46 protein-coding genes, 10 tRNA genes and 1 pseudogene (2 of these 57 only partly in view) are annotated in these 52,106 nt (G+C 70.6%); 43 read left to right on the forward strand and 14 right to left on the reverse strand.

Translation table 11 applies throughout. The features are described from left to right. A protein-coding gene (gene pepN, locus Phou_RS44965; RefSeq protein ID WP_173071454.1) for an aminopeptidase N crosses the window boundary here: on the reverse strand, positions 1 to 599 show its start. The gene continues 1,939 nt to the left of window position 1, outside the view; the window shows 599 of its 2,538 coding nt (coding positions 1-599); its start codon is at positions 597 to 599; its stop codon lies beyond the left edge, outside the window. A gap of 174 nt (positions 600 to 773) precedes the next feature. On the opposite strand from pepN, the gene Phou_RS44970 reads away from it, so the two are divergent. The 4 genes from Phou_RS44970 to Phou_RS44985 are packed head-to-tail and all read left to right on the forward strand — an operon-like array spanning position 774 to position 4,039. Then, positions 774 to 1,400 (forward strand): DsbA family protein, encoded by a 627-nt coding sequence (locus tag Phou_RS44970; protein ID WP_173070118.1) that lies wholly within the window; start codon positions 774 to 776, stop codon positions 1,398 to 1,400. 50 nt (positions 1,401 to 1,450) lie between these two features. After that, a complete protein-coding gene (locus tag Phou_RS44975; RefSeq protein ID WP_173070120.1) occupies positions 1,451 to 2,650 on the forward strand; it encodes a DUF1015 family protein in 1,200 nt (399 codons plus the stop codon). Then, entirely contained in the window at positions 2,647 to 3,558 is a 912-nt protein-coding gene (locus Phou_RS44980) for an alpha/beta hydrolase (RefSeq protein ID WP_246274628.1), read from the forward strand. The genes Phou_RS44975 and Phou_RS44980 overlap by 4 nt, the downstream gene beginning before the upstream one ends. A 13-nt stretch (positions 3,559 to 3,571) precedes the next feature. Continuing rightward, complete coding sequence (locus Phou_RS44985; RefSeq protein WP_173070122.1) at positions 3,572 to 4,039, forward strand: ribose-5-phosphate isomerase; 468 nt, start codon at positions 3,572 to 3,574, stop codon at positions 4,037 to 4,039. Positions 4,040 to 4,151: 112 nt separating this feature from the next. Here Phou_RS44985 and Phou_RS44990 read toward each other — a convergent pair whose 3' ends face one another. Together Phou_RS44990 and Phou_RS44995 are read right to left on the reverse strand one after the other, a co-directional pair. Further along, on the reverse strand, positions 4,152 to 4,511 hold the full coding sequence (locus Phou_RS44990; RefSeq protein ID WP_173070124.1) for a hypothetical protein: 360 nt from the start codon (positions 4,509 to 4,511) through the stop codon (positions 4,152 to 4,154). A 24-nt stretch (positions 4,512 to 4,535) separates the two neighbouring features. After that, entirely contained in the window at positions 4,536 to 5,765 is a 1,230-nt protein-coding gene (locus Phou_RS44995) for a GNAT family N-acetyltransferase (RefSeq protein WP_173070126.1), read from the reverse strand. Between the two features lie 136 nt (positions 5,766 to 5,901). Here Phou_RS44995 and Phou_RS45000 point away from each other — a divergent pair, with 136 nt between their 5' ends. From Phou_RS45000 to Phou_RS45050, 13 genes are all read left to right on the forward strand, one after another. Next, a complete protein-coding gene (locus Phou_RS45000; protein ID WP_173070128.1) occupies positions 5,902 to 6,432 on the forward strand; it encodes a hypothetical protein in 531 nt (176 codons plus the stop codon). 1 nt (position 6,433) lies between these two features. Beyond that, positions 6,434 to 7,036 carry a DUF6886 family protein gene (locus tag Phou_RS45005; protein WP_246274631.1) on the forward strand — a complete coding sequence of 201 codons (603 nt, stop codon included), beginning with the start codon at positions 6,434 to 6,436 and terminating at the stop codon, positions 7,034 to 7,036. Between the two features lie 149 nt (positions 7,037 to 7,185). Next, positions 7,186 to 7,539, forward strand: coding sequence for a cytochrome P450 (locus Phou_RS54060; RefSeq protein ID WP_246274633.1), 354 nt, complete (start codon positions 7,186 to 7,188; stop codon positions 7,537 to 7,539). Then, a complete protein-coding gene (locus Phou_RS45010; protein WP_246274804.1) occupies positions 7,461 to 8,555 on the forward strand; it encodes a cytochrome P450 in 1,095 nt (364 codons plus the stop codon). Before Phou_RS54060 ends, Phou_RS45010 begins: the two co-directional genes overlap by 79 nt. Then, the gene (locus tag Phou_RS45015; RefSeq protein WP_246274635.1) at positions 8,556 to 9,419 is read left to right on the forward strand and encodes a terpene synthase family protein; all 864 of its coding nucleotides are present in this window, start codon (positions 8,556 to 8,558) and stop codon (positions 9,417 to 9,419) included. It abuts the gene before it with no gap. Beyond that, on the forward strand, positions 9,416 to 10,393 hold the full coding sequence (locus Phou_RS51780) for a hypothetical protein (protein WP_218579596.1): 978 nt from the start codon (positions 9,416 to 9,418) through the stop codon (positions 10,391 to 10,393). The genes Phou_RS45015 and Phou_RS51780 overlap by 4 nt, the downstream gene beginning before the upstream one ends. A 14-nt stretch (positions 10,394 to 10,407) precedes the next feature. Continuing rightward, a complete protein-coding gene (locus Phou_RS51785; protein WP_218579597.1) occupies positions 10,408 to 10,923 on the forward strand; it encodes a prenyltransferase/squalene oxidase repeat-containing protein in 516 nt (171 codons plus the stop codon). 164 nt (positions 10,924 to 11,087) lie between these two features. Beyond that, positions 11,088 to 13,538, forward strand: a complete 2,451-nt coding sequence (locus Phou_RS45025; protein WP_246274636.1) for a nitrate- and nitrite sensing domain-containing protein — start codon at positions 11,088 to 11,090, stop codon at positions 13,536 to 13,538. A 41-nt stretch (positions 13,539 to 13,579) separates the two neighbouring features. Continuing rightward, positions 13,580 to 14,002, forward strand: a complete 423-nt coding sequence (locus Phou_RS45030; RefSeq protein WP_173070131.1) for a roadblock/LC7 domain-containing protein — start codon at positions 13,580 to 13,582, stop codon at positions 14,000 to 14,002. An 81-nt stretch (positions 14,003 to 14,083) separates the two neighbouring features. Beyond that, on the forward strand, positions 14,084 to 14,395 hold the full coding sequence (locus tag Phou_RS45035; protein WP_173071460.1) for a DUF742 domain-containing protein: 312 nt from the start codon (positions 14,084 to 14,086) through the stop codon (positions 14,393 to 14,395). Continuing rightward, the gene (locus Phou_RS45040; protein WP_173070133.1) at positions 14,376 to 14,972 is read left to right on the forward strand and encodes a GTP-binding protein; all 597 of its coding nucleotides are present in this window, start codon (positions 14,376 to 14,378) and stop codon (positions 14,970 to 14,972) included. The genes Phou_RS45035 and Phou_RS45040 overlap by 20 nt, the downstream gene beginning before the upstream one ends. A gap of 4 nt (positions 14,973 to 14,976) precedes the next feature. Further along, positions 14,977 to 16,140 (forward strand): CaiB/BaiF CoA transferase family protein, encoded by a 1,164-nt coding sequence (locus tag Phou_RS45045; RefSeq protein WP_173070135.1) that lies wholly within the window; start codon positions 14,977 to 14,979, stop codon positions 16,138 to 16,140. A gap of 25 nt (positions 16,141 to 16,165) precedes the next feature. Then, on the forward strand, positions 16,166 to 17,602 hold the full coding sequence (locus Phou_RS45050) for a glycoside hydrolase family 76 protein (protein ID WP_173070136.1): 1,437 nt from the start codon (positions 16,166 to 16,168) through the stop codon (positions 17,600 to 17,602). On the opposite strand, the gene Phou_RS45055 is transcribed toward Phou_RS45050, so the two are convergent. Beyond that, positions 17,599 to 18,171 (reverse strand): DUF305 domain-containing protein, encoded by a 573-nt coding sequence (locus Phou_RS45055; RefSeq protein ID WP_173070138.1) that lies wholly within the window; start codon positions 18,169 to 18,171, stop codon positions 17,599 to 17,601. The two genes, Phou_RS45050 and Phou_RS45055, sit on opposite strands and share 4 nt — an antisense overlap. Before the next feature lie 261 nt (positions 18,172 to 18,432). Here Phou_RS45055 and Phou_RS45060 point away from each other — a divergent pair, with 261 nt between their 5' ends. The 5 genes from Phou_RS45060 (at position 18,433) to Phou_RS45080 (ending at position 24,562) form a co-directional block, all read left to right on the forward strand. After that, positions 18,433 to 20,631 (forward strand): discoidin domain-containing protein, encoded by a 2,199-nt coding sequence (locus Phou_RS45060; RefSeq protein ID WP_173070140.1) that lies wholly within the window; start codon positions 18,433 to 18,435, stop codon positions 20,629 to 20,631. A gap of 32 nt (positions 20,632 to 20,663) precedes the next feature. Continuing rightward, the gene (locus Phou_RS45065; RefSeq protein WP_173070142.1) at positions 20,664 to 21,941 is read left to right on the forward strand and encodes a DUF1996 domain-containing protein; all 1,278 of its coding nucleotides are present in this window, start codon (positions 20,664 to 20,666) and stop codon (positions 21,939 to 21,941) included. Next, entirely contained in the window at positions 21,938 to 23,086 is a 1,149-nt protein-coding gene (locus tag Phou_RS45070; RefSeq protein WP_173070144.1) for a LacI family DNA-binding transcriptional regulator, read from the forward strand. The genes Phou_RS45065 and Phou_RS45070 overlap by 4 nt, the downstream gene beginning before the upstream one ends. Before the next feature lie 79 nt (positions 23,087 to 23,165). Further along, the gene (locus Phou_RS45075) at positions 23,166 to 23,702 is read left to right on the forward strand and encodes a SigE family RNA polymerase sigma factor (RefSeq protein WP_173070146.1); all 537 of its coding nucleotides are present in this window, start codon (positions 23,166 to 23,168) and stop codon (positions 23,700 to 23,702) included. Beyond that, the gene (locus Phou_RS45080; RefSeq protein WP_173070148.1) at positions 23,699 to 24,562 is read left to right on the forward strand and encodes a hypothetical protein; all 864 of its coding nucleotides are present in this window, start codon (positions 23,699 to 23,701) and stop codon (positions 24,560 to 24,562) included. The genes Phou_RS45075 and Phou_RS45080 overlap by 4 nt, the downstream gene beginning before the upstream one ends. Before the next feature lie 49 nt (positions 24,563 to 24,611). On the opposite strand, the gene Phou_RS45085 is transcribed toward Phou_RS45080, so the two are convergent. Further along, entirely contained in the window at positions 24,612 to 26,387 is a 1,776-nt protein-coding gene (locus Phou_RS45085) for a galactose-binding domain-containing protein (protein WP_173070150.1), read from the reverse strand. A gap of 144 nt (positions 26,388 to 26,531) precedes the next feature. Then, positions 26,532 to 28,376 carry a glycosyl hydrolase family 18 protein gene (locus tag Phou_RS45090; protein ID WP_281365206.1) on the reverse strand — a complete coding sequence of 615 codons (1,845 nt, stop codon included), beginning with the start codon at positions 28,374 to 28,376 and terminating at the stop codon, positions 26,532 to 26,534. Between the two features lie 88 nt (positions 28,377 to 28,464). Between Phou_RS45090 and Phou_RS45095 the strand changes: the two genes are divergently transcribed. Further along, positions 28,465 to 29,325 carry an alpha/beta fold hydrolase gene (locus tag Phou_RS45095; protein ID WP_173070152.1) on the forward strand — a complete coding sequence of 287 codons (861 nt, stop codon included), beginning with the start codon at positions 28,465 to 28,467 and terminating at the stop codon, positions 29,323 to 29,325. On the opposite strand, the gene Phou_RS45100 is transcribed toward Phou_RS45095, so the two are convergent. Both Phou_RS45100 and Phou_RS45105 read right to left on the reverse strand, forming a co-directional pair. Further along, positions 29,312 to 30,556, reverse strand: a complete 1,245-nt coding sequence (locus Phou_RS45100; protein ID WP_173070154.1) for a hydroxyacid-oxoacid transhydrogenase — start codon at positions 30,554 to 30,556, stop codon at positions 29,312 to 29,314. The genes Phou_RS45095 and Phou_RS45100 overlap by 14 nt on opposite strands. Beyond that, complete coding sequence (locus Phou_RS45105) at positions 30,553 to 31,014, reverse strand: acyl-CoA thioesterase (RefSeq protein WP_246274638.1); 462 nt, start codon at positions 31,012 to 31,014, stop codon at positions 30,553 to 30,555. The genes Phou_RS45100 and Phou_RS45105 overlap by 4 nt, the downstream gene beginning before the upstream one ends. A gap of 362 nt (positions 31,015 to 31,376) precedes the next feature. On the opposite strand from Phou_RS45105, the gene Phou_RS45110 reads away from it, so the two are divergent. From Phou_RS45110 to Phou_RS45150, 9 genes are all read left to right on the forward strand, one after another. Further along, a tRNA-Trp gene (locus tag Phou_RS45110) sits at positions 31,377 to 31,451 on the forward strand. Positions 31,452 to 31,571: 120 nt separating this feature from the next. Further along, positions 31,572 to 32,030 carry an HNH endonuclease gene (locus tag Phou_RS45115; RefSeq protein ID WP_173070155.1) on the forward strand — a complete coding sequence of 153 codons (459 nt, stop codon included), beginning with the start codon at positions 31,572 to 31,574 and terminating at the stop codon, positions 32,028 to 32,030. Positions 32,031 to 32,066: 36 nt separating this feature from the next. Then, positions 32,067 to 32,141 (forward strand) — tRNA-Leu (locus Phou_RS45120). A gap of 17 nt (positions 32,142 to 32,158) precedes the next feature. Then, positions 32,159 to 32,227, forward strand: a tRNA-OTHER gene (locus tag Phou_RS45125). Between the two features lie 35 nt (positions 32,228 to 32,262). Further along, positions 32,263 to 32,336 (forward strand) — tRNA-Leu (locus tag Phou_RS45130). A 36-nt stretch (positions 32,337 to 32,372) separates the two neighbouring features. Further along, positions 32,373 to 32,446: transfer RNA gene (locus tag Phou_RS45135), tRNA-Ile, on the forward strand. A gap of 53 nt (positions 32,447 to 32,499) precedes the next feature. Next, a tRNA-Met gene (locus tag Phou_RS45140) sits at positions 32,500 to 32,575 on the forward strand. A 2-nt stretch (positions 32,576 to 32,577) separates the two neighbouring features. Continuing rightward, a tRNA-Val gene (locus tag Phou_RS45145) sits at positions 32,578 to 32,649 on the forward strand. A 28-nt stretch (positions 32,650 to 32,677) separates the two neighbouring features. After that, positions 32,678 to 32,749: transfer RNA gene (locus Phou_RS45150), tRNA-Arg, on the forward strand. A 255-nt stretch (positions 32,750 to 33,004) separates the two neighbouring features. On the opposite strand, the gene Phou_RS45155 is transcribed toward Phou_RS45150, so the two are convergent. Both Phou_RS45155 and Phou_RS45160 read right to left on the reverse strand, forming a co-directional pair. Beyond that, complete coding sequence (locus Phou_RS45155) at positions 33,005 to 33,655, reverse strand: DUF1349 domain-containing protein (protein ID WP_173070157.1); 651 nt, start codon at positions 33,653 to 33,655, stop codon at positions 33,005 to 33,007. 77 nt (positions 33,656 to 33,732) lie between these two features. Then, positions 33,733 to 33,806: transfer RNA gene (locus Phou_RS45160), tRNA-Pro, on the reverse strand. A gap of 131 nt (positions 33,807 to 33,937) precedes the next feature. On the opposite strand from Phou_RS45160, the gene Phou_RS45165 reads away from it, so the two are divergent. Then, positions 33,938 to 34,011, forward strand: a tRNA-Gly gene (locus Phou_RS45165). A 351-nt stretch (positions 34,012 to 34,362) separates the two neighbouring features. Further along, the gene (locus Phou_RS45170; RefSeq protein WP_173070159.1) at positions 34,363 to 36,693 is read left to right on the forward strand and encodes a helicase-associated domain-containing protein; all 2,331 of its coding nucleotides are present in this window, start codon (positions 34,363 to 34,365) and stop codon (positions 36,691 to 36,693) included. Positions 36,694 to 36,798: 105 nt separating this feature from the next. Here Phou_RS45170 and Phou_RS45175 read toward each other — a convergent pair whose 3' ends face one another. Continuing rightward, positions 36,799 to 37,506 carry a hypothetical protein gene (locus Phou_RS45175; RefSeq protein WP_173070161.1) on the reverse strand — a complete coding sequence of 236 codons (708 nt, stop codon included), beginning with the start codon at positions 37,504 to 37,506 and terminating at the stop codon, positions 36,799 to 36,801. Positions 37,507 to 37,881: 375 nt separating this feature from the next. Here Phou_RS45175 and Phou_RS45180 point away from each other — a divergent pair. From Phou_RS45180 to Phou_RS45190, 3 genes and pseudogenes are all read left to right on the forward strand, one after another. Next, a pseudogene (locus tag Phou_RS45180) lies at positions 37,882 to 38,255 on the forward strand (helix-turn-helix transcriptional regulator). A 10-nt stretch (positions 38,256 to 38,265) separates the two neighbouring features. Then, positions 38,266 to 38,682, forward strand: a complete 417-nt coding sequence (locus Phou_RS45185; RefSeq protein ID WP_173070163.1) for a VOC family protein — start codon at positions 38,266 to 38,268, stop codon at positions 38,680 to 38,682. A gap of 115 nt (positions 38,683 to 38,797) precedes the next feature. Further along, positions 38,798 to 41,188: an ATP-binding cassette domain-containing protein gene (locus Phou_RS45190; protein ID WP_173070165.1), complete on the forward strand. Its 2,391-nt coding sequence runs from the start codon at positions 38,798 to 38,800 to the stop codon at positions 41,186 to 41,188. A gap of 213 nt (positions 41,189 to 41,401) precedes the next feature. Here Phou_RS45190 and Phou_RS45195 read toward each other — a convergent pair whose 3' ends face one another. Together Phou_RS45195 and Phou_RS45200 are read right to left on the reverse strand one after the other, a co-directional pair. Then, positions 41,402 to 43,693 (reverse strand): hypothetical protein, encoded by a 2,292-nt coding sequence (locus tag Phou_RS45195; RefSeq protein ID WP_173070167.1) that lies wholly within the window; start codon positions 43,691 to 43,693, stop codon positions 41,402 to 41,404. Positions 43,694 to 43,859: 166 nt separating this feature from the next. After that, positions 43,860 to 45,398, reverse strand: coding sequence for an amidohydrolase family protein (locus tag Phou_RS45200; protein ID WP_173070169.1), 1,539 nt, complete (start codon positions 45,396 to 45,398; stop codon positions 43,860 to 43,862). Between the two features lie 263 nt (positions 45,399 to 45,661). On the opposite strand from Phou_RS45200, the gene tig reads away from it, so the two are divergent. The 4 genes from tig (at position 45,662) to clpX (ending at position 49,954) form a co-directional block, all read left to right on the forward strand. Next, the gene (gene tig / locus Phou_RS45205) at positions 45,662 to 47,017 is read left to right on the forward strand and encodes a trigger factor (RefSeq protein ID WP_173070171.1); all 1,356 of its coding nucleotides are present in this window, start codon (positions 45,662 to 45,664) and stop codon (positions 47,015 to 47,017) included. Between the two features lie 112 nt (positions 47,018 to 47,129). After that, a complete protein-coding gene (locus tag Phou_RS45210) occupies positions 47,130 to 47,774 on the forward strand; it encodes an ATP-dependent Clp protease proteolytic subunit (RefSeq protein WP_281365182.1) in 645 nt (214 codons plus the stop codon). A 10-nt stretch (positions 47,775 to 47,784) separates the two neighbouring features. Next, positions 47,785 to 48,447: an ATP-dependent Clp protease proteolytic subunit gene (locus Phou_RS45215; protein WP_173070173.1), complete on the forward strand. Its 663-nt coding sequence runs from the start codon at positions 47,785 to 47,787 to the stop codon at positions 48,445 to 48,447. A gap of 211 nt (positions 48,448 to 48,658) precedes the next feature. Then, on the forward strand, positions 48,659 to 49,954 hold the full coding sequence (clpX, locus tag Phou_RS45220; RefSeq protein WP_173070175.1) for an ATP-dependent Clp protease ATP-binding subunit ClpX: 1,296 nt from the start codon (positions 48,659 to 48,661) through the stop codon (positions 49,952 to 49,954). Here the strand turns inward: clpX and Phou_RS45225 are convergent. After that, positions 49,951 to 50,544 (reverse strand): helix-turn-helix domain-containing protein, encoded by a 594-nt coding sequence (locus Phou_RS45225; RefSeq protein ID WP_173070177.1) that lies wholly within the window; start codon positions 50,542 to 50,544, stop codon positions 49,951 to 49,953. The two genes, clpX and Phou_RS45225, sit on opposite strands and share 4 nt — an antisense overlap. Before the next feature lie 41 nt (positions 50,545 to 50,585). Between Phou_RS45225 and Phou_RS45230 the strand changes: the two genes are divergently transcribed. Beyond that, the gene (locus Phou_RS45230) at positions 50,586 to 51,419 is read left to right on the forward strand and encodes an EamA family transporter (RefSeq protein WP_173070179.1); all 834 of its coding nucleotides are present in this window, start codon (positions 50,586 to 50,588) and stop codon (positions 51,417 to 51,419) included. Between the two features lie 9 nt (positions 51,420 to 51,428). Then, on the forward strand, positions 51,429 to 52,106 hold the 5' portion of the coding sequence (locus Phou_RS45235; RefSeq protein WP_173070181.1) for a carbon-nitrogen hydrolase family protein. Its footprint extends 117 nt past the window's final position; only the first 678 of its 795 coding nucleotides appear in the window; its start codon is at positions 51,429 to 51,431; its stop codon lies off the right edge, out of view.

Below are 52,106 nucleotides of genomic sequence, written 5' to 3' on the forward strand. Positions count from 1 at the left end.
TCGTGGTACGGCCCCGCGCAGAGCGCCGTGATGTACGTGCTCATGCGCGCCGACTGCTCGAAGTGGACGCTCTTGGTGTCACCGTCGCCCGTGACGGAGGCGACCGGCGAGTTGGAGACGACCTTCCAGTGCGCCGGCACCGTGGCGTGCCACGTGTAGACGCTCTTGAGGTCGGGCTGGTCGAAACACGCGTACACCCGCTGGGCGTCGGCCGTCTCGAACTGGGAGTAGAGGTACACCTCTTTGTCCACCGGATCCACGCTGCGGTGCAGGCCCTGGCCGCTGGCCGAGTAGAAGAAGTCGGCGTCGACGACGAGCGTGTTGTCCGCGGCGAGTCCGGTGAGTACCAGACCGTCTTCGGCGGACCACGCCGAGATGTCGACCGGCTGCCCATTGAGCTCGGCCGAGCGCACACGCTGGGCCGCGACCTCGATGAATGTCGAGGCGCCCGGCTCCGCGCAGCGGAAGGTGATGCGTGTGGTGGAACGGAAGGCCTGATCACCGTTGCCGGCCCCGGAGAGATCCAGGGCGATGTCGTATCCGGTGACCTCCAGCAGGCGGGCGCGCTCGGCCGCCTCCACCTGGGTCAGGTTGCGCACTCCGGCCACGGTGCTCTCCTGCCTCTCCGCCGTCGTCGTCGACAGCCCGATCGAGCGTCCTCGTCGACAGCCCGTCGAACGAGTCTGTCATGCCAACCTCACAGAACCGGGGGTGGCCCAGTTCACGAGCCGGCCGAGATGCCGTCAACCGCTCGCAGGGAGCAGGATGGACGCATGGTTGAGCGTTCATCAGTTGACATGTGGTTCGACCCCATCTGCCCTTGGGCGTGGCTCACGTCCCGATGGCTCCTCGAAGTGGAGAAGGTCCGCCCGATCGACATCCAGTTCCACGTCATGAGCCTTTCGGTGCTCAACGAGGGACGGGACCTGCCGGAGTCGTACCGGAAGAACATGGACAACGCCTGGGCGCCGGTGCGCATCTGCATCGCGGCCGAGCAGGCGTACGGGCCGCAGGTGCTGCGCGACCTGTACACCGCTCTCGGCAACCGCATCCACCCCGGCAAGCAGCAGCGCGGGCCGGAGCTCTACCGGGCGGCGCTCGCGGAGGCCGGCCTCGACACCGACCTCGCGGCGGCGGGCGACTCGACGGAGTACGACGCGGCGCTGCGGGCCAGCCACGACGCCGGCATGAAGCCGGTCGGCCTGGACGTCGGCACCCCGGTCATCCACGCGCCCGGCCCGGACGGCGAAGGCAAGATCGCGTTCTTCGGCCCGGTGATCACGCCGGCGCCCAAGGGTGAGGCCGCGGGCAAGCTCTGGGACGGCGTGCTGCTCGTGGCATCGACGCCCGGCTTCTACGAAATCAAGCGCACCAGGGACGCGAAGCCGGTCTTCGACTGACCGAAGGGTGTCGGTCGTCACACCGGTGTGCGACTGTACCGTCACGCACTATGACGATCGTGCACCCGATCGCCCGGGCCTGGATCACCACCGGTGGCACCGGCGCGCAAAACTACGACGAGTTCGCCGATGACGCCGAGATCACGTCGATCATTGCCAGCAACCCGCACAGTGCCCTCGCCATCGAGATGCCGCACCGGGCGCCGGAGAGCCTCGGCAGCAGCTTCGCGGACGCGCTCCCGGCCGCCGTGGAGCGGCTCGCCGAGGCCAAGGCGGACGGCAGCTACACGCCGGCCGAGCAGGTCATCGCGCTCTATCGGATCACCGCGCCGGGCGAGACCCCGGCGTACGGCATCTTCGCGCTGGTCGACACCGAGCAGATCTCGACCAGCGCCGACGAGCCCGGCCTGGTGATCCGCAACGAGGACGTCTTCATCGAGAAGGTGCGCGAGCGGGTGGCGCTCGCCGGTGCCACCGGCCACCTCCTCTCGCCTGTGCTCCTGCTGCAGACCGGCCGTGGCGACGACCTGCACGCGGCGCTCGCCGCGGCGACCGACCGGGCCGGTGCCCCCGCCGCGACCGACGTCGACCAGGCCGGCCGCACCCACGCCGTGTGGCTCGTGGGCCCCGGCGCCGAGCAGGACGAGCTGACCGCGCTGGCCGGTGGTGGCGAGCTCGTCGTGGCGGACGGCAACCACCGCAGCCTCGCCGCCCAGACCGGCGGCCTCCCGCTCTTCCTCGCCGTGATCACCACGCCCGACTCGGTCACGATCCAGCCGTACAACCGGTTGGTCAGTGAGCTGACGGTGCCGGTACCCGAGCTGCTCGACCGCCTGCGTGCGGCGGGCGCCGAGGTGCGCCCGGAGGCCGGCCCGCCCTCGGTCCCGGCCGCTGGTGGCACCGTCCGGGTGTACGCGGGCGGCGAGACCTTCGCGGTGACCCTGCCGCCGACCCCGGGCGCGAGCCCCGTCGAAAACCTCGACCACGCGCTGGTCGAGCGGGTCGTGCTGCGCGACGCGCTGGGCCTCGACCCCGGCGACAAGCGGATCACCTACGTGGGCGGGGACTACCCGGCCAGTTGGCTCGCCGGCGAGGTCGACGCCGGGCGGGCGGAAGCGGCCATCCTGATCGCGCCGGTGACCGTCGACGACTTCGTCTCGGTCAACCTCGCCCGGCAGAAGCTGCCCCGCAAGAGCACCTGGTTCACCCCCAAGGCCCGCGGCGGCCTGGTCCTGGCGCAGCTGGCGTGAGGCTCCACCCGCAGGTGGCGGCCTCGCTGGCGGCCCGGCCGCGGCCCACCGAAGAGCAGATCGCGGCCGATCCGATGGCCCAGCTGCTGGCCACCCGCGAGGCGATGGTGGCCGCGGTCGACCGCGAGTGCGGCCCGCCGACGCCGGTCGCCCAGGTGTCCGATGTGGATGCGGACGGCGTGCCGTGCCGGCTGTACGTGCCGGTGCCCGGCGCGCCCGTCCTGCTCTACCTGCACGGCGGCGGCTGGGCGATGGGCAGCGTGGAGACGGTCGACCGCCTCTGCCGGCGGATCGCCGACCGGTCCGGCTGCGCGGTGCTCTCGGTGGACTACCGGCTCGCGCCGGAGCACCCGTACCCGGCGGCGCTGGACGACGCCGAGACGGCGCTCGCGTGGCTGCGGCGCGAGGCGCCGGGCGTGGACGCCGGCCGGCTCGCGGTCGGCGGTGACAGCGCGGGCGGCCAGCTCGCGGCGGTCCTCGCCCGGCGGCAGCGGGACGCCGGCTCACCCTTCGCGTACCAGGTGCTGATCAACCCGGTGATCGACCCGGCCATGTCCTCGCAGTCGTACCGCGAGCTGGGCGACTACGGACTCGAGTCGACGGCGATGGCACTCTTCTGGGCGATGTTCCTGGGCGACGGCGGCGACCGGGACAGTCCCGACGTCGCGCCGCTCGCCGCCGACCTGGCCGGCCTGCCGCCCGCCCTGATCCTCACCGCCGAGTTCGACGTGCTCCGCGACGAGGGGGAGGGCTACGGCGACGCGCTCCTCGCGGCCGGCGTGCCCGCGGTCGTCGTGCGTTACCTCGGCGTCAACCACGGTTGGGCCCGCAAACTCGCCCTCTTCGATGCCGCGGGCGTGGCGGCGGACCAGGTGGCGGCCGGTCTCCGGGCCGCCCTGACCGCCTGACAGACTGCCCGGTATGCGCGTCTACCTGGGAGCCGACCACGCCGGCTACGAGCTGAAGGTGCACCTCGTCAACTACCTCGGCAAGCAGGGGTACGAGACGGTTGACGTCGGACCACCCGCGTTCGACCCCGAGGACGACTACCCGGCGTACTGCCTGCACACCGGCGCCCGCGTGGTGGCCGACCCGGGCAGCCTCGGCATCGTGATCGGCGGCTCGGGCAACGGCGAGCAGATCGCGGCCAACAAGGTGGCCGGCACCCGCGCCGCGCTCGCGTGGAGCGTCGAGACGGCTCAGCTCGCCCGCCAGCACAACGACGCCAACCTCGTGGCGATCGGCGCCCGCCAGCACACGCTCGACGAGGCCACCGCGATCATCGAGGCGTTTCTGACCAGCACGTTTTCCGGCAGCGAGCGCCACGCCCGCCGGATCAAGCAGGTCGCGGCCTACGAGGACAGCCGCGAGCTCCCCGCACTTCCATAGTCGATTTTGATGAGAGCCGCCGCGCTGTCCGTCGTGGTCCGGACCGTTGCGGGGTGCGTTCCCGCGGCCTCACCCTGCGCGGGGCGCGGGCTCGGCCTTTGGACGCGCTTTCCTAACGCGTCCCGCGTGGCGGCTCGTCGCGGGGCACCCAGTTGCGCCGGACGATGACCAGCCGCTCCTGTGCCTCGGCCAGGTCGGCGTCGGTCGGCCGGGCCGCGTCGCGGGCGCGCATCGCGGCGCTGGTGCCCACCTGCGACGACCCGGAGCCGACGAGGCCGCGCAGCCCGCGCTCGGTCTCCCGGTCGTCGGGTGCGCGGGGCGGCGGGTCCGGGTCGAGCACCTCGGGCGTCGCCACCGACGCGACCGCGTCCGGATCGGCCGGCTCGCGGTAGTCGTCCGGCGGCCGAGGACGGGCCGGCCGACCCGTCGACCCCTGCCGCAACCGGCGCCGCCTGCGCTCAGGATCCGCCATCGCTCGACCGTACCGGTTTCCGGTTCAGAAAACTTCGGGCGCGGTTGGCAGGCGGTGCCAGCCGAACGCCGTGCTCGCCGGATTGAGCGCCCCCGGGCGCAGCTCGCGCACCCGACCCGCGGCGGCCAGCGCGGCGAGCGAGGTGCCGCCGAGGTACGCCGCGCCGAGCTCCGTGATGTCGCAGGCCAGGTCGGCCTCGGCCGTGGTGCGCTCGCAGGTGGCACCGCCGGCGCCGCCCGTGACGCGCCAGCGCCCGGCGTTTTCCGGCAGGATCGGGTCGCTCACCTCGAACACCACGTCGACGCCGGTCGCGTACCGCCGGGCGGTCAGCGCCGCCGGCAGGTCCACCAGCCGCGCCCACAGGCCGTCGGAGAAGTGAGTGTTGAGCTGGCGGGGGTCGCTGGCCAGGTACAGCAGGGGGTCGTCGACCGCCGCGAACCCGTACGTGACCGTGCGCGCCAGGTCGATGCCGAGCAGAAAGCGCCACAGCGCCACGTACGTGCCCGGATCGGCCGCGGCGATCTCGCTCACGTGTACCTCGGCGTTCGGCCCGGTGGCGCTCCAGCTGCTCTTCGAGCGCCACAGCGCGTACCCGTCGACGCCGCCCTCGCCCTCGTGGAGCACCACCCGCCGCTCGGTGGAGCCGGCGCGGCCCTCCGGCGTGTCCATGAGCACCTGTGCCCACCACGACTCGTCCCGGCTCGACCATCCCGGGCGCTCGGGGCGCAACGCGTCGTACACCTTGACCAGCTCGGGCTGGAAGTCGGCCGGGCTGCCGGCGCGGAGCCGGCCCACCGCGGTGGCCTCCGGGAGCCGGACCTCGCGGTTGTCGATCGTGAGGTCGAGGCGGGTGGAGGCCAGGCCGTACCCGAAGCGCGGGTAGATCCGCGCCTCGCTCGCCCACAGCACGGCGAGCGACTCCTGCCCGGCGTCGCGCAGGTCTCGCAACTGGCGCCGCATCAGGCGGGTGAGCAGCCCTCGCCTGCGATGGGTGGGCGCCACGCCGACGCCGGTGATGTGCGCCGCGGGTATCACCGCGCCCGGCACCGTGAGGTCACGCGCGGCCGCGAACGTGTGCGCGACCACCTCGTCACCGTCGGCGACGACCAGCGTGCGGTCGGCGTCCCACACCCGCCGGTCGAGGTCCTGGGCCTCCCGGTCGATCGCGCGATGGAAGAGGCCGAACAGCAGTGCCGAGGCCTTCGGGAAGTCGTCGGGGGTGGCGGCGCGGACGGGCAGCTCGGCGTCGGTCATGCGTTCTGTGTAACCGATTGGTGGCAGCCTGGGCGACTGGTTTGTGGCGTCGCCCGCCCTCAGTACCCTCGAACATGTGGATCCGGCCGGGCTTGCCCGGCTCTGCCGGACCCCACCCGTTTCGGGGGAGGAGATCATGGCAGACCCGACCCAGCCATGGGCTGAGCGCACGGTGGACATGCCGCCGCAGCCATTGCCGCAGTCGTACCAGCGGGGTGTGGCCCAGGTGCAGCCGAGAGCGACCACGCCGTCGACGCCGGCCGCGCCGCACGAGCCGACCGGCACCGGCTGGCCGGCGACCGAGCCGGACGCGCGGTGGGCGCCGCCGGGCTACCACCGTGGCCAGTGGCGGATCGGCAGCGGGTGGACGGTCTTCGGCGCGCTGGTCGCGTTCGTCTGCTGGGGGATCTGGGCGATCTCCACGCGAGGCGACCTGACCAGCCCCGTGCTGACCTTCGTGCTCTCGCTGGGTGTGGCCGTGGGCCTGTTCGCGCTCTGCCGCCTGGTCGGCAGGATCATCCTGGAGCGCCAGCTCGGCCGCGTCCGGCGCAGCGCCCGGGGCGCCCACCTGATCACCGGGATATTCCTGGTCGGTGTCGGCATCGCCTACCTGCGGCAGACCGAGTGGGTCATGGACGCGTTCAACTGGGTGCGGGGACTCTTCTGAGGTGCGCCCGGCGCCGGGCGAGGTCCTCCACTTCTCCGAAGATCCCACGATCGAGCGGTTTGTGCCGCATGTGGCGCCGACGTCCCGGCAGACCGAGGCGTACGTGTGGGCCGTCGACGCGCCCCGCTGCCCCGACTACTGGTTTCCCCGCGACTGCCCGCGGGGGATGGCCTGGGTGGTCCCGACCACGACCGTCGTGGACCGCGACCGCATCGTCGGTGCGGGCTGCGGGACGAGGGTGCACGCCATCGAGTACGCGTGGCTGCCCGCCCTCCAGTCCGTGCGCCTGTACGCCTACCGCCTCCCCGCCGCGCCCTTCCGCTACCTGGGCCCGACCGAGACCCACGCCATGGTCGCCACCGAGCTGGTGACCCCGCTCGGACCGCCCGAGCCGGTGGGCAACCTGCTGGCACTCCACGAGGCCGCCGACATCCAGCTGCGCCTGCTCCCTAACCTATGGCCCTGGTGGGACCAGGTCACCCGCTCGACTCTCGCCTTCAGCGGCATCCGCCTGCGCAACGCCCGACCCCGGGTGCACCCCAGACGAGTTGATCAGGGAGTTCGTGGGCGTGTCGTCCGGTGTGTCACACCACGAAGTCCCTGATCAACGCGGAGACAGGCATCGATAGTCCGAAATGTCTGATGTTTGAGTGAGTGCTCAAACAACTTCCACGGGCGGTATTTCTAGATCGCTTTGAGTGATCCTGAGGGTGCAAGGCGTCACGTACGGGGGTTGAGGGGGTCAATACCACCATGCCGTCCGACGTCGATGCCGCGCGTGCCCGAAAAGCGCGCCGGATCCCGATTCACCGTACGGTGCCTCGACTGGTGCGCAACCCGATGGTCGGACTCCAGTCGATCGCCCAGGAGGCCGGAGGCGACATCGTCCGGCTGCAGTTGGGCTGGTTCCAGCCGTACCTCGTCACCCATCCCGACCACGTGCAGCACATCCTGCGCGACCGGGCCACCAACTATGTGCGCGAGGGCATGTTCTGGAATCCGCTGAGCCGCTTGTTCGGCCGGGGATCCTGTCCGACGGACCGCCCTGGGAGGCCAGCCGCCGCAACCTCCAGCCCCTCTTCACGGCGAAGCGGGTCGACGCGCTGATGGCGAGGATGGCCGAGGTGGCGCACGAGGCGATCGACGACCTGGCGCTGCGTGTGCGACCGGACGAGCCGGTCGACGTCGCCACGGAGATGAGCCGCATCGTCAACCGCACGATCATCCGGGTCTTCTTCGGCGACCGGATCCCCACCGCGGCCGCGGACCGGATCATCCCGGCTCTGTACGACATCGCCACGTCGCTGGTCGTCCGGATGGCGCTGCCGCGGGTGCCCCACCGGTTGCCGCTGCCGGGCGACCGTGCGTTCCACCGCGGTGTGGCGACGATCGACGATGTGCTGCTCCCGGCGATACGCGAGGCCCGCCGGCACCGGGACGGCGGCGACGACGTCATCGCGACGCTGTGCGCCGCGAGCGGCTCTGACGGTGCGGAGCTGAGCGAGCGGCAGGTACGGGACGACGTGGTGACGATGTTCGTCACCGCGACCGAGACGACCTCGCTCACCCTCACCTGGCTGTGGCCCATCCTGCGGGCACATCCGGAGGTGGCGCAGCGGCTTTACGACGAGATCGATCACGTGGTCGCGGGCGATCGGGTCCGGCACACGCACGTGCCGGAGCTGCGCTACCTCCGAGCCGTGCTGGACGAGTTGCTCCGCCTCTACCCGGTCGGCTGGATCTTCCCGCGCACCGCGCTGGCGGCCGACGTCATCGGTGTCACCGGCATCCCGCCGGGTGCCACGCTTCTGGTCAGTCCGTTCCTCACGCACCAGATGGCGGAGTTCTGGCCGGACCCGCAGCGGTTCGACCCGGAGCGGTTCCTTTCCGGCGGCATTCCCCACCGCTACGCGTACTTTCCGTTCGGCGGCGGCCCGCACCAGTGCCTGGGCCGCCACGTCTTCCAGGTCGAGGCGCAACTGATCGTGGCTAGCCTGCTCTCCCGGATGCGGCCGGTACCCTCGTCCGCCCCAGTGCCGTCACTCAAGGTGGCGGCGACGTTGTTGCCCCATGAACGGGTGCGGATGGCATTCGCGCCAGCCAGCCGCCAGCAGGTGGTCTAGGTGGCGCTGCCGCCGGCCGTGGAAAATGGACGGATCTGTGCCCTCGCCGGCCAAGCGCAGCGTGACATGCGCCGATGGGCCGAGCGCTACCCGTCCCTGTTCGCGGCGAAGCCTTTCGACGACACCCTCTTCAACACGCTCGCGCTGGCGACGGCGTTCAGCGGGCCCTGGCTCGACGTCCGGCAGCAGCGGATGGCCAACCAGGTCGCGCTCTGGTGCTTCGGGCTGGACTGGCTGGTGGACTACGTCGCGACGTCGGAAGCCGAGGCCGGCGCCATCGCCGCGCGCTGCCTGGCCGTGGCGAGCGGCGCCGAGGTGGCGGACGACGACCTCACCGCGTTTCTCGCCGCCATCCGTGACGAGCTGGCCGTCTCGCCGGCATTCGCGGTGCTCGGCCCGGTGTGGCTGGACGAGCTGCGCCGGATGCTGGATGCGATGGTGCGTGAGCACCAATGGAAAGCGGAAGGCGGCCAGCGTCCGTCCCTTGAGGAGTATCTCGAAAACGCCGACAATCTCGGGTTTTCCTTTGTCTTCGCCGCACACTGGATCCACACCGATGGCGCACCGTCCGCTGTAGACATCGACCTTGTTCGAATGGCAAGCTGGGCGGTGCAACGCGTGATCCGGCTGACAAACGACCTCGCGACGTACGAGCGGGACGTCCAGTGGGGCGACCTCAACGCATTACTGCTCGGTCCAGAAAGGACAGAGGTGGTGCGTGAGGTCGAGCGCCTCACTGCCGACGCGCGGTCGTTCATCGCCGCGGTCAGAGTTCGGCACCCCGCGCTGGCCGACTATCTGGAGCGGCAGATGGACTTCTGCACCGGCTTCTACGGTGTCACCGACTACTGGGGTGCTCTGTGACCGTCGAGGCGTGTGCCACGCCTGCGGACGTCGCCACCGCGGCCGCCGACCTGGTCGCCGGCCTGGCGCTCGATCCGTGGGGATCCGTCCGCCCGTCGGTGTACGAGACGGGTCGCCTCGTGGCGCTGGCGCCCTGGCTGGAGGGGCACCGGCAGCGCATCGAGTACCTCCTCGACACCCAGCGCGCGGACGGCGGGTGGGGCGGCCCGGGCGGCTACGCCCTGGTGCCCACGCTCAGTGCGACCGACGGCCTGCTCTCCGCCCTGGGAGTCGGGCCGGCGACCGAGCGTGGCCTCGCGGCGTTGGCGGGCCTGCTGCGCGCCCCCGGGCCGGTGATCCCGGACCTGCCCGCCGTGGAGCTGATCGTTCCGGCCTTGATCGCGTCCCTCAACGAGCGTCTGCGCGACAGCGGCCGCGGCGGTCTTCCGCTGCCGTCCACGATCGACGGCGCGACGCTCGGCCGGGTGCGCGCCTCGCTGGCCAGCGGCATCAACGCTCCGCAGAAGCTCCTGCACGCGTGGGAGATCCTCGGCGTTCCGCGCGCCGGGCGTGTGCCGGTGCCGGTGGCGGACGGGCCGGTCGGCGGGTCACCCGCGGCGACCGCCGCCTGGCTGCGGGACCACGGAGGCTCCGAGCCGGCCTGGCGCTACCTCGAACGCGCCGTGCGGCACCAGGGCGGTCCGGTGCCCTGCGCCGCTCCGATCACCGTCTTCGAGCGTGCCTGGGTGCTGAACTGGCTGGCCGAGGCGGGTGTGCCGGTGACACCTCCGGAAGGGCTGCTGCGCGACCTCGACGTCGCGATCGGTGAACACGGTGTGGCCGCCGGGCCGGGCCTGCCGAACGACGCGGACACGACGGCCGTCGCGCTTTCCGCCCTGGCCCAGTTCGGGATGCCGCGGGAGCCAGCCAGCCTCTGGGCGTACGAGCTGCCCAGCCACTTCTGCACGTGGCAGGGGAGGACGGCCGCTCGGTGAGTGTCAACGCCCACGTGCTGGAGGCGTTCGGCCACTGGCTCGGCTCGGCAGCGCGGGACGCCGAGCGTTACCGGGCCGCGGCGGTGCGGCTCAGCGGCTGGCTGGTCGCCCAGCAGCAGCCGGACGGCTCGTGGACAGACCGCTGGCACGCCTCCCCGTTTTACGCCACCGCCTGCTGCGTACAGGCGCTCTCCCGATTCGGGTACGGAGACGAGGCCGAGGCCGCGATTGGTCGAGCGGTGGAGTGGGTCCTCGCGAATCGGCGCCCGGACGGCTCGTGGGGTTGGTGGCGGACCACCGACGAAGAGACCGCGTACGCGATGCGCATCCTCCTCACGATCACTAGTGGTCGATCCGAAGAGGCGATTGCGGGAGGCTACCGGCATCTATCCGAGGCGATCCGAGCCGGCTCTGTCGTCGGATCGGGGGATCCGCCGATGTGGCATGACAAAGACCTCTATTCGCCGTTGGCGATTGTTCATGCCGCCGTTCTCGCCGCCCTGCACCAGGCACAACGCCTTTTCTCATGATCGGAAAGGCGTCTCCGTCGAGTCCGATGTAGACATCTGAGGCTTGAGTCGACACTCGCGGCGTTGCTAGGGTGCCCGGGGTCGCTCACCCCTTTCCGGCTGTTGGGACTGGTGCCATGAGATTCCGCAGCTCAAACGTGCGGACCAAGATTGTTGCCCTTCTCTTGTCACTCTTTGCGCTGTGGGCGTTCGCGGCGTATGTGACATTGCGTGAGGGTTTCAACCTGCTGACCGTCAGCCGCCTGGACAGCGAGGTCTCCCAGCCGAGCGAAAAGCTGCTGCTTGAGCTGCAAAAGGAACGCCGCCTGACGCTCGTCTACCTCGGCCGCCCGGGCCCCGGAGAGCGCGCGGCCCTGGCCACCCAGCGGGTGAGCACCGACGCGGCCCGAGCCACCTTCGAGCGGAAGGCCGGGGCCGGGTCCATCGACGCGTCGGCGAGCGACACGCTGGAGCGGCGCATCGACGCGACCTTCGCCCTGCTGCGCGACCTGCCCGCGGACCGCGAGGCGGTTGACGCGCGGAGCACCGACCGCGGGGGTGCCGGGGCGCGTTACTCCGGCGTCATCGACTCGATCTTCCACATCTACGACTCGCTGGCCACGTTGGACGACAAAGAGCTGGCCAAAGACGTGCGCACCCTCATCCAGCTCAACCGGGCCCGCGAAGTGATCGCGCAGGAGGACGCCCTCGTCGCCGGCGTGCTGGCGGCCGGGCGGATGACCGTCGAGGAGCGCGAGCGCCTTGTGCAGCTCGCCGGCGCCCAGCGGTTCTACTCCGAGCTGGCCGCGGACGAGCTGCCGGCCGAAGATCGGGCGCGGTACGACAGGATGGTCGACGGTCCGGCGTACTCGATGTTCCGCGGGCTCGAAGAGCGCCTGATGGACAGTGACCCGGAGGGCTCGGCGCCCAAGGTCACCGCCGCCGACTGGGACGCCGCCCTCCCGCCAGTGCTCGACGAGTACTACAACGACGTGATCCGGGCCGGCGGCAGCGCGGTGGTCAAGCGTTCCACGCCGATGGCGATCGGCGTCGTGGTGCGGCTGCTGGCAGCCGGTGGCCTCGGCCTGCTCGCCGTCATCGCGTCCATCATCGTGTCCATCACCACGGCCCGTGCGCTGGTCCGCCAGCTCGAGCGCCTCCGCACCGCGGCGTGGGATCTGGCCAACGTGCGCCTGCCCGGCGTGGTCGAGCGGCTCCGCCAAGGCGAAAAGGTCGACGTGGCCGCGGAGTCACCACCACTGACCTTCGGAAACGACGAGATCGGCCAAGTCGGTCAGGCGATCAACGCGGTGCAGGAGACCGCCATCCGCGCCGCCGTCGACCAGGCTGAGCTGCGCCACGGGGTCCGCGACCTCTTCCTCGGCCTGGCCCGCCGCAACCAGGCGCTGGTGCACCGCCAGCTCAAGGTGCTCGACGAGATCGAGCGGCGGGAGACCGACGCGCACGAGCTGGCCGACCTGTTCAAAGTGGACCACCTTGCCACCCGTATGCGGCGCAACGCGGAAAACCTCATCGTGCTCTCCGGTGCCGTGCCGGGCCGCCGGTGGCGCAACCCGGTGCCGTTCGTGGACGTGGTTCGCGGCGCGGTCGCCGAGGTCGAGGACTACACGCGGGTCTCGGTGCTGCCGATCGACGTGGCGTCGCTTTCCGGCCGGGCGGTCAGCGACGTGATCCACCTGCTCGCCGAGCTGATCGAAAACGCCGCCTCGTTCTCCCCGCCGTACACGATGGTCAACGTCGGCGGCCAAAAGGTGGCCAACGGCTTTGTCGTGGAGATCGAAGACCGCGGCCTCGGCATGAGCGAGCAGGAGCTCGACGCCGCCAACGACCTGGTGAGCAACCCGCCGGAGTTCAACCTCTCCAGCACCGCGCGCCTCGGCCTCTACGTGGTCGGCCGCCTCGCGGTGCGGCACGGCATCGACGTGCGCCTGCGCCGCTCGCCCTACGGCGGCACGATGGCGATCGTGCTCATCCCATCCGGCCTCGTCGTGGCGGACCCGACGCAGGAAACCCCGCCCGAGGGCGCCGAGGCGGAGACGGGCGTCGCCGAGGCCGACCGGCGCGTCCGGGCGTACCAGCTGCTGCGCGCCACGCCGACCGTGCCGGCGGCCACACCCGCGGCCACGGAGACGCCGGCGCCGGCCACCCCGCTGCCGAGCGCCGCCAAGGTGCCCGCCGAGCCAAAGCCCGAGGCGCCCGTCTCGCCCGCGCCGATCGTGGCCCGCGCCCGTGTCGCCCCGCTCGACCGGCGCGACGACGAGCTGCCCACCGCGGGCCGGCCGCCGGTCGCTGACGGGCCGGTGACCAACGGCAGCGGCCACCCGGAGCCGCCGCGCGACGCGGTCACACTCACCCCGTCCGGCCTGCCGTGGCGCGTGCGCCAGGCGAGCATCGCCGCGCCGCTGCGGGAAAACCAGCCGCCGGCACCGCCGGAGCCGCAGCCGCCGGCGCCGGCTCCGCGTACGCCGGAGCAGACCCGCAGCATGATGTCGTCCTACCAGTCGGCCACCCGGCGCGGCCGTGCCGAGGCGGAGCGGCTCAACGCGGAGACCCCGCGGCAGGCACCCGAGCCCGACCGGCCGGCGCCGCCCGGCGACACCGAGCCTTCCGCATAAATCCCCGCTCGGCACACGTACAGCGCAGAAAGAGGTCGACAGTGGCCCAGACGACAAGTTCCGTCAGTGACCTGGCTTGGTTGCTGGACGACCTGGTCGAGCGGGTTGACGAAGTCAAACAGGCCGTCGTGCTCTCGGCGGACGGCCTGCTGATCGCGGCGTCGCGGGACCTGAGCCGGGAGGACGCCGAGCACCTCGCGGCGGTCGCATCCGGCTTCCAGAGCCTGGCTCGCGGCGCCGGCCGCCAGTTCAAGGGCGGCAGCGTACGCCAGACGATCGTGGAGATGGACACGCTCTTCCTTTTCGTGACCGCCGCCGGCCAGCGGGCAAACCTGGCCGTGATCGGTACGGAGGACGCCGACATCGGGCTCGTCGCCTACGAGATGGCGATGCTGGTGACCCGCGTGGGCCAGTTCCTCACGACCCCCTCACGGTCCTCCGTGAGCCCGCCCGACGGGAGGTGACCTTTGGACCCCAAGAGGCAGGCGCCGGCCGACGAGGTCTGGCACGACGACGAAGCCGGGCCGGTGGTACGCCCGTACGCGATGACCCGGGGCCGCACGGCGCCCGCGCGGGGTGAGTTCGACCTGATCTCCCTGGTGGTGGCCACCCGGTCGGTCCCGTCGCTCGCGGCCGGGCTCCAGCCGGAGCACGTCACGATCATGCGGTTGGCGCAGCGCCCCCTGTCCGTCGCGGAGGTCGCCGGTCACCTCACGCTCCCGCTCGGGATCGTGCGCGTGCTGCTCGGCGACCTGCTCGACAAGGGGTACATCCTCGCTCGCGAGCCCCAACCCACAAGCCAGATGCCCCCTGAGCGGATCTTCAAGGCGGTGATCAATGGGCTCCGCTCTCTCTGAGCAGGCGCCGGACACCAGCATCCCGATGGCGATCAAGGTACTTATCGCCGGCGGGTTCGGGGTCGGCAAGACCACCCTCGTCGGCTCGGTCAGCGAGATCCGGCCGATGCGCACCGAGGAGGTGATCACCGAGGCCAGCGTGGGTGTCGACGACACCTTCGGCGTGGAGGCCAAGACCACCACGACCGTGGCCATGGACTTCGGGCGGATCACCATCTCCGACGAGGTCGTGCTCTACCTTTTCGGCACGCCCGGACAGGACCGCTTCTGGTTCGTGTGGGACGAGCTGTCGATGGGTGCGGTCGGCGCGGTGGTGCTTGCCGACACCCGACGGCTGGCGGAGAGCTTCCCCTCGATCGACTACTTCGAGGGCCGGGGCACGCCGTTCATCGTCGCGGTCAACTGCTTCGACGGGGCGCCGCGGTACACGGTCGAGGACGTCAAGCTCGCCCTCAACCTCGACCCCGACGTGCCGCTGCTGCTCTGCGACGCGCGCGAGACCGCCTCCGGAAAGAATGTGCTGATCACGCTCATGCAGCACGCGATGACCAAGGCGGGGACCGCCCTGGCAGGGTAGGGGCGTGGGATCCCTGTCCGGCCTGCTGGTGGCCGACTTCAGCCGCGTGCTCGCCGGCCCGTACGCGACGATGCTCCTCGCCGACCTCGGCGCGGAGGTGGTCAAGGTGGAGCGGCCCGGCACCGGCGACGACACGCGCGCGTGGGGCCCGCCGTACGCGGACGGCGAGGCCACCTACTTCCTCGGCGTCAACCGCAACAAGCGCTCCGTCGCGCTCGACCTCGCCGATGCGCGGGACGCGGAGGCGGCGCGGGAGCTGGCGCTGCGCGCCGACGTGCTTGTGGAAAACCTGCGGCCGGGCACGATGGCCCGCTTCGGCCTCGGGTACGAGCAGCTGCGCCCCCACCACCCCGGCCTCGTCTACTGCTCGGTGACCGGCTTCGGCGCGGGGGAGGGCGCCGCGCTGCCCGGCTACGACCTGCTCGCCCAGGCCGTCGGCGGCCTGATGAGCGTCACCGGCGAGCCGGGCGGCTCGGGCACCAAGACCGGTGTGGCGCTGGTCGACGTGATCACGGGCCTGCACGCCGCTCTGGGTGTGCTCGCCGCGCTGCGCCACCGCGACCGCACCGGCGAGGGGCAGCGGGTCGAGGTGTCGCTGCTGTCGTCGTTGCTTTCCGCCCTGACCAACCACTCGTCGGGGTACGTCGCCGCCGGCGTGGTGCCGGCCGCGATGGGCAACCAGCACCCCAGCATCGCGCCCTACGAGGTCTTCGCGGCGGCCGACCGGCCGCTGGTGGTCGCTGTGGGCAACGACCGCCAGTTCGCCGCGCTGTGCGCCGTGCTCGACCGCGCCGACCTGGCCGAGGATCCCCGCTTCAAGACAAACGCCGGCCGGGTCGCGGCGCGGGCGCCGCTGGCCGAGGCACTCTCCGCGACATTTTCATCCGGTACCGCCGACGGCTGGTTTGCCGCCCTGACCGCCGCCGGGGTCCCGTGCGGGCCGATCAACGACCTGGCCGCCGCGTTCGACCTGGCGTCCGGCCTCGGCCTGGCCCCGGTGGTGGAGGTGTCCGACCAGCGCCGGGAGCACCCGGTCCGCCAGGTCGCCAACCCGATCGGGCTGAGCGCGACGCCGCCCGAGTACCGGCTCGCCCCGCCCCGCCTCGGCGAGGACGGCGAATGGGTGCGGCGGCTGCTCTCCGCGCCGCCTGACAACGTTGACAGTTAACTTTATTCATAGTTATCGTTCTCACATGGTGGAGAGCGCTCTCAGGATTGCCGCCGTCGGCGTGCTGGTGCTCGCGGCTCAAGTGACCTTCGCGGGCGCCGCCGCGGCGGCCACCATCTGCAACCGCTACTGCGACGGCCGCGACGCCGCGCTTTCGCCCGCCGACCGCCAGCCGGTCAGCGCCACCGTGCACGGCCGCCGCATCGTGCTGCACTTCAACGACACCGACGCGATGGGCTGGGGGTCGATCGAGACCGGCAACCCGGGCGACGAGGTGTGGCTGGACCGCTCCTTCGACGGCGGCCGCACCTGGGCGTCCGGCAGCCGGCTCGGCGTGACCAGCATCCCCGCCGGCCAGCGCGGATGGCGCACCGCGATGTTCAATGTGGACGACTGGGCCAGCCGTGGCGTCGGCGCGCTGCGCGCCTGCGGCAAGGCGGGCGACCGCCCGGAGATCGCGTGCACCCAGTGGGCCCGCACGACCTGGAACGCGGGCAACCGCCGCACCGCCGCCGCCACCGCGCTGATGTCCTTCTACAACAACGGCACCGGCCTCTTCGCCACGACCGGCTGGTGGAACTCGGCCAACGCGCTCACCGCCCTCATCGACAACAGCCGGATCACCGGGATGGGCAGCTACCGGTACGCGATCGCCAACACGTACGACCGCAACCTCGGCACGCACTTCGGCAACTTCACGAACGACTACATCGACGACACGGGCTGGTGGGGCCTGGCCTGGGTCGCCGCGTACGACCTGACCGGCGAGAGCCGCTACCTCAACACCGCGCGCGCGGACGCCGACTACATGCACCGCTACTGGGACGGCACCTGCGGCGGCGGGGTGTGGTGGAGCACCGCGCGCTCCTACAAGAACGCCATCACCAACAGCCTCTACCTCCAGCTCAACGCCGCGCTGCACAACCGGATCGCCGGCGACACGGTGTACCTGCAGCGGGCTCGCGCGCAATGGCAGTGGTTCCAGGGCACCGGCATGCTCAATTCCGCGGGCCTGGTTAACGACGGCATCAGCCTGTCCACCTGCCGCAACAACGGCCAGCCCGTGTGGTCGTACAACCAGGGCGTCCCGCTCGCCGGCCTTGTCGAGCTCCACCGCGCCACGGGCGACGCCGCACTTCTCGCGGCCGCGCGGCGGATGGCCGACGCGTCGACCCGCAACGCCGCGCTCAACCCGGGCGGGGTCCTCGCCGACCCGTGCGAGAGCGGCAACTGCGGTGCGGACGGCCCGTCGTTCAAGGGCATCTACGTGCGCGGCCTGCGCGCACTCAACGCCGCCCTCGCCGATCGCCCGTACAGCGGCTACCTGACCCGCCAGGCCGACACCGCGTACGCGCGCGACCGCAACGCCCTCGACCAGTACGGCCTGCGCTGGGCCGGCCCGCTCGACACCACCGACGCGGCCCGCCAGCAGAGCGCGCTGGACGCGATGAACTCCGGCTAAAGCGCGTCCAACCGTCCACGTTGGTCGGTGCGGGCGGCCTCGATGTCCGCGGCGAGCGCCCGTGCCTCGGGCTCGGTGCCGGACTTCTGCTCCGACTGTGCCAGCCGGATCGACTGGTCGAGGTGTGCGCGCACCGCGGTCGTGAAAATGTAGGCGGCGCCCGTGCCGCTCGCCTTCTCCAGCGCGGTCAGCGTCGCGGCCGTCGCCATGCCCGGCATGTCGTGGCCCTCGTGCGGGTTTGTCGTCGGGCCGCCGGAACGGGTGTGCAGCGCCCGCAGCCGCGCGAGCTGCTCGCGGTGCTCCGTCGCCAGCCGGCGGGACAGGTCTTTGAGCGTGGGGTCCGCCGTGCGCGCCGGCATCAGGTCGAGGAGCCTGAGCACCCGCTCGTCCATCGCGATGGTCAGCTGGAGCCAGGCGGTGTCGGTCACGCTGAAGCCGCCGGCCGGCGCCGTGGTGGCGGGAAGCGTGGGCGGCTGCGTGGCGGGCGGCGCCGGCTCGCGCGAGTCGCCGCAGCCGAGCAGGACCGCGAGCGCCATGGCGAACGGGGCGGTCCGATGAGTCGCGCGCACGAGTTCGTTTTACATCACCGCCTCGGGGAGCGCTCTCCTCAGCCGGCGCTGGATGCGCTCCCACATTTCTGTAAGGCGCGGAAGCGTTTCCCCAGGCCAACTCCACCAAGAGATCGATATCGCCCGCTACCTGCGGAAACACATCGAGGCATTGACACTTGGCCATACAGGGGTCACAGTAGCGCCAGGAGAGCGCTCTCTTATCGGCGTGGCACATGTTCGTAACAACTTCACAGCCTCAAACCACCCGAAGGAGTTCCGATGGATCGGGCCACCCCACCGCCCGGCGCATCTCCTCGCGGCGTGCCTCGCCGCGGCCTCGCCACCCTCGTCATCGCACTTGCCGCACTGCTGGGCGGCTACGTCGTGGTGACCGCGACCTCGGCCGCCGCTGCCGAGACGCTGCTGTCGCAAGGACGTCCCGCCACGGCGTCCTCCTCCGAGTCCGCCGCCTACCCCGCGTCGGCGGCCGTCGACGGCAACACGGGCACCCGCTGGTCCAGCGCGTTCAGCGACCCGCAGTGGATCCAGGTCGACCTCGGCACCGCCGCGCCGCTCACGCGCGTCGTGCTCAACTGGGAGGGCGCGTACTCCCGCGCGTTCACCATCCAGATCTCGACAAACGCGACCACCTGGACCACCGTTCACACGACGACCGCCGGCACCGGCGGCGTGCAGACCGTCGCCGTCACCGGCACCGGCCGGTACGTGCGGCTCAACTCCACCGCGCGGGCCACCGCGTGGGGCGTCTCGCTGTGGGAGTTCCAGGTCTACGGCGACACGGGCACCTCCGCCTGCGGCACGGCCAACGCCGCGCTGACCCGTCCGGCCACCGCCTCCTCGACGCAGAGCGCGGGCTTCCCCGCCTCCAGTGCCGTCGACGGCAACGCCGGAACGCGGTGGTCGAGCGCGGCCTCCGACCCGCAGTGGCTCCAGGTCGACCTGGGCAGCGTCCAGCCGATCTGCGGTGTCACGCTCCGCTGGGAGGCGGCGTACGCGACCGCGTTCCAGATCCAGCTCTCGACCAACGCGAGCACCTGGACCACGGTCTACTCGACGACCACCGGCACCGGTGGCGTGCAGACCATTCCCATCTCCGGCACCGGCCGGTACGTGCGGGTCTACACCACCGCGCGCGCCACGCCGTACGGGGTCTCGCTGTGGGAGCTCGAGGTACACGTCGGCGGGACGCCGAGCAGCCCGCCGCCGACCACGAGCCCGCCGCCGAGCACGCCGCCACCAAGCACGCCGCCGCCGACCACGCCACCTCCGGGTGACTCGGTGCTGCTGTCGTACAACAAGCCGGCCGTCGCCTCGTCCAACCAGAACGACGGCACCTGCTGGGAGTGCGTGCCGGCGCGGGCGTTCGACATGGATCCGGCTAGCCGGTGGGCGACCGCCAACCCGGCCGGTTGGGTCGACCCCGGCTGGATCTACGTGGACCTCGGTGCCACGGCCACGATCCGCCAGGTCGTGCTGCAGTGGGACCCGGCGTACGCGTCCGCGTACCAGATTCAGGTCTCGTCGAACGCGAGCACCTGGACGAGCATCTACTCCACGACGACCGGGCGCGGTTTCAAGGAGACGCTCACCGTCAACGGCACCGGCCGCTACGTGCGGATGTACGGCACCGCGCGCGCCACGCCGTACGGGTACTCGCTGTGGGAGTTCCAGGTGTACGGCAGCGGGGGCAACCCCACCCCGCCGCCGGCGCAGCCGGCCGACCCGACGTTCCCCGCCAACCGTCTGGTGTGGAGCGACGAGTTCAACGGTGCGGCCGGCAGCAAGCCCGAGCCAGCGAAGTGGACGATCGACCCCGGCACCGGGCAGAACAACGAGGTCCAGTACTACACGAACAACAACAACGTGCAGATGGACGGCACCGGCTCGCTGGTCATCGAGGCGCGCCGCGAGGCCGCCGGCGGCCGGGAGTACACGTCGCACCGGATGAACACTGGCAACAAGTTCCACGTCCAGTATGGACGGATCGAGGCCCGGGTACGCGTGCCGAAGGGCAACGGCCTGTGGCCGGCGTTCTGGATGATGGGCGCCGACTTCCTCACCGGCCGCCCATGGCCGTACAACGGCGAGATCGACATCATGGAGGTCCTCGGTCGCAACACCCTTGAGGGCTACTCCACGCTGCACGCGCCGGCTTACAACGGCGGGGCCGGCTACGGCCTCAAGTACACGGCGCCGGGCGGCGCGGACCTCTCGGCGGCCTACCACGTGTGGTCGGTCGAGTGGGACAGCCGGGGCATGACGTTCAAGCTCGACGGGAACACGGTCTTCGTGGCCAGCAAGGCCACCGTCGAGACGACACGCGGCCCGTGGGTCTTCGACCACCCGTTCTACATCATCCTCAACCTCGCTGTCGGCGGAGACTTCCCCGGCCCGGTGGACGGCACCACACCGTTCCCCTCCCGCATGTACGTGGACTACGTCCGCGTCTACCAGTAGCCCATCGGCCCCCACGATCCGAAGGAAGCCACATGCAAAGACGACTCCGGACGGCGTCGGTCGCCGTCGGGCTGTTCGCCCTCCTCACCGGCTATCTCGCCGTCAACGCCGCCACCGCTCAGGCCGCCGACCCCCTGATCTCGCAGGGCCGCACGGCGACGGCCTCCTCGACGGAGAACGCGGGCAGCCCCGCCTCCGCCGCGGTCGACGGCAACACCGGCACCCGCTGGTCCAGTGCGTTCTCGGATCCACAGTGGATCCAGATCGACCTGGGCGCCACCGCCACGATCAGCCGCGTCGTGCTGAGGTGGGAGGGCGCGTACTCCCGCGCCTTCACCATCCAGACCTCGGCGACCGGCAGCGGCGGCTGGTCCACCATCCACACGACCACCAACGGCACCGGTGGTGTGCAGGACCTGACCGTCTCCGGTTCGGGGCGGTACGTGCGGCTCCACTCGACGGCCCGCGCCACCGCGTGGGGCGTCTCGCTCTGGGAGTTCCAGGTCTATGGCGCGGGTGGCTCGGCACCGCCACCCCCGCCGAGCGGCCCGATCGTGCGGGTCTCCGAGTTCCTCGCTGACTGCCCGTACAGCCACCGGCTGCCGGACGACCCGATCGTGTTCCCGAACCTGCCGGGCGCCTCGCACATGCACAGCTTCTTCGGCAGCCGGGTCACCAACGCGTACACGAACGTCAACGACCTGCTGAACGGTGCCAGCAACTGCAGCCCGGCCGTCGACACCTCGTCGTACTGGGTGCCGACGTTCTACGTCAACGACCAGCCGGTCGAGCCCGTCACCGGCATCTTCTACTACCTGGGCGAGGGCGTGAACCCCGACGTCACCGCGCGCATCCAGCCCTTCCCGCTGGGCCTGCGGATCGTCGCCGGCAACGCCAAGGCGACGGCGCCCGACGCGACCACCATCTCCCGGTGGTCCTGCTTGCACCACAACGAGGCCGGCGCGTCCAAGGACTTCCTCACCTGCCCGGCGGGCAGCATGATCGAGTCCTACCTGGACTTCCCGCAGTGCTGGAACGGCCGCGACCTCGACTCCGCCGACCACAAGAGCCACATGGCGTACCCGGTGGCCGGCAACTGCCCCTCCACCCACCCGGTGCCGGTGCCGAAGCTCCGCCAGGTGCTCCGCTACCCGGCCAACGGCGACCCGTCCCGCTTCCGCCTCTCGTCGGGCCGAGGATTCACCATGCACGGTGACTTCTTCAACGCCTGGCCGGTGGCCGAGCTGGAGCGGCGGGTGCGCGACTGCATCCGGCCGATCATCAAGTGCGGCGTCAACGGGACGCCGTGACCGACGAACAGACCCGCCGGCCCGGAAACGGGCCGGCGGGCCGCCCCGCGGCCGGCAAGCTCCGGTCCGAGGAGCGAAGCGACGAGGCCGGAGCGCGCCGGCCTTCGGGGGCGGGGAGCGAGCGCGGTTGGCGGAGCCCGACTCTCGAAGAGGTCGCCGTTGTCGCGGGTGTCTCGCGGGCGACCGTCTCCCGGGTCATCAACGCGGTGCCCACTGTGGACCCCGCCATACGGGCGGCCGTCGAGCGGGCGATAGCGGAGATCGGGTACGTGCCGAACCTCGCCGCCCGCTCGCTCGTGACCCGCCGCACCGACTCCGTGGCCCTGGTCATCTCCGAGCCGCCCGGCCACGGCTCGTACGAGACGCCGTTCCTCAACCGGCTCTTCACCGACCCGTACATCGGCCGGGTCACCGCCGGCGCGCAGGAGGTGCTCCGCCCCGAGGGCATCCACCTGGTGATCATCCCCGCCGATCCGCCGAGCCACCACCTCGTGCTGCGGTACCTGCGGCAGGGGCACGTCGACGGCGTGCTGCTGATCTCCAACCACAGCGCCGACCCGCTGCCCGGCCAGCTGCACGACCTGCACGTGCCGGCGGTGCTCTCGGCGCGACCGGCCCGGCCGGTGCCGCACAGCTATGTCGACGTCGACCAGCAGGCCGGCGCCCGGATGGCCGCCGAGCACCTGCTCGCCCTCGGCCGACAGCGGCTGGCCACGATCTGCGGCCCGCAGGACATCCCGCCCGGGCACGAGCGCCTTGTCGGCTTCCGCGCGGCGGTCGGTGGCACGGTGCCCGCCGTGCGGGGCGACTTCACCCGGGCCAGCGGCGAAGTGGCCACCCGGCGGCTTATCGAGCAGCATCCCGACATCGACGGCCTCTTCGTCGCCAACGACCTGATGGCGGAGGGCGCGGTGCGCACGCTTCAGGAGCTCGGCCGGCGGGTGCCGCAGGACGTGGCGGTGGTCGGCTTCGACGACAGCAGCGCCGCCCTCGACGCCCGCCCGCCGCTGACGACCATCCACCAGCCGGTGGAGGAGATGGCCGGCGAGATGGCCCAGCTACTGCTCGCCCGCCTCCGGGACCCGCGCCGTACCCCCAGGTCAGTGATCTTCACGCCGTCCCTGGTGATCCGCCAGTCCGCGTGACCGGACTCGTCAAACCAACCGGCTCGGTGGTTCGCTACGTGTCTATCCCGACCGAGGAAGACGGGAGGGCGCGGGTGACATGGGACGTGGCGATCACGAGAGCGAGTTCGTCGCCTACTACGCGGCGCACGCCAACCAGCTGCGCAACACCGCGTACCTGCTCTGTGGCGACTGGCACCTCGCGGAGGACCTGACCCAGACCGCGTTCACCAAGCTCTACCAGGCGTGGCACCGGATCGAGCGGCACGACGTGCTCGACCAGTACACCCGGCGGGTTCTGGTGCGCGCGTTTCTGGACGAGCGGCGGCGGCCGTGGCGGCGCGAGCGCGCCACGGTGCCCGGCAGCGCGGACCTGGACGCGGTCGCGCCCGAGCAGGGGCGGCCCGACGAGCGGGTCGTTCTGCGCACCGCGCTCACCCGGCTGCCGAAGCGGCGGCGCGCGGTGCTCGTGCTCCGGTTCTGGGCCGACCTCTCCGTCGAGCAGGTGGCCGACATCCTCGGCTGTTCCACCGGCACCGTGAAGAGCCAGACCGCGGACGGCCTCGCCGACCTGCGGCAGGTGCTCGGCGGAGCACTCGACGATTTGAAGCGACCGCTTGGAGGAGGGCGGCTGTGAACGAGGTGAAGACGATCTGCGAGCTGGCGCTGGAGGATCCCGCGCCCCCGCTGCGGGACGGCGCCGCCGCGCTGGCCATGGCCAGGCGGAGCACCGCGCGGCGCAATCGCCTGCGCGTGGCCGGCTCCGGTGTCGCGGCCGCGGCCGTGGCGGGCGTGCTGCTCACACCGGCGTTCGCCGGAATGCGGGCGGCACCGTCCGCGGATCCCGCACCGCGGACCGAGACGACGGCGGCCGGGCTCGCGCCCGCCGCGACCACCACGACCGCGCCGCCGAGTGCTCACGCGGCGCCCGTGCACGGCCGGCAGATGGAGAAGATCCTGCGGGCCGCGGTGCCGTCCGGGCCGTGGAAGATCGACTCCTTCCGGGGCAGCGGCGACAAGACGGTGTACTCGCGCAAGCTCCGGATGGAGCCGGGCCGGCAGATGCTCTCCGCGGTCAGCCAGATCAGGGTCACCGCGGATGGCCGTGCCGGCGAGCTGATGGCGGTGATCCTTTACGACGGGAAGCCGGCTCCGACCAGGGCCGACCTCTGCGCACGGGAGCTCGCGCCCAGCAAGGTGGACGCCGCCCTGCCGTGCGAGGTGATCACGGTGAACGGTGTGCTGATCAAGGTGACCCGCGAGCACGACGCCGAGCGGGGCGAGGTCATCGTGGCGGTGCGGCACCTCGACGGCGGTGAGCTCATGGTCTCGTCGGCGCAAGGTGTGGCCAGCTACGAGCCGGAAGGTGATCTTCCACCCGACGCCGTCAACACCAGGCCCTCGGGCCGAGACGTGGCCCTCACGCCGCTGGCGGAGCCGCTGTTGACCGCCCGGCAGGTGGCCGAGCTGGCCGCTGACCCGGCGATGCTGCCCTGAGGACGGGGAAGGGCCGGGGCCGTCCCACGGACGGCCCCGGCCGCGTCGTTCACCAGCCGACCGCGATCAGCAACCACTGCGGGTTGCCGTGCGAGACGAACGAGGACTGGTCGGCGTAGTCGTCGTACGGGAAGCCGTACGACAGCTTGTCGATGGCGTGGTCGTGCCAGAAGCGCGAGTAGTAGTTGGCCGGTGCCGTCTGGTAGAAGAGGCTCGGGTTCGACTGCTGGGACGCCGGCAGGTGCGTGACGTGCCGGTTCAGCGCGGCGCACATGCTCGGGTTGTTGGCCAGCGGACCGGCGCACCCGAAGATGTCCGTCGTCGACGCCGAGAAGCCGACCGACGAGGCGTAGCTGGACAGGTAGTTCTGGTACGGGCCGCCGGCCTGGAACTGCGGTGAGTGGCCCGGCGACGGGATGCGGTACGGCGCCTGGATCTGCGCCAGGTGGTCAAACTCCGCCGGCATCTCGTTGATGAACCGCTGGAACGTCGCGGCCCGGTCCTCGGCGAACGTGGCCTGGTCCTCACCGACCGCCACGTCGTATCCGTCGTGCGCCCGCAGCCGCATCGCGAGCTTGAGCCCGAACGCGTCGACCCGCGTGGTGTTGCCGTTGAAGACCGACGGCCCGACGGTGAACTCGATGAAGTCCCAGTACTGCGAGTTGGGTGAGCCGAGGTAGAAGTACATCCGGCCGGCGGTGTTGACCGGCATGTCGAAGTACGGCTGTTCGGCGATGGAGCGGACCTGGCCGTTGTAGCTCCAGAACACCTGGCTGTCCGGGTACCGGCCGTTGGTGCGGTTGAGGATCTTCAGCATCACGACGTTCTGCGCCGGGGGGATGCTCGCCGTGTCACCCCAGAACCCGCCCGGCGGCGGCGTGGTGGGCGGGGGCGTCGTGGGTGGCGGCGTGGTCGGGCCCGACCCGGTGGTGCGCACCGCGAACTCCCACAGCGAGTACCCGTACGGCGTCGCGCGCGCGGTGCCGTTCATCCGCACGTACCGCCCGGTGCCGTTGACGGTCAGCGTCTGCGTGCCGCCGGTGCCGGTGGTGGTGCTGTAGATGTTCGTCCACGTGCTGCCGTTCGCCGAGACCTGGATCTGGAAGGCCGAGGCGTACGCGGCCTCCCACGTCAGCACCACCTGGCAGACGGTGAACGAGGAGCCGAGGTCCACCTGAATCCACTGTGGATCGCTGAACGCGCTGGACCAGCGGGTGGCGCCGTTTCCGTCGAAAGCTGCGGAGGCGGCCATCGTGGCGTTTTCGGCGGACGAGGCGGTGGCCGGCCGACCCTGTGCGGCGTTCGCGGTGCCGCAGGCGCCCGTCGCCCCGTTTCCGAAGACCTGAAACTCCCACAGCGAGATGCCGTACGCGGTGGCGCGGGCGGTGGCGTTGACCCGCACGTAGCGGCCGGTGCCGGTGACCGCCAGGGTCTGCACGCCGCCGGTGCCGGACGTGGTGCTGTAGATGTTCGTCCACGTGGTGCCGTTCGTGGAGACCTGGATCTGGAAGGCCGAGGCGTAGGCCGCCTCCCAGTTGAGGACCACCTGGTCGACGGCCGCCGTCGCCCCGAGGTCCACCTGGATCCACTGTGGAACGCTGAACGCGCTCGACCAGCGGGTGCCGGTGTTGCCGTCGACGGCGTTGGCCGCGGCCATCGTGGCGTTTTCGACCGACGAGGCGGTGGCCGGCCGCCCCTGGGACAGCAGCGGTCCCGCCGCGTTGGCCGTGCCCATGGTGACGGCGGCGTAGCCGGCGAGGAGGAGGACGACGGCGGCGATGAGGGAGTAGGTGCGTCTGGATCTGGATCTGACTCTCGTGGCCATGGCAGCTCCCGTGCGGGGGTTCGGGGGCCCGGACGCCGAAACCGGGGCGGTGAGAGAGCGCTCTCACCAACACGGAGAGCGTGATCGATGCCGCGCGGCCAGTCAAGGGGGCGTCCCGAAACGTCCGGGACGCCCCCTTCCGGCTCAGAGCCCGCTGTGCAGCGCGCTCATCAACGTGCCGCTCGCGGTGTCACCGGACATCTCCCAGATCATGCCGCCGAGCAGGCCTTTTTGTTTCAGCCAGGCGGTCTTCTGCCCGATCGACCAGGCGTCGTCGAAGCTCCACCACTGCCCGCCCGGTCCGGTGTAGCAGTAGCTGGAGACCGACTGGGTGTCGTGGTGGACGGTGCAGCCGGGCACGCCGGAGAGCAGGTTGGCGTACCCGCGCGTGCCCGCCTCCTCGGCGAACTGGCCGGGCGCCGCCCCGTTCGCGGTCTGCCACTCCCCGTTCACCCCGGCGCCGCCGGCCGCCACGCCCTGCCACCCGCGCCCGTAGAAGGCCAGGCCGACCGTGAGCTTGCGCGGGTTGACGCCGGCGTCCAGATAGGTCTGCACCGCCCGGTCGACGCTGAACTCGAACGGGTACGGGTCCTGCGCGTCCCGGTAGAGGTTGGCCTGGTGGCCGGCGCGGCCCGGCTCCCACGAGTTGTCCGAGCCGGCGCCGTGGAAGTCGTATCCCTGCACGTTGGCGAAGTCCATCGACTCGAAGACGCCGCCGGGCCCGATGTCCCAGCCCGCCGCGATCTTCGCCGGGTCCGCCGGGGTGAACGCGGTCAGCAGGTACCGCTTGCCGGTGGTGGTGCTCAGCGCGTCGAGCTGGCGGCGGAACTCGGCCATCAGCGCCGTGTTGTTGGCCTTGTCGGCCGGGCTGACGTGGTTGCCCGGGTGCCCTTCCGAGCCGGGCCACTCCCAGTCCATGTCGATGCCGTCGAAGATGCCCGCGGCGCTGCCCGGCCCGCCAGCACCGTTGTAGGCGGGCAGGTTGCCCTTGATGTAGATGTCGATGCAGGACCGCACGAACTTCTCCCGGGACGCCGGGGTGGCCGCCGCGTCCGAGAAGAACTTGGAGTACGTCCAGCCGCCGATCGAGATCAGCACCTTGAGGTGCGGGTGCTTGGCCTTGAGCTTCTTGAGCTGGTTGAAGTTGCCGCGCAGCGGCTCCCACCCGGTGTCACCCACCCCGTCGACCGACTGTGACGCGGCGAACGGGCGGCCGTAGTCGGCGTCCGCGTCGCCGGCCCCGGTGCCCTGGTCAGGATCCTGCGGGTTGGTGGTCGTACCGCGGGTGACGCCCTGCAGGCAGGTCAGGTTGACCGGGTCGACGTTGGCGAACGCGTAGTTGATGTGGGTCAGGCGCGCGGCGGCGCCGCTGGTGTCCAGGTTGCGCACGAAGTACTGCCGGCCGTAGATGCCCCACTGCACGAAATAGCCGACCTTCGCGTACCGCCCCGCGCCCACCACGTCGTCCGTGGTGACCGAGACCGCGTTGCTGGCCGCCGAGGCATTGTCGTACGTGTCCCGCGCCCGCACCGTAAACGTGTACCCCGTTATGGGAGAAAGCCCACCGACCACCGCGGTCAGGCCGGTGACGCTGGCCCGCAGCGTGGTCCCGGTGTAGATGTCGTATCCGGCGATGCCGCTGGCATCGCTCGCCGCGTTCCAGGCGAGGGTGACCGTCGTGGCGGTTTTCGCCGTCGAGCGCAGGCCGGTGGGCGCGGACGGCGGCGTGGTGTCGTTGGCCGGGTTGAGCGTGGTCGCGCTGACCGTGGCGCTGGCCGCCGAGAGGTTGCCCCGGGTGTCCTTGGCCCGGACCGCGAACGTGTAGGTGGTGTTCGGCGTGAGCCCCGTGACCACCGCGCTCGTGCCGGTGCCGCTGGCGGCGACGGAAGACCCGGAGAGCACGTCGTAGCCGGCGATCGGGAAGTCGGTCGCGGCCGCGGCGGTCCAGGAGAGCGAGACGGTACGGGTGGTCCGCCCGGTCACGCTCAGGCCGGTGGGAGTGCCGGGCGAGCGGTCCTAATAGTGAGGGCATGAAGTTGCGGGCGTCAATATCGCCCGCGCGGGTACGTTGGTGACCATGGGCGAGGCGATGGTGCACGTCAACGGGGTGGATCTCTGCGCCGAGACGTTCGGCGACGCGGATGCGCCGCCGATCCTGTTACTGAGCGGCATGTCCTCGAGCATGGACTGGTGGGACGCCGACTTCTGCCGGCGGCTGGCGCTCGGCGGGCGGCATGTCATCCGGTACGACTTCCGTGACACCGGCCGCTCGGTCACCTACCCGCCCGGCGCTCCGGAGTACACCGGCGACGACCTGATCGCCGACGCGGCCGGCCTGATCGACCTGCTCGCCGGCGGTCGCGCGCACGTCGTCGGCATCTCGATGGGCGGCGCCATCGCCCAGCACCTGGCGGTAGACCACCCGCAGCGGGTCGCCACGCTCACCCTCGTCTCGACAAGCACCGGCCCGGACGACGACCTGCCGCCGATGGACGAGCGACTGGTCGCCGCGTTCGCCAACCCGGCACCCGAGCCCGACTGGAGCGACCCGGAGGCCGTGGTCGACTACCTCGTCGAGGACTGGCGCCCCTTCGCCGGGCCGGACACCTTCGACGAGGGGTACACGCGGCAGATCGCCCGCCGCGTCGTGGCCCGCACGATCGACATCGAGTCGAGCACGAAGAACCACGCGCTGCTCAAGGGGAGCGACGGCACCCGCCACCGGCTCGGCGAAATCACCGCGCCGACCCTAGTCATCCACGGCACCGCCGACCCGTTCTTTCCGCCGGGTCACGCGGTCATGCTCGCCCGCGAGATCAAGCGCGCCCAGCTGCTGATGCTCGACGGCGTGGGGCACCAGGCGCCACCACCGTCCACATGGGACCTCGTTGTGCCGGCCCTGCTCGGGCACACCGCCGCGGCCGCTACCAGAGGCTGAGCGAGCGGTCGAAGATGCCGGCGAGGTCCTCTTCCCGTACCGGCAGGGGAGAGATGGCGAGCAGGCGCTGCTGCTTCATCGCCCCGCCGACGAGCGTGTCGATGTCGCCCTCGTCGTAGCCGACAGCGGCGATGCCGTTGGGGATGCCGATGTCGCGCATCAGGGCGGTGAGGACGGTCGGCAGGTCGTCGCCGCCGAGCAGCTCGGCCGCGCGGCGGTGCCGCTGCGGGCTCGACTCGTGCGTGAACCGCAACGCCTCCCGCGCGGTCAGCGCCACCGCCATGCCGTGCGGCACGAGCGGCTCGCCCTCCGGGTAACCCGCCGGGTGGAAGCCTCGCACGCCACCCGCGATCGGGTACGCGTTGGCGTGCGGGATGTGCACCCCCGCGTTTCCGAAACCCATCCCGGCGAACGTGGCGGCCAGCGCCATGTCCGTCCGCGCCACCAGGTCGTCGCCGTGCGCGACGGCGGTACGCAGCGAGCGGGCGAGAAGCGCCATCGACCTCTCCGCCCACATGTCAGCGACCGGGTTGGCGCCGCAGTACGGCACGCGCTGCCCCGGCTCCTTGGCGTCGAACTCGGTGTAGGGCTTGGCCGTGTAGCTCTCCAGCGCGTGGCAGAGGATGTCCATGCCGCTCGCGGCGGTCACCTCCGGTGGCTGCGTCACGGTCAGGAGCGGGTCGACGACGGCCAGCGTGGGGCGCAGGCGTGCGTGGCTGATTCCGGTCTTGAGCTTCAGCTCCAGCACGTCGAGCACGCAGACCGTCGTGCTCTCCGCCCCGGTGCCGGTCGTGGTCGGCACCGCCACGAGCGGCTTGAGTGGCTGCTCAGGAGCGCGCCCGCCACCGACCGGTGGGTTGAGGTACTCCATCAGGTCACCGGGGTTGGTGGTCAACAGGTTGACCGCCTTCGCCGTGTCGATGCAGGAGCCGCCACCCACGGCCACGAACGCGTCCCACGGCCCACCCGCCCGCGCCACCTCCACGGCGTGGCGCATCGAGGTGTCGGTCGGCTCCACGTGCACGTCCGCGAAGACCTCCGCCACCACCCCGTACCGCCGCATCGCGTCGGCCACCCGCTGCGGCGCGCCGACCGCCGCGACGCCGGGATCGGTGATGACGAGCACCCGCCGCGCACCGAGCTGGCCGAGGTCGTACCCGATCTCGTCGGCCGCACCCGCGCCGAACTTCAGCTGCGGCGCCGCGTAGGTGAAGATGGTCTCCCGGCTCATACTTCCTCCACAGTGGACTCCAGCAGCCGCAGCGCGGCACGGATCCGGTCGGGCACCGGCACCGGCCGGCGGGACTCCCGGTCGACGTACACGTGCACGAAGCGCCCGACCGCGGCCGGTGCCTCACCGCCCGGGCCGAAGAGCGCCAGGCGGTAGACGACGCTGGACGTGCCCACCCGCTCCAGGCCGAGCCCGGCGGTCACCACGTCGGGGAAGCGGAGCTCCGCGAAGTACCGGCACTGCGTCTCCACCACCAGACCGATCGCCGGCAGCCGCCGGATGTCCGTGCCGGTCGCCTCCATGAGCCAACCGTTGACCGCGGAGTCGAACATCGCGTAGTGCACCACGTTGTTGACATGGCCGTAGACGTCGTCGTCCGACCATCGGGTCGGAAGCTCGCGCAGCACGGGGAAGTCGCCGCGCCGCAGGGCCTTCGGGTCGCCGCCGTTGGGATCCACGTCCCTCAGCCTGCCACATCACAGTTTTGTGTCCTTGAACATCCCTGTCCAAAAGACTGTTGCGTGAGTGGAGATTGCCGCTTACCTTTATTACTGCAACGTTCGACACGACCAGAGGAGTCACCGAGATGTTTCGGCGCGCCGACTACGCACCGCAGCGGCTTCCGCTATGCGGTCTCGTGGGCATGCCGTCATTCGGTTGGCCCACAGATGTCATTGCAAACCAAGAGTCGGCCCTGAAAGGCAGGCGGCGACGGTAGCGCGGACATAGCGCGCTCAGCCGCCCACCCTTCCAGGGGCCGGGCGGCTTTTTCGTTGTCCACCAACGCATTTCTTTCGGTACACGTGCAGCTAGAGCCCATAGGGGTGTAGCTCAGTCCGGCCAGAGCGGCGGTCTCCAAAACCGTAGGTCGCGGGTTCGAATCCTGCTGCCCCTGCTTTGCCATGCGCATTTCGCGTATCGGCGTCGAATATTGAGAACTCCACAGTGGATGGCATGACGGAAAGGCGCCCGGCCGCGCTGTTTCTTCGGTGACGGCTGGGCAGTTTTCATTCCTATGCAGAAAGGAGGACTCCCGGTGGACGTCCTGGTTGTCAACGCCGACCTCGGCCCGCTCCACCGGGTCAGTCTGCGCCATGCCGTACGCATGCTCGTAAGGCGCGTCGCCGAGGTACACGAGGCACACCCCGACCGCCTGATCGGCATCTACCCGGTGCCCACAGTCGTCCGCCTCGTCCGGTACGTGGTGACGAGGTGGCGGTACACGGCGGGCCCGGCCTGGTCCCGTGCGGGCGTCCTCGCCCGCGACGGCCGCCGCTGCGCCTATTGCGGTGGGCACGCCACCACCGTCGACCACGTCCTGCCCCGCTCCCGCGGCGGCCGGAACACCTGGCTCAACACCGTAGCGGCCTGTGATGGCTGCAACCAGCGCAAGGGCGACCGCACCCCCGCCGAAGCGGGCATGCGGTCGAGCTTCGAGCCGGCGACCCCGTCGTGGGCGTCGCTCGCGCGCTGATGACGCGGCCGGCGCACACGGGGCGCCGGCCGCCTCGCCCTCGTAGCCCAACTGGCAGAGGCGCCGTCCCGAGATGGCGGTCACGTGCGCGTTCGACTCGCGCCGAGGGCACGTTCACGTCAGCCGATGGGGTGGGTGCTGGTGCACAGCGTTGCCTTGCAAGCTCCGCGAGCGCGGTTCGACTCCGCGTCACTCCACTCATGGACCATCGGGTCCGTCCGTGACGGGCCCTGCCCGGGTAGCCCAAATGGCAGAGGCCGCCGGCTCAGAACCGGTGTGTTGCAGGTTCGACTCCTGTTCCGGGTACGCGCGTGGCCCCTCCGCCACGTCTCGCTGCTCCAACCCGTCGTGGCCCGCGTGGTAAGGGCGTCGCTCTGATAAGGCGAAGGCAGGTGGTTCGACTCCACCCGGCGGGACAGCGCCACCTGTTCGACAAGGCCGTGTGGGGTTCGGTCCCTTCGCGGCGCACTGCGAGGTGGGGAAGCTCGGCCGTTCCCGCGGGTCTCATAAGCCCGAGATCGCCGGTTCGAATCCGGCCCTCGCTCCCGTCCCAGTAGCTCAGCGGGAGAGCGCCGTCTCGACAAGGCGGATGTCGGAGGTTCGAGTCCTCCCCGGGGCACGCGGCCCGTCACGGGCCCACGTCACCTGCCCTCGTAGCGCAGCGGAAGCGCGCGGCCCTCCGAAGGCCGAGGCCGCTGGTTCGAATCCAGCCGGGGGCGCGCGGCCGGATACCTCAGATGCCATCCACTGTGGACTGCCGTGAGCGCGGGCGTTGGCTGCCCGGCCGTCCCTCATAAGGACGGTGTGCCCGGATCGACACCGGGGCTCACGACGCAACTCCGGCGCACCACCCGGGTGCGCCGGCCGGATGGATGAGGTGGCAGCCATGATGCGGCGGTTCGGAAACGGTTCGGAGTGGGGCAGGATCGTCCGGCGCGGCTGAAGAGCCGCGCCGGCGCCTTCCCCGGAACCCCTCAGGAACCGTCGCGGAGGTCGGCCAGGCGCGCCGATGCAAACTGGATCTCGTCGAACGTCACCCGGCAACCCTCGCCCGTCGGCGACTGCGCCTCGAAGCCGATCCGGTCGCCCGTGGTCCCGTCACCGATGACGTCGCTGCGGACGTCTCCGAGGACGAAGAAGCGGATCATCTGCCACGTCTTGTCGTCGAGCGAGGCGTGGTAGGCGTAGGCCCGGTCGATCCGTGAGACCCGGAGCCACACCGTGCGCCCCGACACCACGAACGCGTTGGCGTCGTCGGCCACGCCCCGGCAGACCACCGACACGATCATCGGCTCACCGGCCGGCGAGTACTCGAAGCAGAGCTTGCCCCAGTGCCGCTCGTCGGCCCAGAGCAGCAGGACCCCCGCGTCGTACGTCGCCGCGAAGTCCACAGTGACCCGCGCGCTGAGCTGGAAGTCGCCCTCGGGCGGCACGCCGAGCAGGGTCGCCGCGTTCAGCATCGACTCCGCGTTGAGCGTGCCGTCGCCACCGGGGTCGACGAAGATGTCGCTGTGCGGGGCTGCCGTCACGGTCACCGAGCCGGCCTGTTCGTCGACCTGCCATGACCCTCCCTCGGACGGCGCGAAAGGGAAGGGAACGCCGGGCACGTTCAACTCATGCAGCATGGCGCTAAACCCTAGCGCCGGCGGACCGCGAGGGGTGCCCCTGATCCGCGTTTGCGCAGGTCAGAGCCTGTTTCAAGTCGGGGTGGCGGGATTTGAACCCACGGCCCCTCGCTCCCAAAGCGAGTGCGCTACCAAGCTGCGCCACACCCCGTGCGCCCCGAAGTCTATGCGGTCCCCTTAACGTTTGGCGCAACGCCCCACGCCGACGGACCGTATGCCGCGCGCACCCGGCGGCCTCGACCCAGTAGTCTGGTGGCGCACCCCGGCAGGTCCGGGGCGCACGCGGGCGTAGCTCAATGGCAGAGCTTCAGTCTTCCAAACTGACGGTGCGGGTTCGATTCCCGTCGCCCGCTCCACCGTTTCAGCAGCTCAACAGCCCGATCAACGATCACTAGGATCTACCGACTTAGATGCTCAGGGCTAACGCGGGGGCCGCTGTGGAACTGGTCTATCACCTGTCGGCGTTCGCTGAGAATTTCGCCGAGCTGTGTCGGGCGGCGGGCCGTCTACGGGAAGCGAAGGCAGCCGAACGACTCCTCGAGTACGTCCCAGTACCGCCCCGTCGGCGCGGTCACACCCGCGTGCAACGGGGTCAGGAAGGGTGGGGGCGGTGAGCGTCGACTGAACGGGGCACAGAGCACCGGCGGAACGACCACGGCCGTAACCGGGCGGTAGGGTCCATCCGTGCCAGAACGGACGGAGGTCACGTGGTCACCGCGTCTTGGTTGAGGCTCCTCGGCGAGGACGGGTTGGCTGACCTGCTGCGGCGCCGTCCGGAGGCGTTGGCCGTGCCGCCACCGGAGTCGCTGGGCGAACTGGCCGAACGACTGTCCACGCCCGCGGCGACCGTAGCCGCGTTGCGCCGGCTGGACCGTCCGACGTTGCAGGTCGCCGAGGCCCTGGCAGCACTCGGCGGCGGGGCGGAGCGCACGGCTCTGGACCGGCTCCTCGGCGCCGGGACGGCCAGCGTGCGGGCGGACGTGACGCGGGCCCTGGACACGCTCCGGTCCTACGCGCTCCTGCTCGATGACGCCGCGCCGCGGCTCGTGCCCGCTGCCGTCGCGGTTTGGCCGCGTCCGCTGGGGTTGGGCGATCCTGTCGCGGCGGGCTTCGCGTACCAGAATGCTGAATACATTCGCAGGATGGCTCGGGATCTGGGTCTCAAGCCGACGGGGCGCAAGGCCGAGATGCTCGACTTGGTGCTGACGTGCCTGCGCGATCCGGAGCGCGTGCGTGCCGTGGTGGCTGGCGCTCCGGCCGATGCGCGCGAGCTGCTGGAGAAGGCTGCCGCTGGTGGCGAGGTGGAGCCGGAGCCGTTCTACTACGGCGACCGGTCACGACGGCCTCAGCAGTGGGCGATCGCGCGGGGCCTGCTGGTGCGCTCCTTCGAGCCGGGTGGTGGGCTGGTTGTGCCGGCCGAGGTCGCCTTGGCGCTGCGTGGCTCGGAGTACACCGCGCCGTTCGATCCCGTGCCGCCGGCTGTCGGTCGGTCGGCTGCTGATCCGGCGGCGTCGGCGAGTGCGGCGGCGGCCGCTGGCGCGGCGATGGTCCGGCTGGTCGCCGATCTTCTGGAGGCGGCGGGCAAGAAGCCGGTGCCGACGCTCCGCTCCGGTGGCGTCGGCCTGCGCGAGCTGAAGCGGATGGCGAAAGCGGTCGGCTGCACCGAGCCGGAGCTGCGGCTGGCGGTGTCAGTGGCGGCGCGCGCCGGGCTGCTGTCGCTGGCGGACGGACAGGCCACGCCAACCGCCGACTACGACGGATGGCGAAAACAGGAGCCGGCGAGTCAGCTGTCCGCACTGTTGACCGCGTGGTGGCGGTTGCCGTCCGCGCCCTTGGCCGCCGGCGGCGCGGTCACGCCTGACGAGGTTCAGCCCGGGGCCGTCGCACTGCGCACTGCCGTCATCGCCGCCGCGTCCGAGGTGCGGGCCACTGCCATCGACGACCCATATGCTCTGGCGGAGCTGGCGATTTGGCGCCAGCCCTACGCCTTCGGTGACCCCGCCACCGCGGTGGAACGGGCGATCGCCTGCTGGGAGGAAGGTGCCCTGCTCGGCTTGACCGGCGCGGGCGTCGTCACCACGGCTGGCCTGGCTCTGCTGGGCGGTGCTGACGACCTGACCGGGGTACTCGGCGATGTCGGCACGACCCAGCGCAGCGTCCGGTTGCAGGCCGACCTCACCGCAGTGGTCAGCGGCAGCCCGGACGCTGGCCTGGGTGCGCTGCTCGACCTGGCAGCTGAACCCGAAGCCCGTGGGGTCGCGCGCACCTGGCGTTTTGGCCCGTCCTCCGTGCGGCGGGCCTTCGACGCCGGGTATACCGCCGAGGCTCTGCTTGACGCGCTCGCCGGCGTGTCCGCCGGTGAGTTGCCGCAGCCGTTGCGGTATCTGGTCGCCGATGTCGCCCGGCGGCACGGCGCTGTGCGGGCCACCACGGTGGCCTGCTGCCTGCGCAGCGACGACCTCGCCCTGCTGAAGGAGATCGTGGCGGACCGTCGGCTGCGGTCGCTGGGGTTGCGCCAGCTCGCTCCGACCGTGCTCGCCGCCGCCGTCCCTCTTGAGGATGTGCTTGCCGCGCTCCGGAATGCCGGTTACGCGCCGGTCGCCGAAGCCGAGGACGGTACACCGATCCTGGAACGGGCGGTCGACCACCGTGCGTCCGCCAGGCCGCCGCGCGCCACGAGCCCGGCGAAGCCTCGCAAAGGCAAGCCGCGTCAGACGGTGGCCCAACCGGACGCCGCCGACGTCGCCCGCAAGCTGCTTGCCGCTCCCGACGAGACGCTGATACCGCTCACGCACCCGCTACACGCTATACGCCTCTCCGCGACGAATCTCACCACGAGCGAAGCACGGATCCTCGCCCACGCGATCGACAACCAGCAGCCGGTGACGATCAGCTATGTCAACCGGGACGGCAATCCGAGCAGCCGCACCATCGACAACATCGAACTCAGCGGCGGCTCCCTGCTGGCCTGGTGCCGGCTCCGCGAGGACGAACGCTGGTTCAACCTCAAACGGATCACCGGCGTCGAACCGGTGTAAAGCGCTCCGAAAGCTAGGCAGCGTCCACGATGGACAAAGCTGCGAGGGTCAGAACGCGCCTCGAAGTGGAGCGTCGTCACACTTCGGCGCCCGAAGCCCACGGATTCATTCGTCGTGTGCGGAAACAGGGATGGGAGCCTCGAAGACATCGACGACAAACGTCGAGGTCGAGCTGCTCTCCATCTCGATCTCGCCGTCGCCCTTGGCGATAGTGTGCAGGCGTACCCAGTACCCGTCGTCACTCGCTCCTCGCGCTACGGCAACGGCGCTGAGCACGGGGTCACGCCTCGTCTCCGCGCTGGTCCAGGTACGTAGGACGGGAGCCTGGGGCAAGGCCCACGCTCTGGGCTCGGCGCTTGCTGGGACAAACACTTCCTCGGATCGGAGTTGGACCTCCCAGTCGACATTGCCCGAGCTTCCGAGTTCGTTTGTCACTCGGATGCCGAGGCCGATCATGTATGCGCTTTCCAGATACCGGATGAACTCCTCATCTGCCCGGCTGAAGTAACAGAGGCGGATGTCGTCGATCGGCCCGTAGGCGGTAAAGGCTCCCAACTCGAACGCGCAGCGCTCCCGCAAGAAGTTCCGCACGGCGATACGCACCGCCTCCGGCAGGCGATCGACCACGGCCCGCAGGCTTTCCTCGTCGCGGTCCGCAAGGTAGGAGTTGAGCGCCGAGACGAGGCCGTCGGTGGCATCAACATCTGCGGCCCCGAGAGTCGTCACCGCTTCGAGGCGATCCTCGTCGGCCCTGACGAGGGCGAATATGCGGCTCTTGCTAGGGCTCCTGTGCGCCAGGAACGGATACACCATGCTGAACCCTCCTGCAAACGGGGTACAACGCCCGACGCGGTCCGCTTGGCCCTGCGCAGGCGTGAATGGCATACCCTGCGGGTTACCGGCCCAGAGGTATCTGCCTGACGGCGTCGGCCTCGGTACTGTGCCGGGGCCGCATAGAAAGAGAATCTCATCAGGCATCAGGCTTGTCGAGCAAACATCGGACCGAGACCGGGTTTTCGCAGGTCAGGCCGCATCCGCGAATGCCGCCGGACTTGGTGGCGTGGATGTCCGGGTGGGGGATGCCCGCGCGCGCCCGCCAAACGTGGCAACATCGCCCACGTGACCAGCAGGCCGGCCGCCGCGCAGCAACTGCGTGACCTCGCGTTGCTCCGGCGTGTCCGGGATCGCATGGACCGGGAGTACGCGAAGCCGCTCGACGTCGCCGCGCTCGCCCGGGGGTGAACATGTCGGCCGGGCATCTCAGCCGTCAGTTCCGCCTCGCCTACGGGGAGTCGCCGTACAGCTATCTGATGACGCGGCGGATCGAGCGCGCCATGGCCCTGCTGCGGCGGGGTGACCTCAGCGTCACGGAGGTCTGCTTCGCGGTGGGCTGCTCCTCGTTGGGTACCTTCAGCACGCGCTTCACCGAGCTTGTCGGGATGCCGCCGAGCGCCTACCGGCAGCGGGCGGCGAGCGCTACCGCGGGGATGCCGTCGTGCGTGGCGAAACAGGTGACCAGACCGATCAGGATTCGAGAAGCCACGGTGCTGAACCGCTCCTAGCATGATCGCCATGGACATCACGATTCACGCGAGTTTCCTCCCGCACGAGGACCCGGACGCTTCCCTGGCGTTCTATCGCGACGTCCTCGGCTTCGAAGTGCGAGGCGACGTCGGATACGACGGGATGCGCTGGATCACCGTCGGCCCCGCCGACCAGCCCGACACGTCCCTCGTGTTGGAGCCGCCGGCCGCCGACCCGGGCGTCACCGACGACGAGCGCCGTACCATCGCCGAGATGATGGCCAAGGGCACCTACGCGGGCGTGGTGCTGGCCACCAAGGATCTCGACGGCCTCTTCGCCCGGATCCAGGCGACCGACGCCGAGATCGTCCAGGAGCCGATCGACCAGCCGTACGGGGTGCGGGACTTCGCGATCCGGGACCCCGCGGGCAACATGCTCCGTATCCAAGAAGCACGCGGAGCGTGAAGGACCCATAGAGACGCGCGGAGCGTGAAGAACCCAAAGAGACGCGCGCGGAGCGTGAAGCCCCAGGAGGCCCGCACAGCGTGGAGGCAGCCTCACAGCAGGAGATGGAGACACGATGAGCAAGGCCACGACGTCGAAGGCGCGCTCGGCCGCGCCGAACGCCGCCGACAGCCACGACCTTATTCGCGTGCAGGGTGCGCGCGAAAACAACCTCAAGGACGTGAGCGTCGAGCTCCCGAAGCGCCGGCTGACGGTGTTCACCGGTGTGTCCGGGTCGGGCAAGAGCTCTCTTGTCTTCGGCACGATCGCCGCGGAGTCGCAGCGGATGATCAACGAGACCTACAGCGCCTTCGTGCAGGGGTTCATGCCGACGCTGTCGCGGCCCGAGGTCGACCTGCTCGACGGGCTGACGACGGCGATCATCGTCGACCAGGAGCGGATGGGCGCCAACCCCCGCTCCACCGTCGGCACCGCCACCGACGCCAACGCGATGCTGCGCATCCTCTTCAGCCGCCTCGGAAAGCCGCACATCGGCTCGCCGAACGCGTACTCCTTCAACGTGCCCTCGGTGAAGGCCAGCGGCGCGATCACGGTCGAGCGGGGCGGGAAGACGAAGGCCGAAAAGGCCACGTTCACCCGCCTCGGCGGCATGTGCCCGCGCTGTGAGGGCATGGGCTCGGTGACCGACTTCGACCTGACCGCCCTGTACGACGACAGCAAGTCGCTGAACGAGGGCGCGCTCACGATCCCGGGCTACAGCATGGAGGGGTGGTACGGCCGGATCTTCCGTGGCTGCGGCTACTTCGACCCGGACAAGCCAATCCGCAAGTACAACAAGAAGGAACTGCACGACCTGCTGTACCGGGAGCCGACCAAGATCAAGGTCGACGGCATCAACCTGACGTACTCCGGCCTGATCCCGCAGATCCAGAAGTCGTTCCTGTCCAAGGACGTCGACGCGATGCAGCCGCACATCCGCGCCTTCGTCGAGCGGGCTATCACGTTTACGACCTGCCCCGAGTGCGAGGGCACCCGGCTCAGCGCGGAGGCCCGGTCGTCGAAGATCAAGGGCAAGAACATCGCGGACGTCTGCGCCATGCAGATCAGCGACCTGGCCGACTGGATCCGCGGCGTCGAGGAGCCGTCGGTGGCACCGCTGCTGGGCGGGCTCCAGCACCTGCTCGACTCGTTCACCGAGATCGGGCTCGGCTATCTCTCGCTCGACCGCCCGGCCGGCACGCTGTCCGGCGGTGAGGCGCAGCGCACCAAGATGATCCGCCACCTCGGGTCGTCGCTCACCGACGTCACGTACGTCTTCGACGAGCCCACCATCGGCCTGCACCCCCACGACATCGAGCGCATGAACGACCTGCTGCTGCGGCTGCGGGACAAGGGCAACACCGTGCTTGTCGTCGAGCACAAGCCGGAGACGATCGCCATCGCCGACCACGTCGTCGACCTCGGACCCGGCGCGGGTACCGGCGGCGGCACGGTCTGCTACGAGGGCACGGTGGAGGGGCTCCGCAAGAGCGACACGATCACCGGCCGGCACCTCGACGACCGCGCGTCCCTGAAGGAGGCGGTGCGCGAGCCCTCCGGTTCGCTGGAGATCCGCGGCGCGTCGACGCACAACCTGCAGGGCGTCGACGTCGACATCCCGCTTGGCGTGCTCTGCGTGGTGACCGGCGTCGCCGGCTCCGGCAAGAGCTCGCTGATCCACGGCTCGGTCGCCGGCCGCGAGGGCGTGGTGGTGATCGACCAGGCCGCGATCCGCGGTTCGCGGCGCAGCAACCCCGCCACCTACACCGGGCTGCTCGAGCCGATCCGCAAGGCGTTCGCGAAGGCCAACGGGGTGAAGCCGGCACTGTTCAGCGCCAACTCCGAGGGCGCCTGCCCCACCTGCAACGGCGCCGGCGTGATCTACACGGACCTGGGTGTGATGGCCACCGTCGAGTCCACCTGCGAGGAGTGCGAGGGCAAGCGCTTCCAGGCATCGGTCCTGGAGTACACGCTCGGCGGCCGCAACATCGCCGAGGTGCTCGCCATGCCGGTGACCGAGGCCGAGGAGTTTTTCGGCGAGGGCGACGCGCGCACGCCCGCCGCGCACACCATCCTCGAACGGCTCGCCGATGTCGGCCTCGGCTACCTCACGCTCGGCCAGCCGCTCACCACGCTGTCCGGCGGCGAGCGGCAGCGGCTGAAGCTGGCCACCAACATCGGCGAGAAGGGCGGCGTGTACGTGCTCGACGAGCCGACCACCGGCCTCCACCTCGCCGACGTCGAGCAGCTGCTCGGCCTGCTGGACCGGCTCGTCGACTCCGGCAAGTCGGTCATCGTGATCGAGCACCACCAGGCCGTCATGGCCCACGGTGACTGGATCATCGATCTCGGCCCGGGCGCGGGTCACGACGGCGGCCGCATCGTCTTCGAGGGCACGCCCGCCGACCTGGTGGCCGACCGCTCGACGCTCACCGGCGAGCACCTGGCCGCCTACGTCGGGGCCTGACCGCGGCAGGGCGCCCCCACCGTGCGGGGCGCCCAAGCCAATTCAAAAGATTTCTTGAGCTACCGCGACGTGCGTCGTGGTCCGGACCGTTGCTCCCGCGGCCTCACCCTCCGCGCTGGACAAGCTCCCCCGGCCCCGCGGCGCCGGCGCAAGGCCGCAAACAGCGCTGTTTGCGACCTCGCACCCGCGACCGCTGGCCGCCGCCCGGGACCCCTAGGCGGCGCGGTGGGTGAGCTGGAAGGTGGCGTCGGCGGCGTGCGCCTCGACGATCACCGTTACCGGGCCCGCGGGCAGCGAGCAGGTGAACGTGCGGTCGGCCGACGACGGAACCTGGCAGTACCGGATACCTGTGCTGTCGAAGATGGACACCGCCGCGCCACCCGTGCCGGCGGTGCGGCGGACCGTGAAGACCTCCCGGGCCGCGTGCTCGTCCGCCGGGATGGAGAAGCAGGTCGCGAAGCGGTCGGCGCTCGTGTCGAACGTGGCGCCCTCCGCGGTCCGGGGCAGCACCGCGCAGGCCGGCGTGCCGTCGACGCGCGGGAACGCCGTCGTGTACGGACCCGTGGGGTTGCCCCCGGTCGCCCTGATCACCGCGAAGAAGGGCGCCGTGCCCGTCAGCTCGCAGGACGCCTGGCGCAGCGAGTACGACGAGTCGCAGACGTAGGCCCCGGTCGAGTCGACAACGGTCACATCCGGCCGGCCGGCACCCGTCGCGTCGCCGGGCACGAGCTCGATCACCTTCGCGCCGGCCGGGCTGGCCAGCTTCAGGCACTGGACCTGGCCGGCGCCGTTGAACACGTCCGAATGCGCGGTGATCTGCGCGGCGTCGTCGGAAACCTCCGCACAGCCGCTCGGCGGCAGCCCGAGGAACACCGTGGCGTACTCGAAGCTGTTGTCGATCACGGTGTAGGTCTGCCTGCCCTGCAGCACCATCGTGTACCTGCCCGGTGCCGTGAACGTGCACTGAGGACTGCCGCACACGCTCAGGCCCTGGCTGTCGAAGACGTGGGCGTAGGTCTCCTCGTTGTCGGCGCTGACGGCGTTCACCAGGTAGGTGCCCGGTGTGGGGACCTCCAGGATCCGGCAGCGGACGCCGCTCGGTACGGGCACCGCGCCATACGGTCCGGTCGTGCGGGTCGGGCATCCCGCGGGAGAGGACAGGCGCCGCACCTGCATCCTGTACGTGGCGTCCGTCCCCTGCTCGCCCCACTCCTGCACGTACGACAAGACGCGGTAGGTGCCGGTGGCGGGAAGCACGCAGCCGTCCTCGCCTGTCCAATCTGGACATGCCTCGCCGCCCGTGCTGTCCACCAGCCAGGTGATGATCTGGCTGTAGACCGTCGGCGCGCTGTACGTGATGATCCGGTCGCCGGCGTTGCCGCGGATCGGCTGGCAGTTCGTCTGCACGCGCGAGGTCTGGTGCACCAGGAGCGTCGGCAGGTCCCACGAGGTGCCCGTCGTCGCCTCGCACCCGGCGTTGGCGTAGAGCGCGGGGATCGCGAGCTGGTAGTTCACCGGGTCGCCCCACGTGTTCTGGTTTTCCATCAGCATCGTGTAGTTGCCGGCCACCGGCAGCCGGCAGTACCGCGGGCTCGGGTACTCGGAGCAGACCTGCTGTCCCGCGTCGTCGTACAGCGTCCACAACACGTCCTGGTCCGGGTCGACGCGCACGGCGACCGCACCGGCCTTCGGCGCCTTCACCTTGTGGCAGGTGAGTCCCTCGGCCGTCAGGGTGCCGGCGACCGCGCCGTCGCCCGGGTCGCCGAACGTGGTCGGCCGGGTCACCTGGCAGCCGACCGACTGCGAGAGCCGCGGCATCCTCAGCGTGTACGCGCTCTCGTCGCCGTACATCGACAGGACGAAGGCGCGGTACGGCGCGGGGCCGGTCAGAGTGCACGGCCTCGTGTAGCCGAGGACGCACACCGTCTCGTAGTTCGCGTCGAGGATCTGCCCCTCCATGCTCGCGCCGCCGAGGCCGCGCAGGTACAGCACCGACCCGGTCGGCTGGCTGAACCTGTAGCAGTCGGCCGCCGCGCCGAGCGGCACCGTGCCGGGCACACCCGGCGAGGCGAACGAGAAGAACGAGCTGTCCAGCCTGGTGCACTCGGACGGCGTACGCGTCGACTCGATCGCCAGGCGGTAGCTGTTGGTACCGGTCCCGTAGGTCATCGACACCGTGACCGTGTACTTGCCGGCGGCACCGAGCCGGCAGGGCGTGGCGTACAGGTGCGCGGCGCAGACGCCCACACCGTCAGGCCCGCTGATGCTGGCGCTCACCGAATCGCCGTCCGGCGTCTTGAGCCTCGGGTAGATCGTGTCCGCATCCTGGCGGGTGTTGAACGTGAAGACGTGCTGCTGCTCGTCGGCGATCGAGGAACAGGCGGCGATCTCGCCGAACGACAGGCGCCCACCGCACTTGTCGTCCTGCTTCGCGGACGCGGCGGTGGGCACGAGAATGAAGGCTAGAAACGTGACCAGGGACAGGGCTGACCGACTCAGTCTCATATGGACTCCCCGTTGACGCGCCACGCTCGGCGCGTGGCGAGGGGATGGTGGCACAGGCGTCGATTTGTGCACCACCCCCGTTCGGCCAAGTCCCCACTTCGGAAAAACGCACGCCGCGCAAAATGAAGGCCGGGGCCCCCGAGTGGCCCGGCCTTCACGGACAAGGTCAGCTCATGCGCGGCGCGCCACCGCCGTGGCAAGCGCAGCCGGCGGCGGCCGGCACGACACCGGTCGGCGCGATGCCCTGCACGGCGGCCTCGATCTCGGCGAGCATCCGCGAGCGCGCCGCGGGGTCGATGAGGTGGCCGCGCACGAAGACACTGTTGATGCGGGTGGTGTTTGTGATGTCGCGCAGCGGGTCGGCGTCGAGCAGTACCAGATCGGCGACCTTGCCCCGCTCGACCGTGCCCTGGTCGCGGCGGCCCAGACTGCGGGCCGGCTCCAGGGTCGCGGCCCGCAGCGCCTGCGCCGGCGACAGTCCGGCCTGCACCAGCAGGCGCAGCTCGTCGTGCAGGCTGAAGCCGGGCAGCAGGTACGCCGTGCCCAGGTCGGTGCCGGTCATCAGCGGCACTCCCGCGCGGGCCAGCTCGCCGGCGAGCCGCATCCGCCGCGCGAAGAGCTCGCGCCGCTCGACGCTCTCCTTGGGCGTGCGCCCCTTGAGGTAGATGTTCTCGGTCGCCCACTGCCAGTACCCGAGCGTGTTCGCGCTCGCGTACCGGAAGCGCGGGTCGTCGTGCGGCACGTCGTCGGGCACGTCGCAGGTCCAGTGCACGGTGAGCGTGGGCGTGACGTGAGTGCCGTTGCGGGCGAGGCGCTCGAAGACGCGGGCCGCCTTGCTCTTGTCATAGCTGCGCGCCGCCGCGTACTCGATCGGGTGAAGCTTGGTGAACCACCCCGCGTAGTCGCCGCCGGCGATCGCGATGCGGGCGATCTCGCGGCGCAGCCGCTGCTCGTCGCGGGACGTGTCGTACCAGAACTCGAAGAGGTGCTCGATGCTGTGCAGTCCCGCGTCGCTGGCCTCGGTGAGCTGGACGAAGTCCGGCACGTGCCCGAGAAACGGTATGCCGGCGCGGCGCGACTCTGCCGCGATCGCGTGGAAGGACTCGCGGGACAGCCGGGTGTACGTCTTGATGAAGTCGGCACCCGCCTCCACCTCCCGGCGCACGGCGGCACGGCCCTGCGCCGGGTCGGCGACCGCGATGTACGGAACGCCGAGGCCCTCCCACAGCGACGGCGCGCCGTCCACGATGGAGCTGCCGACCGCCCAGCGTGGCCCCAGGCGGGCGCCCGACTCGATGTCCCGCCGCCAGCCGCGGACCGCGTCGCTGGAGGACATCTGGCGGGTGGTGGTGACGCCGTTCACCACGTACATCTCGGGGTCGGTCGGATCGATCTCGGTCGCGTGCGTGTGCATGTCCGCGAGGCCGGGGATCAGGAACTTCCCTCGGCCGTCCACGACCCGCGCGCCGTGCGGGACCGGTACCCGATGGGTGTCGCCCGCGTCGAGGACGTGGCCGCCGCGAACCAGGACGTTCTGGTGGCGCCGCGCCCCGCCCGCCGCGTCGATCACGGTGACCCCCGTCACCGCCGTGATGTCCGCGGCGGGCGTGGCGCCCGCCGCCCCGGCCCGGCCGAGGCCGACGGTCGCGCCCGCCACACCCGCCGCCCCCGCCAGCACCGAACGCCGGGAAATCGCGCCTGCCATGATCACTCCCCAAGTCGTCGTCGTTCCGTCATCGACAACCCTCGCGGCGGCGCGGCCGCGGGTCAGTGGGGCTGGACGCCCGGCTGGGGGTAGGGAAAGGCCTACCATCTGAGACCGAGATAGTGTTTGCGCAGGTCAGCGCCCTTGCCGCCAGCCGGGCGGCTGGCGCTGCCCGCTCCGCTCTACACTCGACCGAGCCGCTATTGCGTCCGCGTGACGCCGCACGGCCCACAAGCCTGAAAGATCCATCGAGGAGTACGCCTGTGAAGAGCACCGTCGAGACCCTGAGCCCGACGCGGGTGCGGCTCGCCATCGAGGTGCCGTTCGTCGAGCTCGAGCCGAGCCTCAAGAAGGCGTACCGGGAGATCGGCCAGCAGATCCAGATCCCGGGCTTCCGTCGCGGCAAGATTCCGGCCGCCGTGATCGACCAGCGGGTCGGTCGCGCCGCCGTGATCAACGAGGCCATCCAGGAGGCGATCCCGGCCCAGATCCTGGCGGCGGTGCGCGAGCACGACGTCAAGATGCTCGGCCGGCCGGAGCTGGAGTCGTTCCCGGAGATCGAGGACGGCCAGCCGCTCAAGTTCACCGCCGAGATCGACGTGCGGCCCGAGATCACGCTTCCCGACCTCTCCACCATCGAGATCAGCGTCGACGAGCTCCAGATCGGCGACAGCGAGATCGACGACCAGGTGAAGGGGCTGCGGGAGCGCTTCGCCACGCTCAAGACCGTGGAGCGGGCGGCCCAGGAGGGCGACTACGTCCAGATCGACCTGGCCGCGACCGTCGACGGCGAAGAGGTGCCGGGCGGATCGGCGACCAACATCTCCCACGAGGTGGGCAGCAAGCAGTTGCTCCCCGGCCTCGACGAGGTGCTCGTCGGCCAGTCGGCCGGCGACTCGACCACCTTCGTCACGCAGCTGGTCGGCGGCGACTTCGCCGGCCGCGACGCGGATGTCTCGGTGACGGTCCGCACGGTCAAGGAAAAGCAGCTGCCCGAGCTGGATGACGAGTTCGCCCAGCTGGCCAGCGAGTTCGACACGCTCGACGAGCTGCGCAACGACCTGCGCGAGCGGGTCACCCGGGTGAAGAAGGTCGAGCAGCTCTACGCGGCCCGCGACAAGGCTCTCGCCGAGCTGGTCCAGGCCGCCGACGTGCCGGCCCCCGAGGGTGTCGTGCGCGAGGAGGTCGACCACCGCAAGCAGGCGATGGCCGACCAGCTCGAGCGGATCGGCGCCTCACTCGAGGAGTACCTCTCGGCGGAGGAGAAGACCGAGGAGCAGATCGACACCGAGCTGACCGAGGCGGCCACCGAGGGCGTCAAGATCCAGCTGCTGCTCGACACGCTCGCCGACGCCGAAGACGTGCAGGTCTCCGACGACGAGTTCGGCCACGAGATCATGCACCGCGCGCAGCGGGCCGGTGTGCAGCCCCAGCAGTACTACGACCAGCTCGTCCGCTCCGGCACCGCCGGGGCCGTCTTCGGCGATGTCCGCCGGGGCAAGGCGCTCGCGCTGGTCATGGAGCGGATCAAGATCACCGATTCGGCCGGCAACGAGCTGAACATGGATGACCTCCGCGGCGGGAGCGCCGACGAGCACGACCACGACCACGACCACTGAGATGGGGTACCGGCGGCCGCGGCGCGCCCGTGCGCTGAGAGCGAACGTTGCGGTCGTGGCTGCCGGCAGTGGATAAGGTCGGTCGTACGGAGACAATTGCGAAGGGCTTGCCATGACCGATCAGCTTTTCCCTGTGATGCCCACGCGGGCGATCGAGGCCCGCGGAGGCGACGCGCTCAGTGGCAACCTCGACGACACGGTCTACAACCGCCTGCTCAAGGAGCGCATCGTCTTCCTGGGCAGTGAGGTCACCGACAACGTGGCCAACCGCATCTGCGCGCAGCTGCTGCTGCTCGCGGCGGAGGACCCGTCGCGGGACATCTACCTGTACATCAACTCGCCCGGCGGCTCGGTCTACTCCGGCATGGCGATCTACGACACGATGCAGTTCATCGACAACGACGTGCAGACGATCGCGATGGGCATGGCCGCGTCGATGGGTCAGCTGCTGCTGTGCGCCGGCTCCGCGGGCAAGCGGTTCGCGCTCCCGCACGCGCGGATCATGATGCACCAGCCGTCCGGCGGCATGGGTGGCACGGCCTCCGACATCGCGATCCAGGCCGAGCAGATGCTCTACACGAAGCGGATGTTCCAGGAGCGGGTCGCGTTCCACACGGGGCAGACCCAGGCGCAGATCGAGGCCGACTCCGACCGTGACCGCTGGTTCACGGCTCAGGAGGCCAAGGACTACGGGTTCATCGACCACGTGATCACCGGGGCGACCCAGGTCCCGTCCGGCGCCGGCACGCTGAGCTGAGGAAGACACCATGACTGAACTGCAGATCCCGGCGGGCCTCCGCGAGGTCCACAACCGGTACATCATTCCGTCGTTCGTCGAGCGCACGTCGTACGGGGTGAAGGAGTCCAACCCGTACAACAAGATGTTCGAGGACCGGATCATCTTCCTCGGCGTGCAGGTCGACGACGCCTCGGCCAACGACGTCATGGCGCAGTTGCTCACGCTCGAGGGCACCGACCCGGACCGCGACATCACGATGTACATCAACTCGCCCGGCGGCTCGTTCACCGCGATGACGGCGATCTACGACACGATGCAGTACGTCCGTCCCGACATCGTGACCGTGTGTCTCGGGCAGGCGGCCAGCGCGGCCGCGGTGCTCCTGGCGGCCGGCACGCCGGGCAAGCGGATGGCGCTGCCGCACTCGCGGATCATCATCCACCAGCCGGCCACCGAGGGCGGCTACGGGCAGGGCTCGGACATCGAGATCCAGGCCCGGGAGATCATGCGGATGCGCACCCAGCTGGAAGACCTGCTGGCGGTGCACTCGCGGCAGCCGGTCGAAAAGGTTCGCAAGGACATCGACCGCGACAAGATCATGACGGCCGACGAGGCCAAGGAGTACGGGCTGGTGGACACGGTCCTGGCCAGCCGGAAGAAGGGCCTCGTCGCCGCCGCGAGCGCGAGCTGACCTACCGGGAGTCAGGGGCTGGCCGGTGCCTCTACACTGGCAAGCCCCTGACACACCCATTTTGGGGGTCGGAATACGCCCAAGCAGCGGGTAACGTCGAGGTGCACAGCACTTGTCCCGGCCCTCCCGGGACACGATCGAGGATCCACGAGGCAGGATCGTCCTCAGGCCAGGGCCGGCATACCGGCCGATGAGCGCAGGGAGAACGTAGGTGGCACGGATCGGCGACGGCGGCGACCTACTGAAATGCTCGTTCTGCGGCAAGTCGCAGAAGCAGGTTAAAAAGCTCATCGCGGGTCCGGGCGTCTACATCTGCGACGAGTGCATCGACCTGTGCAACGAGATCATCGAGGAAGAGCTGGCCGAGTCGGGGGAGGTCAAGTGGGAAGAGCTTCCCAAGCCCATGGAGATCTGCCAGTTCCTCGATCAGTACGTCGTGGGCCAGGACCAGGCGAAGAAGGCGCTCGCCGTGGCGGTCTACAACCACTACAAGCGCATCCAGGCAGAGGCGGCCGGCGCGCCCGGGTCCGGTGGTGAAGCGGTCGAGTTGGCCAAGTCCAACATCCTGCTCATCGGTCCCACGGGCTGCGGCAAGACCCACCTGGCGCAGACGCTCGCCCGCATGCTCAACGTGCCGTTCGCCATCGCCGACGCGACCGCGCTGACCGAGGCGGGCTACGTCGGCGAGGATGTGGAAAACATCCTGCTCAAGCTCATCCAGGCGGCTGACTACGACATCAAGCGCGCCGAGACCGGCATCATCTACATCGATGAGGTCGACAAGATCGCAAGAAAGAGCGAAAACCCGTCGATCACGCGGGACGTCTCTGGCGAGGGCGTGCAGCAGGCACTGCTGAAGATTTTGGAAGGCACGGTTGCCAACGTGCCGCCGCAGGGCGGGCGCAAGCACCCCCACCAGGAGTTCATCCAGATCGACACCACAAACGTGCTGTTCATCTGCGGTGGCGCGTTCGCCGGCCTCGACCGGATCATCGAGTCGCGCGTCGGCAAGGGCGGCCTGGGCTTCGGCGCCCACCTGCGGGCTGTCTCCGACCGCTCGACCGACGACATCTTCAGCCAGGTCATGCCGGAAGACATGCTCAAGTTCGGCCTGATCCCGGAGTTCATCGGCCGGCTCCCGGTCATCACGACCGTGCGCAACCTCGACCGCCAGGCGCTCATCAAGATCCTGACCGAGCCGCGCAACGCCTACGTGAAGCAGTACCAGCGCCTCTTCGAGCTCGACGGCGTCGAGCTGGAGTTCGACATCGCCGCGCTGGAGGCCATCGCCGACCAGGCCATGCTGCGTGGCACTGGCGCACGTGGGCTGCGGGCCATCATGGAGGAGGTCCTCCTCTCCGTGATGTACGAGGTGCCCAGCAACCCCGACGCCGCCCGCGTCCTGATCACCCGCGAGGTGGTCATGGAAAACGTGTACCCGACGATCGTGCCGCGCGAGTTCACGGGCCGCCGTCGCCGGGAGCACCGCGAGGAAAAGACCGCCTAGCTCGTTCGCCGGTCCCACTCGGTGTTCGGCACGATCGCGACCATCACCAGGCGCACGCCCGTCGAGCCGTCGTTGCGGTAGGTGTGCGCCCGGTCCGCCAGGAAGTCGATCGTCCGGCCCGCGGCCACCTCGTGGTCCGTACCGTCCACGGTCAGCGTCAGCGTCCCCTCGATGACGTGCAGCACCTCCCGGGTACCGGGCATGTGGTTTTCGGACGTGTGGCGTTCTCCGGGGGCGAAGCGCCACTCCCATAGCTCGACGAAGCTGGGGTCGTTCATCCCGCGCAGCAACCGCCCGAAGCCGCCTTCGTCACCCCGCCACAGCTGTGGTGCGGCGTCGGCGTCGGAGATGCGGACCGTGCGCTCCTCGGCGGGCTCGAGCAGCCGCGCGATCGTCACGCCGAACGCGTCCGCGATCCGCACCAGCGTCCCCACGCTCGGGTTTGTCCGTGCGGCCTCGATCTGCACGAGCATGCCCTTGCTGACCCCGGACCGACCGGCGAGCTCGTCGAGGGACCAGCCGCGGGCGGTACGCAACGCGCGCACGTGCCCGGCCACCGCCGCGGTGAGCGCTGCCACAGTGTCGGTCAATGGAGTGTCCTTCGCGGTCAATATTGTGATACCACTGCACGGTGACCCCCATTGTGCTCGCCGCCGTGTCCGCCCTGATCTGGGGCACCGCCGACTATTCCGGCGGTCGGGCCTCGCAGCGCGCCCATCCGCTCGCGGTCACCGTGATCTCCCAGGCGCTGTGCCTGCCCACGCTGGCACTCTGCGTGATCCTGCTGCCCGGCACGCCGTCCGCGGCCGACCTCGCGTGGGGCGCGAGCAGCGGCCTCGCCGGCTTCGTCGGGATCGTGCTGCTCTACCGCGCGCTCGCCGGCGGCGCGATGGCCGTGGTCGCCCCGCTCGCGGCGGTCACCGCGGCGATCGTGCCGATCGGCGTGGGGCTCTTCACGGACCGTACCCCCGGAGTGCTGGCGCTCGGCGGCGCCGGACTCGCGGTCGTCGCCATCGGGCTGGTCAGCCTGGCGCCGCACGCGGGCCGCACCGCGGTCTCACCTCGGCTGATCGCGATGTCGCTGGTGGCGGGCGTGTTCTTTGGGCTGTTCTTCGCGCTCCTCGGCCAGTCCAGCGAAGAGGCGGGCATGTGGCCGCTCGCCGCCGGGAGGCTCACCTCCGTCGGGGTCGGCGCCGCGATCCTCCTTGGTACCCGCACCGGGGCTCGCCTGCCTCGGACGGCGCTGGGCTGGGCGGCGGTGGCCGGCACGCTGGAGATCATCGCGAACGCGTTCTACCTCGCCGCCGCCGTACGCGGCCACCTGAGCATCGTCGCCGCCATCGCCGCGCTGTACCCCGCCAGCACCGTCCTGCTCGCGCTCGCCATCGACCGCGAGCGGCTGCGGCCCGTGCAGATCGCGGGGCTCGGCCTCGCGGCTACGGCGCTCGTGCTCGCGACCACGTAGCCTGGCGGCATGCGCGTCGCCGTGTGCCAACTCAACGCCCGCGAAGACCGTGCCGCCAACCTCGCCGCCGCCGGCGAGTTGCTGGAAAAGGCCGCCGCCAGCGGTGCCGACCTCGCGATCCTCCCGGAGTACGTCGACTACCTCGGCCCCGGCGCCGGCGCCCCCAAGCCGGAGGGCGTCGACGGCGAGTTCGCGGCGTTCTTCTCGGCCGCGGCGCGATCGCTGGGGATGTGGGTGCTCGCCGGCTCGTTCCACGAGACGGGGCCCGACGCCGAGCGGACGTACAACACGTCACTGGTGTTCGACCGCGCGGGCGAGCTCGCCGCGAGCTACCGCAAGATCCACCTCTACGACGTGGAGATCCCCGGCCGCGTCTCGTACCAGGAGTCGCGCTCGGTCGCGCCCGGCGCGGAGACGGTGGTGGCCGACGTCGAGGGTGTGCCCGTCGGCCTTTCCATCTGCTACGACCTGCGCTTTCCCGAGCTCTACCGCCGCCTGGCCGTGGCCGGCGCGCAGGTGCTCGTGGTGCCGGCGGCGTTCATGATGCACACCGGACGCGACCACTGGGAGGTCCTGCTCCGGGCGCGTGCGATCGAAAACCAGTGCTACGTGCTGGCGGCCGGCCAGATCGGTGACCACGAGCCGGGGCGCACCTGCTTCGGCCGGAGCATGGTGATCGACCCGTGG

Origin of the sequence: Phytohabitans houttuyneae, from assembly GCF_011764425.1 — a bacterium.
GTDB lineage: Bacteria > Actinomycetota > Actinomycetes > Mycobacteriales > Micromonosporaceae > Phytohabitans > Phytohabitans houttuyneae.

Bases quoted from the DNA above. Each gene is read 5' to 3' on its own strand.
- Phou_RS44970 (WP_173070118.1), top strand. From the start codon at position 774: ATGGTTGAGCGTTCATCAGTTGACATGTGGTTCGACCCCATCTGCCCT.
- Phou_RS44975 (WP_173070120.1), top strand. From the start codon at position 1,451: ATGACGATCGTGCACCCGATCGCCCGGGCCTGGATCACCACCGGTGGC.
- Phou_RS44985 (WP_173070122.1), top strand. From the start codon at position 3,572: ATGCGCGTCTACCTGGGAGCCGACCACGCCGGCTACGAGCTGAAGGTG.
- Phou_RS44990 (WP_173070124.1), bottom strand. From the start codon at position 4,511: ATGGCGGATCCTGAGCGCAGGCGGCGCCGGTTGCGGCAGGGGTCGACG.
- Phou_RS44995 (WP_173070126.1), bottom strand. From the start codon at position 5,765: ATGACCGACGCCGAGCTGCCCGTCCGCGCCGCCACCCCCGACGACTTC.
- Phou_RS45000 (WP_173070128.1), top strand. From the start codon at position 5,902: ATGGCAGACCCGACCCAGCCATGGGCTGAGCGCACGGTGGACATGCCG.
- Phou_RS54060 (WP_246274633.1), top strand. From the start codon at position 7,186: ATGCCGTCCGACGTCGATGCCGCGCGTGCCCGAAAAGCGCGCCGGATC.
- Phou_RS45035 (WP_173071460.1), top strand. From the start codon at position 14,084: ATGACCCGGGGCCGCACGGCGCCCGCGCGGGGTGAGTTCGACCTGATC.
- Phou_RS45040 (WP_173070133.1), top strand. From the start codon at position 14,376: ATGGGCTCCGCTCTCTCTGAGCAGGCGCCGGACACCAGCATCCCGATG.
- Phou_RS45050 (WP_173070136.1), top strand. From the start codon at position 16,166: ATGGTGGAGAGCGCTCTCAGGATTGCCGCCGTCGGCGTGCTGGTGCTC.
- Phou_RS45060 (WP_173070140.1), top strand. From the start codon at position 18,433: ATGGATCGGGCCACCCCACCGCCCGGCGCATCTCCTCGCGGCGTGCCT.
- Phou_RS45065 (WP_173070142.1), top strand. From the start codon at position 20,664: ATGCAAAGACGACTCCGGACGGCGTCGGTCGCCGTCGGGCTGTTCGCC.
- Phou_RS45075 (WP_173070146.1), top strand. From the start codon at position 23,166: ATGGGACGTGGCGATCACGAGAGCGAGTTCGTCGCCTACTACGCGGCG.
- Phou_RS45085 (WP_173070150.1), bottom strand. From the start codon at position 26,387: ATGGCCACGAGAGTCAGATCCAGATCCAGACGCACCTACTCCCTCATC.
- Phou_RS45095 (WP_173070152.1), top strand. From the start codon at position 28,465: ATGGGCGAGGCGATGGTGCACGTCAACGGGGTGGATCTCTGCGCCGAG.
- Phou_RS45100 (WP_173070154.1), bottom strand. From the start codon at position 30,556: ATGAGCCGGGAGACCATCTTCACCTACGCGGCGCCGCAGCTGAAGTTC.
- Phou_RS45115 (WP_173070155.1), top strand. From the start codon at position 31,572: ATGCAGAAAGGAGGACTCCCGGTGGACGTCCTGGTTGTCAACGCCGAC.
- Phou_RS45155 (WP_173070157.1), bottom strand. From the start codon at position 33,655: ATGCTGCATGAGTTGAACGTGCCCGGCGTTCCCTTCCCTTTCGCGCCG.
- Phou_RS45175 (WP_173070161.1), bottom strand. From the start codon at position 37,506: ATGGTGTATCCGTTCCTGGCGCACAGGAGCCCTAGCAAGAGCCGCATA.
- Phou_RS45185 (WP_173070163.1), top strand. From the start codon at position 38,266: ATGGACATCACGATTCACGCGAGTTTCCTCCCGCACGAGGACCCGGAC.
- Phou_RS45190 (WP_173070165.1), top strand. From the start codon at position 38,798: ATGAGCAAGGCCACGACGTCGAAGGCGCGCTCGGCCGCGCCGAACGCC.
- Phou_RS45195 (WP_173070167.1), bottom strand. From the start codon at position 43,693: ATGAGACTGAGTCGGTCAGCCCTGTCCCTGGTCACGTTTCTAGCCTTC.
- Phou_RS45200 (WP_173070169.1), bottom strand. From the start codon at position 45,398: ATGGCAGGCGCGATTTCCCGGCGTTCGGTGCTGGCGGGGGCGGCGGGT.
- Phou_RS45210 (WP_281365182.1), top strand. From the start codon at position 47,130: ATGACCGATCAGCTTTTCCCTGTGATGCCCACGCGGGCGATCGAGGCC.
- Phou_RS45215 (WP_173070173.1), top strand. From the start codon at position 47,785: ATGACTGAACTGCAGATCCCGGCGGGCCTCCGCGAGGTCCACAACCGG.